Source organism: Brachybacterium timonense (genome assembly GCF_900258505.1).
In the GTDB taxonomy this organism is placed as follows: domain Bacteria; phylum Actinomycetota; class Actinomycetes; order Actinomycetales; family Dermabacteraceae; genus Brachybacterium; species Brachybacterium timonense.
Genome location: NZ_LT984895.1, coordinates 2,466,582 through 2,523,816 on the forward strand (window position 1 = coordinate 2,466,582; position 57,235 = coordinate 2,523,816).

Genomic DNA, 57,235 nt, shown 5'->3' on the forward strand with positions numbered 1-57,235 from the left:
ACGAGCGCGGTGCCCGTATCCGCGCCCACGTCGAAGAGTCCCATGTGGTACTCACCGATGGTTCAACGAAGCCGGGACGCACCTCCACCGCAGAGGCGACCCTCGCCGCGGACGGCTCCGCCACCTACATGTTCGACCTGGCCTGGGATCCTGACCCGCGCAGCCTGCCGCAGAACATCGATGCTGTGCACACCTCATCGATCGCCGCCGTGCTCGACCCGGGTGCCGCCACCGTCGCGAGTGTGCTCGAGGATCTGCGCGCCTCCGCGACCATCAGCTACGACCCCAACGCCCGCCCCTCCCTCATGCATAATCCGGAGCCGACCCGCGAACGTGTCGAGCAGATCATCCGCTGCGCTGACGTGGTCAAGACGTCCGACGAGGATGTTGCCTGGCTGTACGGCACCGACGATGTTGAGGACGTCGTCGCCTCGTGGCGTGAGCTGGGCCCGAGCCTGACCGTGCTCACCCGCGGCGGCGATGGTGCCGTCGGCTTCACCGAGGGTGGCCGCATTCAGGTGGCGCCCGTTCGTGTGGACGTCGCCGACACCGTCGGCGCAGGAGACACGTTCTCCGCCGGCATCCTCGACGCACTGGCTGCCCGCCACCTGCTCGGCGCCCAGAACCGCGAGGAGCTGCGCGCTATGCCCGCCGACGACGTAGCCACCGTGCTGCGACGTGCCGCGGCACTCGCCGCCATCACCGTGTCCCGGCCGGGGGCGAACCCGCCGTGGAGCACCGAACTGTCCTGACCCGACCCCGGCTGCGACCCCACCGGCCCCAACGATGGACGATCCCGGGCGCAGCCTCCCGCACCGCACCACACCACACCGAGGAAGGCACCGAGCATGACCGAGTCCGTCGCATCGCAGGGCGAGTACCGCATCGAGCACGACACCATGGGTGAGGTGCGGGTTCCCGCCTCAGCCCTGTACCGGGCCCAGACCCAGCGCGCCGTGGAGAACTTCCCGATCTCCGGCCAGGGCCTCGAACCCGCCCACATCCACGCTCTCGCACAGGTCAAGAAGGCAGCGGCCCGCGCCAACGCTGAGCTGGGTGTGCTGGATCAGCAGATCGCCGATGCGATCATCGCTGCGGCCGACGAGGTCATCGCGGGGCAGCACGATGACCAGTTCCCCGTGGACACGTACCAGACCGGCTCCGGCACGTCCTCGAACATGAACATGAACGAGGTGCTCGCCACCCTCGCCTCACGCAGCGGTGTCGAGGTGCACCCCAATGACCACGTGAACTGCTCGCAGTCCTCCAACGACGTGTTCCCCACCTCGGTGCATGTGGCCGTGACCAGCTCGGTGGTCAACCATCTGCTGCCTGCGCTCGACCACCTGGCGACGGCTCTCGAGGCGAAGGCGGAGCTGTGGAAGGACGTGGTCAAGTCCGGCCGCACCCACCTCATGGATGCCACGCCCGTGACGCTCGGCCAGGAGTTCGGCGGCTACGCCGCGGCGGTCCGCTACGGCATCGAGCGCGTCGAGGCGGCGCTGCCGCGCACCGCTGAAGTCCCCCAGGGCGGCACCGCCGTGGGCACCGGCATCAACACCCCGATCGGCTTCCCGCAGAAGGTGATCGCGAACCTCGCCGAGCAGACGCAGCTGCCGCTCACCGAGGCCCGCAACCATTTTGAGGCGCAGTCTGCGCGCGATGGTCTGGTGGAGATGTCCGGGGCGCTGCGCACCATTGCCGTCTCAGTCACGAAGATCTGCAACGACCTGCGCTGGATGGGATCCGGTCCGAACACGGGGCTGGGCGAGATCGCGATCCCTGACCTGCAGCCGGGCTCCTCGATCATGCCGGGCAAGGTGAACCCCGTGGTGCCGGAGGCTGTGCTGATGGTGTGCGCGAAGGTCGTCGGCAATGACGCAGCCATCGCCTGGGGCGGGGCGCAGGGCGCTTTCGAACTCAACGTGCAGATCCCGCTGATGGGCACCAGCCTGCTGGAGTCCGTGCGGCTGCTGGCGAACGCATCCACGGTGCTCGCCGACAAGACCGTGGACGGGCTCACCGCGAATGAGGAGAAGGCGCGGTTCTACGCGGAGGCGTCCCCGTCGATCGTCACCCCGCTGAACAAGCTGATCGGCTACGAGAACGCTGCGAAGATCGCTAAGAAGGCTGTGGCCGAGCGGATCTCTGTGCGTGAGGCCGTGATCGCGCTGGGGTACGTCGAGCGTGGTGAGCTCACGGAGCAGCAGCTCGACGACGCCCTCGACGTGCTGTCGATGACCGCGCCGAAGGCCTGACCACGCTCCGTCCGGCCTGCCCCGACGCGCGCAGGCCGGGCCGGCTGGCGTACAGCGCGCGTACACTCGCGGCATGAGCGAGAACACGCATCCCCGCTGGACGCAGGAGCACGTGGTGCGCCTGAGCATCCTGGTCTGCCCCTCCTCCCCGTCGGCTGCTGCCGCCGTTGATGCGGCGGTGGGCGCCTGGTTCGCGGAGCTCACCCCGACGTCAGATCAGGACGCACGAGACACACCCGTCGAGCATTCCCCCGGTGGGGCGGCGAACGACCCCGATACCGCCGCGTCCGGCACCGACGCTGCTCCCACCGCGTCCGACACCGACACGGCCCCCGCCGCGTCCAACACCGCCGCTTCCCCATCCGCTCCCGATCCGGCGAGCATCTCTCGCCTGAGCGGCGGCAGCGTGCTCGCCTATCGGATCATCGAGACGGGGCTTGGGGATGCGACTCGGCTGCTGACGGTGCTCTCCGGCGGCGAGGACGGCCTGGACTCCGCGGGCACGGAGGCGCAGCACCTGCAGGACATCCTGGATGAGCATGACCCGGGCGCCGCCCGTACCGCGCTTGAACAGTGGCAGGAGGACGACGGCCCCTGGATCACGATCCCGCCGAGCCGTGCCGCCGCAGTGCAGGACCATCGCCTGATCTGAGGATCGAACGCGCCCGTCGTTACAGCACGGGCTCGTCGAGCACGTGCGTGACCAGCTCAGCCACCTTCGAGCGCTCCGAGCGCTGCAGCGTGATGTGGGCGAACAGGTCGTGGCTCTTGAGCGCCTCCACCACCGAGGCGATGCCGTCGTAGCGGCCGATCCGGAGGTTGTCGCGCTGCGCGATGTCATGGGTGAGCACCACGCGGGAGTTCTGGCCGATGCGAGAGAGCATCGTCAGTAGCACGTTGCGCTCCAGGGATTGCGCCTCATCGACGATCACGAAGGCGTCGTGCAGGGAGCGGCCGCGGATGTGTGTCAGCGGCAGCACCTCGAGCATGCCGCGTGAGAGCACTTCGTCGATGACGTTCTGAGAGACCATCGAGCCGAGCGTGTCGAACACCGCCTGGCCCCAGGGACCCATCTTCTCCTGCTGGTCGCCCGGCAGGTAGCCGAGCTCTTGGCCGCCCACCGCGTACAGGGGGCGGAACACCATGATCTTGCGTTGCGTGCGACGCTCGAGCACCGCCTCGAGCCCCGTGCACAGGGCAAGTGCGCTCTTGCCGGTGCCGGCGCGTCCCCCCAGGGACACGATCCCGATGGACTCATCCAAGAGCAGGTCGATAGCGATGCGCTGCTCGGCGCTGCGACCGGCCACGCCGAACACGGTCTGATCACCCGGCACGAGCCGCACGGACTTGTCACGCGTCACACGCCCGAGCGCGGAACCCCGCGGGCTGGTGATGGTCAGCCCTGTGTGCACGGGATGGTGGGACACATCGGGGATGTCGACGAGCTGCCCGTCGTACAGGGCGCTCATGGTCTCCTCGTCCACGCTGGTGGTGACCATGCCGGTGTAGCCGCGGTCGCGGGCGAGCTCGGCACGGTACTCCTCAGCGTGGATGCCGGAGGCGGAGGCCTTGATCCGCATCGGCAGGTCCTTGGAGACCAGCACCACGTGCTTGCCCTCCAGCTGCAGGTTCTTCGCCACGGCGAGGATGCGGGTGTCGTTATCGCCCAGCCGGAACCCGTCCGGCAGGGACGCGGTGTTCATGTGGTTCAGTTCGACATGCACATGCCCGCCGTCCTTGCCGATCGGCAGCGGCTGGGCCAGGTTTCCGTAGCGGTCGCGCAGATCGTCGAGGATCCGCAGCGCCTGGCGCGCGAAGTAGCCCAGGTCGGGGTGGTGACGTTTCGCTTCGAGTTCGGTGACCACCACGATCGGCAGCACGATGTCGTGCTCGGCGAAACGAGTGAGCGACAGCGGGTCTGCCAGGAGCACGGAGGTGTCCAGCACATAGGTGATGGTGCCCACCTCGAGGTCCGCGAGCATCTCCTGAGCCGCCTGGGGGCGCAATGAGGGCACTACGGGGGTGTCGTCCTGCTGGATGGGGTCCGCACTGTCGGTCTGGGCCGACAGATCGCGGGCTGTGGTGGTCTCGTCCATGGGAGCCTCCCGTCATCACGCGGTTGCCTGGACACTATCGCCAGCGGACCCCGCGTTCGGGTGAGCCGCCCGGGATACCGCCCGGACGTTCACCCGATCGTCATGCGGCGTTCCCGGGCGGTGACGGTGAGGTACCCGAAACGCTGCGGCACATGTCGCCGGTGCGCAGCAGCGCTCTGTCCTGTCGTCGGCAGACGGCGCCAGGGAGCGGCCCGTCGGCCTGTGCATCAGGCGCCGAAGCGGCGCTCGCGCTTGCAGAAGTCCCGCAGTGCCCGCAGCAGGTCCACGCGCCGAAAACCCGGCCAGTACGTCTCGCAGAACCAGAATTCGCTGTGCACGGACTGCCACAGCAGGAAGCCGGACAGCCGCTGCTCACCGGAGGTGCGGATGATCAGGTCGGGATCGGGCTGGCCGGCCGTGTACAGGTGCTGGGCGATGGATTCGACGCTGATGGCCTGGGCGATCTGCGCCGCATCCAGGCCCTGGTCACCGAGATCGAGCACAAGCTCTCGCACAGCGTCCACGATCTCTTCGCGTCCGCCGTAGCCGATCGCCACGTTCACGGTGAGGCCACGGGTGGGCTCCGCGTCGCTGCGCAGACAGGTGATCGCCGCACGCACCGGGGCGGGCAGGATGTCCGCGTTCCCGGCCAGTCGCACGGCGTATCCCTCACGCACCAGCAGGTCGACCGTATCGGTGATGATCCCGTACAACGCGTCGAGCTCCTCGGGGGGCCGACGCAGGTTGTCGCGGGAGAGCATCCACACGGTGACAAGCCCGATGCCGAGCTCTTCGCACCACTGCAGGAACTCGGGGATCTTCGCGGCGCCCATGCGGTGCCCCTCGGCGGTGCTGGCCCCGGTGGCCTTGGCCCAGCGACGGTTGCCATCGATGATCACACCCAGGTGGCGGGGCAGTTCGAAGGCAGCGAGTTCCTTGAGCAGGCGCCGCTCGTACACGCGGTACAGGAGGCCGTCGTCGTCCATGGCTCCTCGCTCGATCACTGGCCTAGCCGCGGGGCGACTCCCCGGCCGCACGCCCGGTCTGTCACCGCGGCGTTCGACCATTATCGGGGATCCGCCGACGCGTTCGCGGCTGTTCATGGGCTCGCCCGTGAATCCTCACGAGATCGACACAGCTCAGATACTGCGGGCTACGGAACCGTAGGTTACGCTTCCGTACATGACGTTCGATCACCAGCACGCGCCACACGCAACAGCGCAGCGTCCCGGCGACAGCTCCACGCAGGACCCCGCTCTGCGCGAGGCGATCGACGCTGTTGAGGAGGCCGGCGGGATCCGCGACGAGGACATTCCCACAGCTGACAGCCACCCCTTCGCGCCACGCACGCTCACTCGCGCAATGGCCACGCGAGCTCGCGCACTCGGCCTGCAGCTGCCCAAACCGCGTCTGCGCGGAGTGATCCACCTGGTGACCTTCCCCACCGTGCTCGTGGCGGGCATGCTGCTCGTGGCATTCGGGCAGAGTCTTGCGATCCGCCTGGCCTGCGTCGTCTTCATCGTCACCGCTGGAATGCTGTTCGGCATCAGCGCCACGTATCACCGCGGCACCTGGCGACCCCAGCACGCGATCATCCTGCGGCGCTTCGACCACGCGAACATTTTCTTGATCATCGCCGGCACATACACGCCGATCGCCGTGGCGCTGCTGGAGCCGCGCGACGCCGCAACACTGCTGATCATCTGCTGGGCTGGGGCCGCCGTGGGGGTGATCTTCCGGCTGTTCTGGACGGGCGCTCCACGCTGGCTGTACGTGCCCGCCTACATCGCGCTGGGCTGGGTGGCGATCTTCTACATGCCGGAGCTGCTCGCGGGCGGCGGCTGGGCCGTGGTCTCGCTCATTGTGGCTGGCGGTGTGGCCTACACGGTCGGTGCCGTGATCTACGGCCTGAAGAAGCCTGACCCGTCACCGGCCTGGTTCGGGTTCCACGAAATCTTCCATGCCTGCACGGTGGCCGGTTTCGCCTGCCACTTCCTGGCGGTCGCGCTGTCCGTAGGCTGAGCGCACAGCACGGTCAGGCCTTCGGGCGGTCCGACTCCCCGGCGCTGTCGGCATCCTCGCCGCGGCCCGTCTCCTCGCCATTGTCTGCACCGTTGGCCCGGCCGTCCGCACCGTCGGCCCGGCCGTCTGCACTGTCGGTCTGCTCGCGCGCTGCCTGCTCCTGTGCCTCCCGGCGCAGCCGGACCCGCTCGCGCGCGGTGATCCGACGGATGTGGCGAGTCATCGACAGGATCAGCAGCAGCACCGCGACGGCGAGGAACGCCATCGCGATGAACCCGCCGAGCCCCGGGGAGACCGAGACCGCGTCGAACTCGAAGCCGTCCGAGGGCGACGGTGCGGTCAGCAGCGTGCCACCGGCGGTCACCACGAGCGCAGCAGAGCTCACCGCTCCTCCTCACGGGTCTGTGTGCGGGTGCTCGCTCCAGCGCCGACGGGTTTCGCTCCAACGCCGACGCGTTTCGTTTCGGCGTCCGCGCTGCTATCGAGGGGCCGGATACCGGCGAACAGGTCTGTCTCCGGAAGCGTGACACCGATCCGGGACATGCGCAGTTCGTAGTCCTCGGTGCCCCATGCGGCACGCTCATCGTCGTGGCCGATGGCGAAGAAGAATCCGTCGGGGTCGACCTGGGTGGCGTGAGCGCGCAGCGCCGCATCGCGCACCTCGAGGTAGTCGCGCACATCGATCCGGGTGGTGAGCAGACGATCCGAGCGCGGGTCGTACCGCTCCAACCAGGTCTCCAGGTCCGCGTTCGCGCGGCCCTCCTCCCGCAGGTAGCGGGCGATGGCGTCCAGGCGCTGCCGGTTGAAACCGTTGACGTAGTAGACCTTCAGCACGCTCCACGGCTCCCCAAGTTCCGGCGCGAACGCAGGATCCGCGGCGAGGTCGACAGCGCGCAGGCTGATGCGGTGGCACTGGATGTGGTCGGGGTGGGGGTAGCCGCCGTTCTCGTCATAGGTGGTCAGCACATGTGGTCGCAGTCGACGCACAGCCTCCACCAGGGGACGGGCGGCGTCGTCCACGGACTTCAGGGCGAAGCAGCCGTCGGGCAGCGCCGGCAGTGGATCACCTTCAGGCAGGCCGGAGTCGACGAAGCCAAGCCACTCATGGTCCACGCCCAGCACCTTCTGGGCGCGCGCCATCTCCTCGCGGCGCACATCGACGAGGTTCTTCATGAGGTCCTCGTCGCCTTCCAGCTGCGGGTTGAGGATGTCGCCGCGTTCACCACCGGTGCAGGTGATCACGGTGACGTGCACGCCTTCACGGACATACCGCGCCGTGGTGCCTGCGCCCTTGCTGGATTCGTCATCGGGGTGCGCGTGCACCGCCACCATGCGAAGTGGCTCGCCAGGGGCGGGGAGCTGGATGGTCACGGTTCACCTCATCGAGGTATCGCTGCGGCTGCGCGATCGTGCCGGATCGTGCGCGCAGATACGGACATGAGTGCAGGCGGCGCCGGGGGACGCGCCACCGCACGAGCCTACGCCACCGCTGATGCACGCCCGCGTCTGGTGAGACACGGTCCGACACATTCCGTCTCGACAGGCCGTCTCACCGGCGCAGACGCTGGTCCTGCGCTCTACCACCGGACGTTCTGGGACACTGAGGTGCATGAGTATGACCGAAGAGCAGCGGCGCGCGCGCTACGGCGGACCCCTGGTGACTCCGCGCGCCGCGCGTCTGCTCGCCGTCGCTGTGAGCGTGGTGTTCATCGCGGTTGTTGTGGTGGTGGGCCTGCGGTTCGCCGATCAGCCGGTCAAAGGGAACCTGGTCACGTATGAGCATGTTGCACCGGACCGGATCGCAGTGACGTTCACCGTGTCGATGCGACCACACACGGAGGCCAGCTGCACGATCCAGGCGATGAACGCGGGCGCTGCCCAGGTGGGTTTCGTGGACGTGCCGATCCCGCCGCAGGAGCAGCGGGTCTCGCGTCATCGCGTCGAGATCGCCACGCAGGGGGAAGCGGTCTCAGCGGAGATCCTCACCTGCACCCGCCGATGAAAGAACGCCACGTGGGCCGTTGCCTTGCCCACACCCGCGCCTGCTGATCGACCAACCGGTGTATCCTGCTCCGATACCGGCAACGTGCCGGAGTCATACACCCGCACACGGGGCGCATGAGCACATGTGCCCCGTGATTCGTGTCAGAGGGGCATCTTCGCCTCTCCATGATCTGGAACGACCACAGGAGTGATCCTATGAGCAGCCAGCCGAACAGCGCCTGGCTCACCCAGGAGGCATACGACCGCCTCGCCCGTGAGCTCGCCGAGCTCGAGGGCCCGGGCCGCACCGAGATTGCCGAGCGGATCGCCGCTGCTCGCGACGAGGGCGACCTCAAGGAGAACGGCGGCTACCACGCCGCCCGTGAGGAGCAGGGCAAGATGGAGGCCCGCATCGCGGACCTGCAGCGCCTGCTGAAGAACGCCGTGGTCGGCGAGTCCCCGGAGGACGACGGCGTGGTCGAGCCCGGCATGGTGGTCACGATCGAGATGGCCGGCAAGGAGCGCACCTTCCTGCTGGGCAACCGCGAGATCGCCGACGGTGAGGACATCGAGGTCTACTCGACCGAGTCACCCCTGGGCGCTGCGATCGACGGCTCGAAGGTGGGCGAGAGCATCGACTACACAGCGCCGAACGGCAAGAAGCTCCCCATCACGATCCGCAAGGCACATCCGTTCCACGGCTGATCGCAGCCAAGCCGAGCCATAGCTCGGCATGAACAGGATCACGAGCAGGGGCCGGGCATATGCCCGGCCCCTGCTCGTGTGTCTGGGGAACCGTCCCGTGCGCGGACGTGAGATCAGCTCCGTGCGCTGCGCTCCAGCTCGCGGTAGTACTGGGCTGCCGCGTCGTCCGTCCCGAGTTCGGGGTTGGGGTCACGCCCCACGAGGTACAGCATCGTGGCGTTCACGAAGGCGATCATCGGGATCGCGAACAGAGCGCCTGCGATGCCCGCAACCATCGCGCCGAGGGCGACGCCGAGGAACACGCCGAGCGGGTGGAGAGCCACGGCCTTGCCCATGAGGAAGGGCTGCAGCACGTTGCCTTCGAGCTGCTGCACCGCCACCACGATGCCCAGCATGATCAGAGCCGGCACGACCCCCTTCATCACCAGCACGATCAGCACCGCGATCGCACCCGACAGTACGGCACCGATCAGCGGGATGAAGGAGAACAGGAACACCAGCAGCCAGATCGGCACGCCGTAGGGAGCCAGGCCCAGGACGACGATGCCGATCGCGATGCCGGTGGCGTCCACGCCGGCCACCAGGATCTGGGTGCGGGCGTACTCGGCGAGTGCCCGCCAGCCGCGGCGGAAGGACTCATGGGTCGCACCGCGCGCTGCTGGCGGCAGCAGACCGACGACCCAGCGCCAGATCTGCGGCCCACCGGCGAGAAAGAAGAACAGCGAGAACAGGCACACCACGATGCCGGTGACGATGTTGCCGAGCGTCGATGCCGTGCTCAGGGCACCGTTGACCAGACCGTCAGCGTTCTTCTGCAGCTGGGTGAGTGCCTCATCGACCGCGCTGTTGATCATCGGCGCATCGATCTGGAACGTGGTGGTCACCCATTGCATGAGGGTCTGGAATCCCTCGACGGCCTTCGTCTGGATATCGGGCCACTGTGCGATCAGCTGGCGACCGGCGAGGGTGAACATGCCGGAGACCACCAGCAGAAGCCCCACCAGTGCCACGGCAGCCGCGGCGCTACGACCCAGGAATGTGTACCGCGTCAGCACGTTCACCAGTGGGGCCAGCAGCGCAGCCAGAAGCACCGCGATCAGCACCGGAACGACCAGTGTGGAGACCTTGGAGACGCCCCACAGCAGGAGTGCGGCAGCAGCGGTGATGACGATCAGTCGCCAGGACCACGCCGCCAAGCGGCGCACGCCCAGTGGAATATCAGCCACCTCAGGCGACACAGCGGGCGGGCGACGGGCAGGTTGCAGCTTCGCCATAAGGGTCCTCTCAGCGAACGTCGGCACAGCCCCGCGGGATGCGCATGCCGACGCCGCTCAACAACAGATCGGGCGGTCGCGCGTCACGGCGACCACCGCTCATGCTAGCTGTTGCGGGTTGTGATGCTCAGGCTGGACGACCGGTACGAGAGAGGGTCCTTGACCGACATGACAAGTGGCGCTGTGTCAATGTATGTGCAGTCGGAACGGTCAAGTCCCTGGAAGTGGTGTAGCGATCCTTCGCTTGGGGGTTGGGCGGTCAGGGGGGACTGCTGCACGTTTAGGTGACAGTCGGGGTGTCAGGCCGCGAGGGCGACCGGTTTCATGATGGTTTCCTATTCGATGGGGGTCAATCGGCCCAGGCGGGCCTGTTGGCGGCGCCGATGATAGGTCCGTTCGATCCAGGTAATGATCGCGATTCGGAGTTCTTCTCGGGTCCGCCACCGCTTGCGGTCCAGGACGTTCTTCTGGAGCAGGGCGAAGAAGGATTCCATCGCGGCGTTGTCGCCGGCGGCGCCGACCCGGCCTATCGATCCGACGAGGTGATGGCGGTTCAATGCGTGGACGAATTGTCGTGATCTGAACTGGCTCCCGCGGTCCGAATGCACGATGCAGCCGGCCGTGTCCCCACGTCGAGCTACCGCGCTGTCCAGGGCGTTCACCGCGAGACGAGCCTTCATCCGGTCGCTGATGGAGTAGCCGACGATACGACCGGAGAACGCGTCCTTGATGACGCAGAGGTAGAGCTTTCCCTCGGCGGGCCTGGACGCTTGCTGTTCTTGCCGCGCTTCTTCCCGAAGACGGACCACCACTGGTTGTCCCGACAGATCTTCCACGCTGTTCGCTGGCTCATCACCTCGCCAGCAATGGCGGCTTCATCCGCGAGGAATCGGTAGCCGAACGCAGGGTCGTCGCGGTGGGCGTCGAACAGGGCGTTCGCCCGATACGCCTCGACCAGTTCCGACGGGGTGACCTGCTGTTTCCGCCAGCGATAGTAGGGCTGACGTGAGAGCTTCAGGACCCGCAGGGACACCGCGACGGGGATTCCATCGGCGGCGAGCTCGCTCACGAGCGGGTGGAGCATTTTCCCGGCAGGTTCGTCTGAGACAGGTAGGCAGCGGCACGGCGCAGGACCTCGTTCTCCTGCTGAAGCAGACGGATCTGCTTGCGGGCCTCCCGCAGCTCGGTCGACTCCTCCCGAGACGTGCCGGGACGGTTGCCCTCGCCAATGTCGGCTTGGCGGATCCGCGTATACAGCGTCATCTCGTGGATCCCGAAGTCCTTCGCGATCTGCGCGATGGTGACACCGTCCTCACGGGACCGGGCCACCCGCACGACATCCTCACGGAACTCTCGGGGATAGGGAGCGGACATGATGCACATCCTTCCAGGCCGCCCGATGGGCAAGCCAGATCAGATGTCACCTAAACGTGCAGCAGTCCCTTCCTCACCCGCTGCCGCCTCAACCTCACCCCCGACATCAGCCCAGCGGGGCCACCACAAGCTCTCTACCCCCCTGACCGAACTACCCCTCCCAGCGAAGGATCGCTACACACCACTTTCAGAGACTTGACCCGCACGACTTCTCCACAGCCTGCACGAAAAGTAAGCCAAACACGAACACATAGTAATTGATTATTCAACATTAGGAAATCTGGATGGACTGTGACATCCTCTCGGGTAGCAGACGCGGTTCACTGCCGAACATCGTCGACACCCAGGGGCGGCGCGCCACAGCAGCCCACAAGAGGACAGGGACCACCATGGCCAAGCCACTTACGCAAGTTACTGCCATTTTGACAGTGTCGGCCAGCATTCTCACGGCAGCATTGATTCCTGCATCAGCATCCCCTCCGCTGGACACAGTTGAAACAATCCTGCACGCAACGCCAGCGTCGATCATCGATAGCGCAATCCCCATGCGGTTTAACCAAGATGGCACCGAAGCTAGTGATATAAACGAACTCGTGACACTCGAGGAAGGGCTCGGTGGTCGAACGACCGCCGAACTACCCGGTAAGACTGGCGTCTCAATTTCTCTTCCGGTGGATTATTCAGAGACTCAACATGCGACTCCTGGGAGCAAGACGATATCCTGGGAAGATGGAAACGGCGTGGTGTTTACGCCACTAGTCACCCGAGAGGGAGACGTACAGGTCAACACCATAATTCCAGATGCTAACGCGCCACATTCCTACTCATATGAGATAGACATCCCTAGCAACGCCCAGGTGGTACAGGCAGGCGATGCACACCTATTCATTGGAGCTGACGGCTCACTGCTTGCAGGCCTCGCCCCGCCCTGGGCTACCGACGCTAACGGGAAAGCAATACCAACGCGTTTTGAGATCGAAGGAAAGACTGTTACCCAGATTATCGATTTCAACGAGGCGACCGTATTCCCTGTTGTAGCCGACCCCTTTCTAGGAAAGAACCTATTCAGCTCCATTGGGAGCAAATATGGGAAATACTACGGCGTCAACACCAATGTGGTCACTCTTAACCTTAGCGCGTGGGGATGGGCAGTATACATCAACAATGTTTCAATCGTCGGCTTTGCGTCAGGGCAGTATGTACTAAATGACCTCGGATGGAAGGAGGCTCTCGCCAAGGGCGGAAAGGTAAAAGCCCTCCTCCTCTCAAAGCCGAGCATGCGGCAGCAGTTCTCATGTCATGCACTCGGAGCGCCTTTCGCTGGAACTTGGGAGCTGGAGACATTCAGGAAGAATCGGACCCGGAGCTGGACTTATGGCGTCGGGATCCATCGCTGTAACTGGGTCACCGCGGACGGCAAATAAGCTCCTGCGATTGGGCGAGCATCCACACTCGCTACCCGTCGACCCAAATCGCATAGCGCTTTATGCACTCACTTTGGAGGCGCCGTGAACAGCCGAACTAGCATTACACGTGGCGTTGCGCCAAAAACCATCACCTCTATCCTATTGGTTATAGTCCTTGCAGCTGCAGGATTATTGGTCGCAAGATCCTACCTATTTGGCGAGCCAACCATTGCCGATATCGTTTCTGAGCACCCTGACGTAGGGGGTGGCGCCCAGGAAGTCACACTCGAGTACTGCTCCAAAGAGATTGACTGCGTCGAAGCCTGGAAGACAAAGTATGGGGTCTACGCGCGATTCAGCTCGGAACTTAAGGCCGAGCACTGGGGCGAAATATTCGGTCCAGAAGGTGCACGGTGGAATAAGTTTGCACTCGACGCCAGGGGCATGAATCTCACGTCGGACCAGCGAGAAACCGCAGTCCAAATACTCCTCGCGTATGACGGCATCTAACACACACAATTAGACCTAGGTGGCCGATGCAATTTCTCCGATGGCTGCACTTATCAAGGAATTCCTGCTGTCAAGCATCATGACGCCGCGCCAGTAACGAGGACCGCCCCATCGCCATACCACCAGACAGGACGGACTAGCCCGGTCAGGCAACGCGAGCCTCAACCCTCTGTGTTCTCGGTGCCGGCGGGAACGCGGCTGCCCAGCTCCGAGTCCAGGCGGAGTAGGCCGGAGCCGTCGTCACCGATCAGGCGGATCCGACCGATGATCTCGGAGACGGTGGCTTCCTCCTCGATCTGCTCGTCGATGAACCAGTTCAGCAGCGGACGTGCATCGAGGTCCCCTCCTGACTTGCACAGGTTTAGTGACCCGTGGCGTCTGGGGTCTGGAGGGCGTGGAGGATGTGGCGGGCGTCGTCGGTGAGGGGATCGGCCGCGGTATGGAGGTGTCCACCGATGTTGATCTGGACTTCGAGCAGCGGCTTCAGGGTCCGGATGATCCTGCGGATGCTGAAGCCAGTCTTGGCCTGGAGATAGCGAGCGATCGCAAGCGCGGTGAACACGATCGTCAGGTGCGCTTCGATCGCGTCGCGTTGCCGATGGAACATGGGCCTGGCCTGGAGGTCTGTCTTGCTCATTCGGAATGACTGCTCGACGTGCCAGAGGTCGTGGTAGCTAGAGAGCACCTCACTGGCGGGCATGATCCGTGCGGGGATGTTGGTGACGTAGCCCTTCAATCCCGCTAGTGATCTGGCCTGCGCGAGAGAGGTTTCATCGAGGATGCGGCCGGCAGCGGTGGTCTTCACGAACCGGGTGCCTTTCACGTTCGCGTCTCCCGCGATCACGGCCCGAGCCCGGTTCTCCTGCTGGGTGAGGGTGTGCTGGGCATGCAGGTCGCGCTTGCGGGAGTAGGACCAGATCGCCCGCCAGTGCCCGGGATGCTGCTCCCGCTCCCCGACCGGCTCCTGATGGCCCCGCTGGGTGCCGGGCTTGGTGTTGCCGTGGCGCGGGGTGATGGTGTCGATCAGCTGACCATCAGTGAACGCGTCCCCGTTCCAGTGGAAATGATTGGCGAGGTCACCGGGCGCTTTCTTGGGCCGCGAGCCGACGATGAACCGCAGCCCTGCCTCGTCGATCGCGTTCAGGTTCTCCATCGAGAGCATTCCGGCGTCCGCGACGACGACGATGTCTGCCAAGCCGTGACGCTCCTGGAACTGCTTGATCATCGGCACGATCGTGCGGGTCTCGGCGTGATTGCCCTCGTAGCAGCCGATCTCCAGGGGGAACCCGGCCCGGTCCACGAGCAGGCCGACCACGATCTGCGGGTCCACGCGGCGTTCCTTGGAGTAGCCGACCTTGCGTCGGGCGTCTTCGTTCTCGGCCTCGAAGTAGAGCGTGGTGACGTCGTAGAGCACCAGCGAGACATCACCGCTGGTCCAGACGTGCTCGAAACACTTCCTCGCGATCTCGTCGCGATAGTCGCACTGCGCGCACCGGCGCAGCGCGGCGTGGAACGTATTGCGGTGCACGGGATCGATGCCGACCTCGCGAAGGACTCGCCGGGAATCGCTCATCGACGTCGGCTCGATCAATCTCGCCAGGACGAGCTGGAAGAACGCCTCGTCGTCGACCACATCGAAACCGAGACGGCGCCAGGCGAGCTCGAGAGCTTCCAGAAGGAATCGGCTGCGTCGGTGCTGCATCGTCAAAACGCCAGCACTCGGGGCAGCAGCGCTGGTCAGCTCGAGATCGAGCGTCTGCTGTCCTGCGTGCAGCCGCTCGCGGCCCAGATGCATCAAAGCCGCCAGCTCCGCCTCGGAATGCGCTGAGCCGAGGTGCTCGAGGACCCGGTTACGACGTCCCTCCTTCGCGACGATCTGGACGGCCGTCGCCCCGGAGGCAGTCTTCACCTTCCTCAAGAACGGAGCCATCGCCCGATCCTACCGCCCCATTAGTGACCCATCCCCACGACCGAAACCCTGTTGACCAGCATCAACAACGCGGGAACTACCACGAACCGCACTCACCTGTGCAAGTCAGGCCCCATCGCCATACCACCAGACAGGACGGACTAGCCCGGTCAGGCAACGCGAGCCTCAACCCTCTGTGTTCTCGGTGCCGGCGGGAACGCGGCTGCCCAGCTCCGAGTCCAGGCGGAGTAGGCCGGAGCCGTCGTCACCGATCAGGCGGATCCGACCGATGATCTCGGAGACGGTGGCTTCCTCCTCGATCTGCTCGTCGATGAACCAGTTCAGCAGCGGACGTGCATCGAGGTCCCCTTCNGAGTCCAGGCGGAGTAGGCCGGAGCCGTCGTCACCGATCAGGCGGATCCGACCGATGATCTCGGAGACGGTGGCTTCCTCCTCGATCTGCTCGTCGATGAACCAGTTCAGCAGCGGACGTGCATCGAGGTCCCCTTCGGCGTCGGCCGCACGGTACAGCTCGCGGATTGCCTCGGAGACCTTTTCTTCATGGGCGAGGGCCGCCTCGAAGATCTGCACCGGGGTAAGGCCAGCGGGCACATCGGGCTGTTCGATGGTGCTGATACGTGCGGCGCCGTCACGGTCGACAACGTGGTCGATGAACTTATTGGCGTGCACGACCTCCTCATCGGCCTGGGCGCGCAGCCACTGGGCCATGCCGGAGAGGTCCTGCTGGTCGGCCTCGATCGCGAGCTGCCGGTAAGTGATACTGGCGGCGAGTTCGAGGGTGATCTGATCGTTGAACTTGTCCAGGAGTGAATCGCTGAGCTTCATGCCTTCAGCGTAACCCCACGACCAGCAGGACACCGAGCCGCTCAGATCAGGCCGTACTCTTCCAGCAGCTCACCGATCTCGCCCTCGTCCAGACGCTTCATGATCCGCTTGCGCAACATCTCTGGGCCAGGGATGTCAAGCTTCTTGCCGTCGCGCATACGAGTGGTCGCATCCAAGAGAGAGCGCACGTCATAGGTGCTGCCCCAAGTCTCGGGCACACCCCGCTCCACGTCCAGCAACTGGTACACGGCCTCCATGCCCGTGCGCACCGAGTACTCCGTGGTGAAGATCGTGTCGCGTCCGGTCTCGGCGAACTGGCCAAGGAAGGCGAAGTTCTTCGCGCCGTCGGGCACCACAAGCGGCCGATCACCTGCATGGCGTGGCATGAAGAACGTCGTCACGTACGGCATCATCACCGGGACGCAGCGTGCACCCTCGGCTGCGAGTTCGGGGATCTCATCGGCAGGCACCCCCATCTGGTAGAGCCACTCCTGTGTGATCTCCTCACCTGTGCACTCAGACATCGGCTTCGTGACGTAGTCGCCTGGGGTGTCGACGAAGAGCCCGTAGACCCACACGACAATCTGGTCCTTCGGCTGCTTCTTGAAGTGCGGCTGCCGGTTCACGGTCCAGCTCATCAACCACGGCGAGTCCTCCGCTGTGACGATTCCGCCGGTGACAACTCGCCCGCTGAACGGGTCACGCTGGCAGATCTTCTCGATGTAGGCGGGGATCCGCTCATCGAGGGTGGTGACGGTGGCGGATTCCCACTTGGTCTTCTCGATGGAGGAGCAGAACACCTCCGGCCGGCCGAACGACGGGTCCTTCTTCGCAAGTCGCTTCCAGAATTCCCATGCCGGTGCGGGATCGGTGTTCAAGCGCGCGGCGGTGTGGTGATCACCTTCATCAGAATTGTCGACGAGGGAGCCGATCGTCATGAGCACATGGTCGTGCTCCCCCAGCTCGATCGTCTCCTCGACACCGTCGTGAACTGTATGCACGACCGTGGCACGGATCGTCCCTGCGCGGTGCGCGAAGTCCACGTCGGTGACCTCAGTCAGATTCTGGAAAACGACACCGTGGTGACGCAGATAACTGATCAGCGGCAGCACGAAGGACTCGTACTGGTTGTACTTGGTGAACTTCAGCGCACTGAAGTCCGGCAGACCGCCGATGTGGTGTACGAACCGGTGCACGTAGAGCTTGAACTCAAGCGCGGAGTGCCATTCCTCGAAGGCGAACATCGTGCGCCAATACATCCAGAATGGGGAGGCGAGGAACTCCTTGCCCATCACCTCGTCGATGCGCTTGCCTTCCATCTCCTCTCGTGAGGCGAGGAAGATGCGCAACAGGTCCTTCTGGGCCGCCTTCGGCAGGTCGAATCGGCCCTCGTGACCGGCGTCCTGGCCCTGCTTCACCGTCGCACGACGCAGGGAGTAGTTCGGGTCGTCCTTGTTCAGCCAGTAGAACTCATCGAGCACCGACGCACCCTCGATCTCGAGGGACGGGACCGAGCGCATCATGTCCCATAGGCACTCCATGTGATCCTCAAGCTCACGTCCGCCGCGGATGACGAATCCCTTCTCCGGGACATCGAACCCGTCGAGCGCGCCGCCAGCGATGTCGCTCTTCTCGAGGATCGTGACGTTCTCTCCGGGCACGCCTGCGTCGCGCACCAGGAACACCGCCGCCGAGAGGCCGGCAAGACCTGCGCCGACGATCCATGCGCGAGTGTCCGCGGCATGCTCCACCGGACGGGGGCGACTGAATGCTTCGTAGTTGCCTGCTGTGTGCTTCATGGGTTGACCGTCCTTCCATCTGCTCCAGTCAGTTGCGGCCGGAGGTCCATGCGCCGTCATCCCGGCGCCCATAAATGAGTGTACTCAATCTTGAGTGCACTTCAATAGCTAGACTGCATGCCATGGCAGCAGGGACAGGAACGGCACAAGCAGGCGTGACACCGGGAACCCCGACACCCGCGGCGTCCTCCACGACAGCGGAGCAATCCGCTCCTCTCGCTGGCCGGTCGAACACGACACGCATCCCCCGCCCGCGAGGTCGACGGGAAAGAGCCCGAGCGGACAAGCACGCGCGGATCCTCTCCGCTGCCCAGGACCTTTTCGGAGAACGTGGCTACGAGAGGACGACGATGAGTGAGGTGGCACGCGCCGCCGACGTCGCCACAGGCACGGTGTTCCAGTACGCCGCAACGAAGAACGAGCTGCTCATGATGGTCGCAGCCTCCCTGTTGCCCCGGATCAGCGCCCCCATCTCAACGCCACAGAGCACTTCCCGAACTACTCCCGCCGAGGCGATCGAACGCCTCATCGCCCCGTTCGTGGATATGGTGCACCGCTATCCGGGACAGACTGCCTGGGTGGCGCGGGAGATCCTGTTCGGTGATCAAGGCCCGCACCGGGCGGAAGTGCTCCGTTTCGTACAGGACCTCGAGGAGCAGATTGCAGAGCACCTTCCGAAGGGCGACCACACCAGCGAAGGGGCACGGCTCATCGTCACCGGTGTGCTCACAGAGCTGAATCGCGAGCGGCAGGGCCGAGCCGACCACGGGGCGCTCGCTGCGAGCGCGCACCGCATCGTTACTCTGGTTGTGGCCGGAGTCAGCGCGGCCGGACAGCGCAGCTGAATCAGGCCTCGCGTGCAGTCCTCCAGGCATGGGCCGCACTCCGCGACCGGCCGACTGCGGCCGGCCATGTCCACGCTCACGTGCGGTAACGTCTGTCGTCGTCGGGCGAACAGCGCCCGGCCACAGCACATGCCGCGAAAGCCGAACGCGGGGCCGACGAAAGTCGTGGCATAGGTGGGCCACCGTCTACCCATGAACCCGCCCGTGCGCGGATATCGTCGTCGCATGACCTCGCCCGAGCAGCCTGTCCCGCCATCGTCTTCCCCCGCCACCGGCACAGCGGACTCCTCAGCTGCGCCGACTGGTTCAGCCCCAGCTCCGGCCCCGGCACCCGCGACAGCGCCCTCGCCATCTGGCGCCGAGCCCGCTCTGTCGCTACGTGGCCTGCGCAAGTCCTTCGACGGCACCGAGGTGGTGCACGGCATCTCGCTGGATGTGCCCCGCGGCTCGTTCTACGGGATCGTCGGCCCCAACGGCGCCGGCAAGACCACAACCCTGTCCATGGCCACCGGCCTGCTGCGCCCCACCGACGGCACCGCGCACGTGCTGGGCGTGGACATGTGGGCCGAGCCCGACCGCGCCAAAGCCCACCTCGGGGTGCTCGCCGATGGACTGCGCACCTTCGACCGACTCACCGGGCCAGAGCTGCTCACCTACGTCGGCCTGATCCGTGGCATGGACGCCGCAGTCGTCGCTGAGCGGTCCGACTCGCTGCTCGCCGCCCTCGACCTCGCCGGAGAAGAGGGCAAGCTGGTGGTCGACTACTCGGCCGGCATGACCAAGAAGATTCTGCTGGCCTGCGCTCTCATCCACGCGCCGCGCCTGCTGGTGCTCGATGAGCCGCTCGAGGCCGTTGACCCCGTCTCCGGTCAGGTCATCCGCCGTATCCTGCATGCCTTCGTCGCCGGTGGCGGCACCGTGGTGCTGTCCAGCCATGTCATGGAGCTGGTCGAGGAGATGTGCAGCCACGTCGCGATCATTGCCGACGGCGCGATCCAGGCGGAAGGGTCTCTCGACGAGGTCCGCGCCGGTGGCTCACTCGTGCAGCGGTTCATCGACCTGGTGGGCGGCGGCGCCCTGGACGAAGGGAGCCTGTCGTGGCTGGAGTCCTGACCTCCGAGCAGAAGGACGTTGTCGCCGCCTCCCACGGAGGCTCCGGGAACGTCGATCAGAAGACCCTGATCCGTGCCCTGGTGCGCCTGAAATGGATCCTGTGGAAGCGGTCCTACCGCAAGAACGTCGGCAAGATCATCGGCGCAGTGATCGGCGGGCTGTACGCAGTAGGCGGACTGTTCGGTCTGGTCATGGCGATGATCGGGGCGACAGTCTGGTCCGTCGAAGGCGGCAGCATGCCGCTGATCGTGATGGGGCTCGGCGCCGCCGCCACACTCCTGTGGCTGCTGCTACCGGCGCTCGCCTTCGGCCTGGACGACACACTCGATGCCCGACTGTTCGCAACGTTCCCGCGCACCGCGAAGGAGCTGCAGCCCGGTCTCTTCCTGTCCTCACTGATCAGCGGGTCCGCACTCGCGACCTTCGTGGCGATCCTCATCGTGACCGGATTCGAGGTGCTGTGGCTGGTGCTGTTCTGGCCCGGCATCGTGTGGGGGCTGCTCACCCTGCTCGCCCTGCTGCCGGCGAACGTAGCGGGGTTCGCGATCTGCCTGCTGCTGCCACGTGCCTGGTTCGCCCATTCGGCCACCCGCGCCTCATCCCGCAAGGGCCGTGAGCTCGGCGGCATCCTGAGCCTGCTGCTGCTGATGGCGGTGGCCTACGGCTTCAGCCTGATCGGTCAGAGCATGGACGTCACCCTCGTCGAGCAGCTCAGCGACATCCTGCCGAAAGCCATCACGGTTCTGGCCTGGACGCCGTTCGGCGCAGCCTTCGCCATCCCGATGGATCTCGCCGCCGGCGCCCTGCTCGCCGCGATCGCACGCGCGCTCATCACCGCCGCGACCATCGTGCTGCTCGTGCTGTGGTGGCGGCGCTCCCTGCACGCCGCCATGACCTCAGCACTCGTCGGCGATGCCTCCTCAGGCACCCAGAAAGTCAGGGCACTGGTGCCACGCTGGATGCCCTCGAACGCCCTGGGCGCTGCGGTGGGCCGCTCCCTGCGCTACTGGCGGCGTGATACCCGCTACTACGCCGCACTCGGCATTCTCCCGGTGGTGATCATCTTCCTGGGCGCCCTCGGCGTGATCGTGCCGGAGCAACGGATCATGTCCACGGCCATGATCGTGTTCATGCTCGGCGTCTCGAGCATCTCCCTGGCCAATGAGATCGGCTTCGATGGCCCCGCAGGCTGGGTGAACATCAGCACCGGCATGAAGGCGCGACCGAATCTTCTGGGACGCGTCATCGCGCAGGCGGTCATCATGCTGCCGATCGTCCTCATCATCGGTGTCGGTCTGCCGCTGCTGTTCGGGTGGCCGCATGTCGTGCCCCTTGTGGTCAGTGGTGCACTCGGCATGACGCTGTCGGGCTGGGGCGTATCGATGATCGTCTGCGTATTCCTGCCCTATCCGAGCTCCGCGCCCGGCACGAACCCGATGAAGGACAAGTCAGCCTCGAACGCGAACGCGCTGCTCGCCATGGCGATCGCTTCCTTCGGTGTGTTCGTGCCACAGCTGCCGGCGATCGGGCTGGCGGTGTGGGGCATCATCGCCGCGAACCAGGTGGTGATGCTCGTGGCGGGTGCGGTCTCGGTGCTCGGCGGCCTCGCCATGCTGCTGATCGGTCTGAAGATCGGCTCGGTCCGCCTTGAGCGCGCCTACCCGGACCTGTTCCAGAAGGTGAGCGCATTCGTGTGAGCCGATAGCGGATCAGGCGGATGTGCCCAGCTGGCGCGCCATGACCAGCGCGTCAATGGCGCGGCCGCGGATGCGGTAGTAGCCGCGTCGGCGGCCGACGGTCTGATATCCGGCACGCTCATACAGGTCGCGGGCGCGGGCATTGTCTTCGCGGACTTCGAGCAGCACCCGCTCTGCACCGCCGTCGCGCGCCTGCTGCTCGCACCAGGCCAGTAGAGCACGGCCGATGCCGCGCCCCGGGTGCAGACTGCCGATCGTGTGCAGGTCTGCATCCTGGCCGGCGAGCATGATGCCGGCGTATCCGGCGAACTCGCCATCGAGCTGCGCCACCACGTAGCGACGGTCAGGGTGGCTGATCTCCTCGGCGAGCTGGAACACGGTCCATGCCTCATCGGGGAACAGGCTGAGCTCGGCGAAGGCGATGGCTTCGACGTCGTCGAGGCTCGCCGCACGCAGCTGGAGGGTCATCGCGGCGGCAGACCCAGCGCGCTCTTGCGCACGGTGGGGCGGGCAGCATCCGGTTCGCGCAGGTACAGCGGATCTGTGCTACTCAGGTCCTCACCGGCTGCGATCTGCTGGGCAGCGGCTGCCAGCAGGTGGCCTGCGCTGACGTGCCTGAGCGGGCCGGTGGCGGGCAGCAGATCGGGGTAGAGCTCGCACCCGGATCCGATCAGCAGATCGGCGCCGCGCAGTGCGCTCGCGACGTTGGCTGGCGCATCAACGGCGGGCCCCTCCTCGCGATGGATTCTGCCGTCCGTGCCGCGGCGGTACTGCGCGTGGTAGACCTCGCGTCGGCGCGCATCCAATGCAACCGCCGCAGTGCGGCCCGGGTGCGGCGTCGCGCCCTGGCTCTCTGCGTCCGTACGTTCCGCATCGGGATGTTCTGCATCGTCGGCAGCGAACGCCTCGTGAGCGAGCGCGTCCAGAGAGCACAGCCCGTACAGGTCCGCGCCGAGCACAGCGGCAATGGTGCGGGCCGTCACAAGCCCCACCCGCAGCCCGGTGAAGGGCCCCGGCCCGCGACCCGCGACCACTGCCGTCAGGTCAGTGCGCCGCACGCCGGCATCGGCGAGCGCGCGGTCGATCATGGGGGTGAGGACCTCATCGTGATGCCGTGCCCGCTCATCGTGATGCTCGGCGAGCACACGCACGGTGCCGGTGCGCAGGTCACCATCGGCGACAGCGACGCTGACCGCGCCAGAGGTGTCAATGCCCAGCAGTGCCATCAGTTCTCCCCGTCCTCGATCTCGTGCACGTCATCGGCATGGGCCTGCAGGGCACAGCACAGGGCGTTGAACGCCTCCGCATCCCAGCGTTCGCCGCGGGTGCGCACGGTCAGCAGGCGCGGCTCCTCGAGACCCCCGGCATCGTCCCCGGCGTTATCCCCGGTCGCGAGCGCAGGCACGGGCTCGTCAGGTCGCTGCAGTTCGATGAGCAGATGCGAGGACGCCAGATGTTCCACGCGGTCGCGCCCCCACTCCACCACCGTCACCGCGTGATCGAGGTCCGCATCCAGATCCAGGTCCTCAATGTCCCAGGCCTCGCCCAGTCGATAGGCGTCCACGTGCACCAGCTCGGGTCCCTGATCGAGGGCTGGGTGGACCCGGGCGATCACGAACGTCGGGGACGCCACGGCACCGCGGACCCCCAGCCCCTCCCCCAGCCCCTGGGTGAAGGTGGTCTTTCCGGCGCCGAGCGGGCCATCGAGCACCAGCAGATCACCGGCGCGCAGCACCCCGGCGAGCGCCTTGGCCACTGCACGGGTGGCAGCAGCGGTGTGCGTACGTGCCTGTACCGCGCTCATGCGCGCACGTCTCGCGGCACGCGAGCAGAGACGGAGGTCAGTACTTCGTAGGGGATGGTGCCGACGGCGCCTGCCCAGTCCTGCGCGGTGGGAGCGCCCGACGCGTCGCCGAACACGATCACCTCGTCGCCCGGCTCAGCGGCAGTGTCAGTGCCGAGGTCCACGACGATCTGATCCATGCTGATGCGGCCCAGCTGGGGGGCGCGCACGTCACCGCTCGCGGTGCGCACCAGCACGGAGGCCTTGTCTCCAGCGGCGCGGTGCAGACCGTCGGCGTACCCGATGGGCACGAGCCCGAGAGTGGTGGGTTCCTCGAGGGTGCGGATGTGGCCGTAACCGATGGTCTGTCCGGCTGCGACCGGTTTGACCATGGCGAGGCTGCTGCGCAGCGTCATGGCCGGGCGCAGTGCGCAGTCACCGGGCACGGGCGGATAGCCGTACAGGGCGATGCCGCAGCGCACGATGTCGCGGTGCAGATCGGGCCTGCTCAGCGCGGCAGCGGAATTGGCCAGGTGCTGCAGCGGCACCGGCCCGACATGCTCGGCCAGGCGTTCGACGGCACCGTCGAAGAGCTCCACCTGCCGGTCGGTGAATGGGTCATCGGGATCGTCGGCGCTGGCGAGGTGGGTCCAGGCGCCGACGAGGGAGACCATGTCGTCGGCCTCAAGCGCCCGGCCGGTGCGGTCGATGCTGCTGGCGAGCACACCGCCGCGGCCCATGCCGGTGTCGATCTTGAGGTGGACGCGGGCGCGGCGGCCAGCCGTGCGCGCAGCCTCCGACACCTGGGTGAGCATCGCTGAGGATCCGACCGACACGTCGATACCGGCATTGATCACCTCCGGCAGGAGGGTGCGCGCTGAGTGGGGCTCCCACAGCCAGGTGAGGATCGGCGCGTCGACACCGGCGTTGCACAGGGCGAGGGCACTGGCGGGATGCGCGACGCCCAGCCACGTGGCACCGCCCTCGAGTGCGGCACGGGCGGCATCCAGCATGCCGTGGCCGTACCCATCGGCCTTGACCACGGCCATCAGCGCTGTGTGCTCCCCGAGCATCGACCGCACGGCGCGGGCGTTCTCAGTGATCGCGGAGGGATCGATCACGGCACGGTTGGGCAGGTGCCGTGGATCCTCGGCGGGCATCGGCAGGCTCATCATGCTCCTGAGTCGACAGCGGGGTCCGGGCACAGGATAGTCCCGATGACCTCGGGCAGCAGGGTCGGCAGGTCCGCGGCCACGAGCGGCGCCCGACCGCCCCGTGAGGCGAGGCGCCCGGCCCGGCCGTGCAGCAGTGCCCCGAGCGCGGCGGCCCGCGGGCCATCGAGACCGCTCGCGAGCAGCGTGCCGATGATCCCGGCGAGCACGTCGCCCGTCCCTGCGGTCGCGAGCTGCGGCACACCATCATCCTGGCTGAGCAGCGGGGATCCGTCACCGGGCGCCACGAGGGTGACCGCCCCTTTAAGCAGCACGGTCGCGCCGGTTCGTGCCGCCAGTGCCACGGCCAGGGAGGCAGGATCCTGGTGCGTGTCGATGCCCAGTCTTTCCGCGAGGCGTTCCGCTTCGCCCCGGTGCGGGGTGAGCACCACATCGGCGCCGAGGTCGCCCTGGCCGCTCACAGCGTTGAGCGCTCCCGCGTCGATCACACCGCGGCGGCATGTGCCCGAGGTGAGGGCCGCCACGCCGCGTCGCGCCGTCTGGCTGTGCGGCGGCATGCCAGGCCCGACGACGAGTGCGTCCGTGCGCTGCGGAAGCTGTAGAGGCACATCCTGCGGTGTCGCCGACGAATCACTGTCCGTCCCGTCGGCTGCTCCCCCAGGATGACCGGCATCGTCGGTGCCCCCGGGTAGTTCGTGGCCGACGATCTCGGGGCGGCTGTGCAGCACCAGGTCGATCACGCGTCGCGGGGCGAGCAGGTGCACCATGCCCGCACCGGCACGCGCGGCCCCGGTGCAGGCAAGCACAGCGGCACCGGGGTAGGCGTCGCTGCCAGCGGCGATCGCGACCACGCCACGGGTGTATTTCGTGTCGGCGCGGACGGGTCGCGCCACGAGCTGGCGGACATCCTCGTCGGTCAGGCGTAGCACCTCGGGCTGGGCGGGGAGGTGGCTGCCGAGCCCGATATCCACCACCTCGAGTTCACCCACCAGATCCGCTGCCGGTGGCAGCAGCAGGCCGCGCTTGGCCGCGCCGAAGGTGACGGTGCGTACCGCGGTGAGAGCGTGCGGGTCGGCGGCACCGGAATCCGGGTCGGTGAAACTCGGAGCATCCACCGCGACCACCCGTACGCCGCTGCGACGCACCGTCTCGAGCAACGCGTGCAGGTGCACCGGAGCCTCGGCGCGAGCGGAGAGCCCCACGATCGCGTCGACCACAAGGTCCGCTTCTGCCACCATGCGCTCAGTGGCGTGGGCCGTGAGGTCATCGATGCCGCGCACCGCACCACCGGCGCGGCGCAGCGCAGCCGTGGCTGCCGTGTGTGTGGGCCCCATGACGGCGATCGCAGCGGAGAGGATTCCCATCTCGCGCAGGTGGGCAGCGGCATACAGGCCGTCGCCGCCGTTGGCACCGGGGCCGGCGAGCACGAGAACACGTGGCTCGCTCTGCCCGTCGCTGTTCTCACTCTGCCCGTCGGCGTTGTCGATCTTCTCGCGCAGGACGTCACGGCATGCGTGGGCGAGCGCCCGCGAAGCGCGGTCCATGAGCGGTTCGCCGGCGTCAAGCAGCGGCTGCTCGGCGCGGCGCACGTCCTCAGCGGCATACGCGCGGATCATGAACTGTTCCCCGGGGTGAGGGCTGCACTCTCCGCGATGACGATCGCCGTGGCGATCCCGCCGTCATGCGACAGGCTCAGGTGCAGATGGCCGACGCCCAGACGGTCCGCAGCCTGCAAGGTCGCACCGCTGAGCACCAGGTAGGGGCGGCCGCTGCGCTCTCGTGCAACCGTGACGTCCTGCCAGGAGAAGTCGCCGGGTGAGCCGAGCGCTTTACCCACAGCCTCTTTCGCGGCCACGCGGGCGGCCCGTGACGCAGCCGGCAGATCCTGTTCGACCGCCGTCAGCAGGCGGCGCAGCAGCGCTGGTTGACGCGCGAAACGGTCGGTCAAGCGGGCCACGTCCACCACATCAACCCCCACGCCGAGCACAGTCCCGTCGGCGCGGGGCGGGAAGGCACGTGATGCGGCCCGGGCGAGTGCATCGTCGGAACCGGACATGCAGGCAGTATCGCACCCAGCCCGAACCTGGCCAGAGGGTGCCGCTGGGACGCAGCGGCCCAGCTCACTCCACGGTGACGGACTTCGCGAGGTTGCGTGGCTGGTCGACGTCCAAGCCTTTCGCGGTGGCCAGCTCGCAGGCGAAGATCTGCAGCGGGATCACGGTGAGCAAGGCGGCGAACAGCACCCGAGTCTGCGGAACGCGGATCACGTGATCGGCATACGGCAGCACGTCATCATCGCCCTCCTCCGCGATCACCAGGGTGCGGGCGCCGCGAGCGCGAACCTCCTGGATGTTGGAGACCACCTTGGAGTGCAGCGAATGGCGTCCATGCGGGGAGGGGACGATGACGAACACCGGCTGCCCCTCCTCCACCAGGGCGATGGGACCGTGCTTCAGCTCACCGGCGGCGAAGCCTTCGGCATGGATGTAGGCGATCTCCTTGAGCTTGAGAGCGCCCTCCATCGCTGTGGGATAGCCGACGTGCCGGCCCAGGAACAGCACGCTGGTCGCGTCCTTCATGGAACGGGCGAGCTCAGCGACCTGCTCCGTGTTGTCCAGGACCTCCTGGATCTTGTCCGGCAGCTCCTCGAGGTCCGCCATCAGCGCCGCGATCTCGTCGGGGAAGAAGGTGTGGCGCACCTGCGCGAGGAACAGCCCCAGCAGGTAGCAGGAGGCGATCTGCCCGAGGTATGCCTTGGTCGAGGCGACCGCGATCTCGGGGCCGACATGCAGGTACAGTGCCGCATCGGACTCGCGGGGGATGGTGGAGCCGCGCGTGTTGCACAGGGCGATCACCTTCGCGCCCTGCTCGCGGGCGTGCCGCACCGCCATCAGGGTGTCCATCGTCTCGCCGGACTGGGAGATCGCCACCACCAGGGTTTTCTCGGTGACCACCGGGTCTCGGTAACGGAACTCGTGGGCGAGCTCGACCTCCACGGGGATGCGGCACCAGTGCTCGATGGCGTACTTCGCAACCGCGCCGGCGTTGGCTGCTGTCCCGCAGGCGACCACGACGATCTTGTCGATGGTGCGGAGCACGGCCTCATCGATCTGCATCTCATCCAGAGTGAGCAGGCCGTCCTGCATGCGGCCCATGAGGGTCGAGCGCACGGCATCGGCCTGCTCCTGGATCTCCTTGGCCATGAAGGAGGGGTGGCCACCCTTCTGCGCGGCCGTAGCGTCCCATTCGATCGTGTATCGGGTGGGATCGGCGACCTCTGCACCGTCGGCGTCGATCACGCGCACAGTATCGGCGGTGACGGTCACGACCTGGTCCTGGCCGATCTCCATCGCCTGCGTGGTGGCGTCCACGAAGGCGGCCACGTCCGACCCCAGGAAGTTCTCACCATCTCCCAGCCCGACCACGAGCGGTGAATTACGGCGGGCCGCCACCACGGTGTCCGGGGCGTCGCGGTGGATGGCCAGTAGCGTGAAGGCGCCCTCCAGGCGGCCGACGGTGCGACGCATCGCCTCCGTGAGGTCACCACACTGCTCCATGTCACGAGCCAGCACATGTGCGGCGACCTCAGAATCGGTCTGCGACGTGAAGGTGTAGCCCTCTTCCTCGAGCTCGGTGCGCAGAGCGTGGAAGTTCTCGATGATGCCGTTGTGCACCAGGGCCAGCTCGCCCTCGCGCCCGCCCCGGTGTGGGTGCGCGTTCTCGTCGGTGGGGCCACCGTGGGTGGCCCAGCGCGTGTGCCCGATCGCCACGCGGCTCGTGGTCACGGGCTGCTCACCGAGGGCATTGCGCAGGTTCTGCAGCTTGCCGGCGCGTTTGGCCTGTAACACTGAACCGTTGTCGAGCACGGCGATGCCCGCCGAGTCGTAGCCACGGTATTCGAGCCGGGACAGGCCCTGCAGGGCGACGTCGATCGGGCGGGATGAGGGGGAGGCCGCGGCGGGACCCGCGTAGCCGACGATTCCACACATGGTCGTCACGGTAGCCACGCGCGCGCTTGTCGGAACGCTTTTTCGGGATCCGACGAAGGATCTGTGTCACGTTTGCACGGCCTCATGCACGAGCGTGCTCGCCGCGGTTCCCCCTCGGTCAGCTTCGGTCATCACCAGGTGCGCAAAGCGTCCACGCTCGCGCGCTCGAGACTGCAAGAATGGGCCACCATGAACCTCTCCTCCCCCCGTCCGGCCGCCACGCCGTTCGATGAGATCTCCCGGGAGAACTGGGCGCGGCTGTCACGGGAGACGCCGCTGCCGCTGTCCGCCCACGATGTGGAGCGGCTGCGGGGCCTGGGCGACACCCTGGATCTTCGCGAGGTCGACGACATCTACCGTCCGATCTCGCGTCTGCTGTACATGCACGTGGCCGCTGCCCAGCAGTTGCGGCGCGCCCGACGGGAGTTCCTGCACGAGGACCAGCCGCGCACCCCCTACGTGATCGCTGTGGCGGGCTCGGTGGCGGTGGGCAAGTCCACCACGGCGCGTCTGCTGCGCGAGCTGATGGCCCGCTGGCCCGATACGCCGCGGGTGTCACTCGTGACCACCGACGGGTTCCTGTACCCGAACGCGGAGCTGGAGCGCCGCGGCATCATGCACCGCAAGGGTTTCCCCGAGTCCTACGACCGCCGGGCACTGCTGCGTTTCGTGGCCGACGTGAAAAGCGGCGTGGACCACGTCGAGGCACCGGTGTACTCCCACCTGGTGTACGACATCGTGCCGGATGAGCGCGCGGTGGTGGAGCGGCCCGACGTGCTGATCCTGGAGGGGCTGAACGTGCTGCAGGCGCCCCGCCCCCGGCAGGATGGGCGGCTCGGTGTGGCCGTCTCCGACTTCTTCGACTTCTCCGTCTACGTCGACGCGAAACCGGAGGATGCGCGCCGTTGGTACGTGGAGCGTTTCTCCACGCTGCGCCGCACCGCGTTCTCCGATCCGCGCTCATACTTCCGCCGCTACGCGGATCTGAGCGACCAGGAGGCGGTGGCGACCGCCCACCGCATCTGGGACACGATCAACGGGCCGAACCTCAGCGAGAACGTGCTGCCCACGCGCGGCCGGGCCGATCTGGTGCTGCGCAAGAACTCGACGCATCAGGTCGCCACGGTGCTGCTGCGGAGGGTGTGAGCAGCGGCGGGTCACGCTGGACGGCGCAGGAACCCCGCTCTGATCAGTACGACGACCGTTGCGAAGAGAACGATCGCACCGATCATCCGCGCCACCGACTCCTCCCGGTTCAGGATCCAGAGCGGACTCGCCGCCAGGGTGAGCCCGGCTGCGGCGTAGCCGAAGGCCGGGATCCACGCCCATTGCGGCTCGAGCAGCCGTAAGGAGATCCCCAGGATCGCCATCACGCCGAACATATTCGTCAGGGCGACGACCCATCCGCCGGGATCTCGGGCAACGATTGCGACGAGGAGCGCCCCGACGCCGGCGACCATCCCGGACGCCGCGAAGAGCGCGGCATCTACCCGGTCGGAGCGGGGACGAGCATGCTGTTCGATCCACGCCAGCGGGGAGCTGGTGAACGAGGTGATGACCGGAACGACGACGAGCGGGTAATAGAGGTAGCCGTACGCGAGATGCTCCCGGTGTCCCGTGAACGGATCTGGCGACGCTGCCGGGATCTGCACGGAAGACACGGCCGCGCACAGAAGAGTCCCGACGAGAAGAACCAGGCCATGCAGCAGCGGGCGCCGGACGCGCACGGCGATGCACCATGCTCTCGACTCGCTCAGCACTCGCTCACCAACCCCTCGCGCCACCAATCGAGCTGCTGCTCCTCGTTCTTCTCCATGATGTGCGGAACGAACTCGCCTTCCGCCGGGTCGAAGCCTGACCGAGCTGCCACGAAGCTGAAGCGTTCGAAGGCTGCCTCGCTATCGCAGACATGCCATCCCGCGACGCTGTTCACCACCGACTCGGCCGGGCCCACCGGCACATTCGCGGTCGACAGGAGCGCATCCTCAGGCTCCGTCCGCAATCCGGTCTCGACAAGTCGCGCTGGGCGCGCGTCCGCGGGGAGCACGGCCATCACCTCGTCGGCTGTCACGAGGAGCACCGGTAGGAACCGTTCGTGGTCGGTGAATACACAGACCTCCGCACTGTGTCCCTGTGCGCAGACCTGCCTGCTCACATCGGTGAGGTCATGCAGACGCTCCTCGGTGTCAAGCAAGGAACTGGCGGATACGACGATCAGGAGCAAGGCGAGGCCTGCGCTGAGTGCACGGGTCGACCAACGCAACGGCTCATGGATCAACACGGCGAGGAGGAGCGTGACACCCGCGAACACGGCGCTCTGCGATCCGTAGAACGCTGGTGACGGGACACTCGGCAGTGCGATCCAGTAGCTCGTCGAGGTGGTGAAGTGAGCGATCTTCGACGGTTCGAGGGAACCGACTGCCGCCGGCAGGACGAAACCGAAGATCACGAGCGCGGGTGCGGCGATAGCGGCGTGCACGCGGAGCCCCAGGAGATGCCCGAGCAGCACCTGGATGCTCACGAACAGCGTGGCAGCCACCAGCGGCCAGGCAGACGGCTCTGTCGGCTGCGGATTGGCACCGGCTGTGATCGCATACGCGAGCATGACGACGAACAGCCACCCGGCCAGTGGCCAGTGAAGCACCTTCCACACCTCGGCTACTGTGACGCGCAGGCTGGAGCGGCGGCCTCTGCTCTCGCTTCGGAACTCGTGCAGGGCTCGCCAGTTCCGCTGTGCGTCGATAGCCATGAGCAATGCAGCGATCGTGCCTCCGAGCATCCCCATGGCACCCAGGCTGCTTGCTGTCTGATTCCAGTCGCCGACCCACGAGGTGTCCTGATACAGGCGCGCCGCTGTGACGACGGCGACGGCTACGGCCGCCCAGCGAGGCAGAGCCGCCGCCCCACGAGGAATAACCGCCGCCCCACGATTCACGTGCACCCCACGAGTCGCGTTCACCTGGCGGAGTCCTCGTTCGCGACAATTGCCCGCACATAGAGACTCTCGACGCCGCCCTCCCCCTGTGGGCCGTACTCCTCGCGAAGGGAGTGCAAGTCACCGTCGAATATGGCTCGTCCGTGATTCATGAGTACCACGTGATCGGCGATCCCTGAGATCTCGGTGAGAGCGTGGGAGGAAACGATGACGATGCGCCCCGTTCCGAGAGTCGCGATCATCTCCAGGACCGAACGACGCTGGATCGGATCCAGATCATTCGTCGGCTCGTCCAGAAGGACCACGGGGGGCGATGCCGCAACTGTGCAGCAGATCGAAAGCCTCCGCGCCATACCTCCCGACAGGGCACGCGTCGGCCTGTCCGCGTGGGAGTCGAGATGGAACTCCCCGAGCAGCTCGGCTGCGCGCGTGCGGGCTTCGCGCGACGATGCGCCTCGCAGCCAGAGCACGTATTCCACAACCTGCTGCGGAGTGAGGTCCCGAGGGAGTGACGGGCGCTGAGGAAGCATCCCCACGTCGCCTGTCTTCAACGGTGCATCACCGAGAGTGATGGCGCCACTGCGTGTGCGAATGGTCCCGGCCAACGCCTTCAACAGGGTCGTCTTCCCCGCACCGTTCGGGCCCGCGAGAAGGGTGACGCCGGGCCCGAACTCAAGATCCGACGCTGTCAGCTCGAATCCTCGGTAACGGACCCGAACCGCAGCGAGACTGAGTGACCGCACCTGAGGGCGGAGCGGACTCACCTCGGCATCACTCAGTAACTCCACTTGAAAGTACCTGTCGCTTTCGGAGGCGTCGTCACCCGAAGGTTCATCACACGGAAATAATACTTGTGATTCTTCGTAATCTTCGGATGAACGACGTAAGCCGACATGCAGTAGTCCTGCCCGTCAGCCAGTGCGACCCGGTAATCAGGGAAGTTATTGATGCTGCGTTTGAACTCGCCTCCCCACTTCGCTGGGGGGTTGGGGCATGTACTCACATCCATCGACACCGTGCCGCTATTGTTTGTACGCGTTGCCCTCTTGTCACTGCTCGAGCTGGACGGTAGGCGCGTCCACACTCCTGGAACAGGAAGATTCTGTGTGGCGAAAGTGTACGTATGCGTCGTGGCATACGCCGCAGTGGGAACCCCGCCGAACAGAACGGCAGCGGCCATCACACGCACCAGAGCCCTCATGCTGAAAAAGTGTTTCACGACCGGTCACCGCTCTAAGTCGGTCGAGCGTCCCGCGAAGTGAACGCTCGTCTGCACTCCTGCAGTGTGCGTGAACCGGGAAGGTGAGGACATCCCTTAATCGAGGGATGTCGTCAGACCGAGATGTAGCGGTATTGAAGCGCTCGCACCACCAGCTGCGCGAGGTTCTCCGCGTGCAACTTTTCTCGCAGGTGCTTAACGTGGGAGCGCGCGGTCCACACGGTGATGCCCTGTCTGTCGGCGATTTCGTTGTACCCACAGCCGTCCGCGATCAACTGCAGGACCTCCCGCTCTGCGGGAGTGAGCCGAGGAGGGACAGCTGGCGCTCCAGGCATCTGATCCCCGCTGATGACGATGTCCCGGGCAAGGTAGCGCAAGGCAATGGGATCTTCGCCCCTCGCCGTCGCCAGGACTACCGTGCGCAGATCGGCTTGCGAAGCGGTCTTGCGCACCACGGCGACGGCTCCTGCGTACAAGGCGCGGGCCAATCCCGGGCCGGGCGCCACCGTGGTGAGGACGACGATGCGCGCTGTCGGATCACCCCGCCGGATCTGCTCGATCGCAGTCACACCGCTCATACCTGGAGGCATGTTCAGGTCCATGAGGACCACATCGGGCTGCGAAGTCTGATACATGGCGACCGCCTCCGCCCCGCCATGAACCTCGATGATATCTCCGATACCGGATTCTCCACGCAGCGCCAGGCTGATTGCTTTCGTAGTCCAGGGGTCATCGTCGACGATCAGGACGGAGACCTGAACAGGTCCCACGTCAGGCGATGTGCTCACAAACAGAACTTCCGATACTTGGGTTTGTCAATGATCCTCCACAGGGCGCACTGCGCTGGAGTCCCTTTGGACGCAGCCAAGGCGTACGCCACTCCCTTCACGATACCCACGAACACACGAGGAACCGCGAGCGATGATGGAAACGACAACAACGTGCACACCGTGAGCGAGAGAAGCTGGATGATGTTGCCGGATGTCACCATCCCGCAATGTCACAGCGTGGCACCAGCCAAGGTCATCCCTCGGATGAGGGATGACCTGCTGTCAGTGCATTCCACGGCACCGTCACGGTGACGAGGAAGCGTCCTCCTATCTGCGTGCTCCTGAAACTGCCTCCAAGTCGTTCGGTCCTGTCGGCAATGCTCCGAGGCACACTACCGCTCACCTCTTCCGCGCCGCTCATGACTGCCGCGCGGTTCTCCGCTTCGATCACGACATGACGCCCGGCGCCGCAGCCGCTGAGGTAGAGCGACAGCCGGGCACCGTCCCGTGAACTGGCGTGCTTCACAATGTTCGTCACCAGTTCACGCGAGATGAGGAGGAGCTGTTCCGCCAACACTATGGACGGAAGCTCCGCCGGCAGGTCGACCTTGGTGCGGAGGGTGTAGCCGCCCGCACCGGCTGCCGCCGTCAGCGAGTCCACGCCCTGGAGCAGATGGGTGTTCGGTGCCGTCTCGGACGGCAGGTCATTCTGTGTGCTGCGCAGCCCGTGCAGGAGCGAACGCAGATTCTGCTGTGTTTGGTCATTGACCATCGCGAGTTCGCCAAGACCCCTTCGCAGGTCGGAGATGCTCCTTTCTGCCGAGAGCACTCTGAGGATCGCCGCCTGTGTCGCCAAACCGTGGGAGATCGTGTCGTGGGTGTCGATAGCGACGTTGATCCTGAGCTGCTCGACTGCTCGCGCATGGGCGGCTGCGGCGGCTTCACGCCGTGTGCTCTCCGCCTCGATACGTTTGTCGAATAGAAGCGCGAACAGCCCGAGGAGAGCCACCAGTCCCCACGTGAAGGCGAACACCGGAACCGAACTCCCTACAGCCGGGGCCACCCAGGACTCCAGAACCGAGAGTCCAAGGGAGCCCATGCACAGGGGCACCGCGAGCCGCCAACATCCGGTTGCCAGAAGCGCGCCGAAGGCGAAGGCGAGGCATTCTGCGAATGGGTTAAGGAGGGTCGGCTCCATGAAGAGATGCAGCAGGAAGAAGCCGCCTGCGAGCGCTCCAGCTGCGGCAGGTGCGAACGGGGCCGCGATCAGCAGCAACCGGGAGATGAAGAACAGCAGAAGGAAGACCGGTTCCTGCGCTTCCACGGCACCCGGCATGATCGCCGTGGCAGCGAGCAATACGCCGACGAGTCGCATCGGTAGATCGACGGCCCGTCGGCCGATCAGCCATTCGATGATCCGGCGCCATCGGGCACCTTCGTGAGAATCAGCAGCAACAGCCGCCGCCCGTGGGGTCACGCCACTTTTCCCCAGAAATGAGGCGAAGTCCGCCAACGGATCGTGGTCATCTTCATCCCGGTGCGCCCGTGTCACAGCGCGAGCCGCTCCCGCACCACAGCCGCAAGCCGCTCGGCAGCCTGATGCGCCTGCTCGTCGGTGGGAGCCTCGACCATGACACGCACCACCGGCTCCGTGCCGGAGGGGCGCAGGAGCACGCGGCCGGTGTCCCCGAGCTCCTTCTCGACGCCCTCAACAGCGCTGCGCACCTCATGGTCGATCGTGGCGCGGGTCTTATCCACGCCCCGCACATTGATGAGGGCCTGCGGCATGCGGGTCATGACCGCGGCGAGCTCATGAGCCGGCTTGCCGGTGGCGGCCATACGCTGCAGGAGGTGCAGAGCGGTCAGCTCGCCGTCGCCGGTGGTGGCGTGCTCGGCGAGGATCACGTGACCGGACTGCTCGCCGCCGATGGAGTAGCCGCCCAGGTTCATCTCCTCGAGCACGTAACGGTCGCCCACCGAGGTCTGCCCCAGGATGATGCCGTGCTCGCGCATGGCGAGCTTGAGCCCCAGGTTGCTCATGACGGTCACGACAAGGGTGTCGTCGTGAAGGGCGCCCCGCTCCTTGAGGTCGAGCGCCAGGATCGCCATGATCTGGTCACCATCGATCTCCTCGCCCCGCGCATCAACGGCGAGGCAGCGGTCGGCGTCACCGTCGAAGGCCACACCGATATCGGCGCCCTTCTCACGCACGGCGGCCTGCAGCTGGCCCAAGTGGGTGGAGCCGCAGTCCTCGTTGATCTGCTTGCCGTCGGTCCGGTCGCCGATCACATGCACGGTGGCGCCGGCTCGGCGCAATGCAGCGGGGGCCGTCTGGAAACTGGCGCCGTTGGCGCAGTCGGCCACCACGGTGAGCCCGTCGAGAGAGCGATCAAGGGTGGAGACCAGATGATCGACGTACTCCTGGACCGCGGTCTCGTAGCGGGTGATGGTGCCCACGGAGGTGCCCTGCGGCCGGTTCCAGTCCTCTCCCAGCCGCGCTTCGATCGCGTCCTCGACTTCATCCGGCAGCTTTGTGCCACCGCGGGCGAAGAACTTGATGCCATTGTCCGGATGCGGGTTGTGGGAGGCAGAGATCATCACGCCCAGGTCGGCACCACTGCGCTGGACCAGGTGGGCGAGGCCGGGCGTGGGCAGAACGCCTGCGTCGAGCACGTCCACGCCGGCGGAGGCGAGCCCCGCTGCGATCGCGGCGGACAGGAAATCACCGGAGGGGCGGGGGTCATGGGCGACGATCGCGCGGGGCCGCTCGGTCGCGTCCTCCTCGAAGGCGCCGAGATCGCCGAGCACGTGGGCGGCGGCCACGGACAGTTCGACAGCGAGCTCCGCCGTGATGTCCTGGTTGGCGACGCCGCGCACGCCGTCAGTGCCGAAGAGTCGAGCCATGGGTGTGCTCCTTGAGGTCGGGGTCGATCGTCCAGAGCGTAACGCCGCGACGAGACGAACCTGCGCTCATTCTCGCCGTGATCCGGACGGCTGCCCGTGATCTGTGACGCGTGAGCTTCGCCGGACTGGTTACGCTGGCGGGTATGCCTGCAGCGGCCCTTCCCCGCATTCCACCCGCCGTGATCACCGCGTTCACGGGAGATCGTGCGGCATCGCGGGGCTTGGCGCTCGTACGCGCCGGGGGTGTGCACGATCTGGAGTGGTCTGCGCAGACCGGCCGCTGCACCGCGAGCATCACGACCGACGGCGCCGTGTTCGACGTCGCTGTGCAGCTTCACGAACTGCCGCCAGATGCCGTCTCCCACCGCTTCTGGCCGCAGGAGCCCGGCGGGCTCTGGCGTCCGGTCACCTCGCAGTGCCGCTGCGAGGTGGGCGAGGGCTGCGAGCATGCCGCTGCTGCGCTCTACGCCCTGGATGCACTGCGTGAACAGCGCCAGCGTGAGAACCCTCCGGCCGAGTGGCGCACGGTACTGCGGCCGCTGCTGCGTAACGGCACCAACGCTGAGTCGGCCCCGAGCGTGCTGGGGCTGCGTTTCGAAGCGGAAGCATCCGCTCCCGGTGACGTCTCGGGGCGAACCGGCCGCCACCCGGCATCACGCGCTGATCTCACATCCGATGCCCATCTCCACCTGGCGATGCGGCCCGTGCGGCGCTCGACCACAGGTCGGTGGGTCAAATCGGGGGTGTCCTGGCGCAGCTTCGAGTTTCGGGGTGGGCGCGGCGAGTTCGCACCCGCTCACGCGGAGGCGCTGACACGTCTGTTCGCTGCCGCCTCGGCTGAGCGCAGTTTCAGCGGCGGCGCCCCGGAACGGATCTGGTTGTCGCACGCCAATTCGCCGCTCGTGTGGCAGAGCCTGCTGCATGCCCGCGACGCCGGAGTGACATTCCTGGGCGAGGATCCGCTCACACAGGTCGAGCTCGCCTCCGGCGCACATGTGGATCTGGACCTCGTGCGGAACGGCGGCGTCCTCGAGCTGCGCACCCGCTACCTGATCGACGGGCACGATGTGCCGGAGGCGCGCGTGCTCGGATCCACCGGTGTGCTGCACGTCGACGCCGAGGGAAACGCCGTTCTCGCCGCCCTGGACGAGCCCGTTCCGCCCGCCCTGCAGCGTCTGCTCCATCACCGCGAACCGCTGCGGATCGACGCCGCGGATGAAACCGACTTTCTAGCGGTGGCCTATCCGCGGCTGCGGGCAGCAGCCACGGTCACCTCCTCTGATCGGTCCGTCGAGCTACCGGCCACTCCCCCGGCTGATCTGCTACTCACCGCCGAGTACGCCGACGGCGACAGACTGCATCTGCGCTGGTCGTGGCAGTATCACGATCCACCGCGCGTGCTGCCGATGCAGCGCAACGCCGCTGAGCGACGGGACCTGGACCATGAGGACGCGGTACTCGCGACAGCACGGGTGCTGTGGCCCACCGCAGGCGACCCGCGCGGGGAGCATCTGACCGGTGTGGACACCGCTGCCTTCACCACCGGCACCATGGAGGCGCTGCGCGAGCTCGACCATGTGCAGGTACGTCTGTCGGGTACCCGCCATGCCTACCGGGAACTCAATGGCGCACCGCACGTGCGGATCGTCCAGACGCCCACACCGGGGAAGAATGACTGGTTCGATCTGGGCTTCCGCATCACGATCGATGGCCACGAGATTCCGTTCCCGACCCTTTTCCTCGCTCTCGCTCAGGGGCGCAGCCGGATTCTCATGCCCGATCGCACCTGGTTCTCCCTGGAGAATCCTGCCTTCGACGCGTTGCGGGAGCTGATCGCCGAGGGTGAGGCGCTCGCGGAGTGGGAGCCGGATCACCTGGCCGTCAGCCCCCAGCATCTGGACCTGTACGAGGATCTGGCGACGATCGCCGACTCGATCGAGACCAGCGCTGCATGGGAGCGCGCTGTGGCGGGCATACGGCAGCTCGCGGGGCAGGAGGCTGCCGTGCGCGCGCAGCTGCCGGCTGGCCTGCACGCTGACCTGCGGCCCTACCAGGCGGAGGGTTTCCAGTGGCTCGCACTTCTGCAGCGCTACCAGCTCGGCGGGGTGCTGGCCGACGACATGGGCCTGGGCAAGACGCTGCAGACGCTCGCACTGATCCAGCACGTCCGGGAGCAGGCGGATTCCACGAGACCGGGCCCGGCGGGCGCTACGGCCGACGGGTCGAAGACGGATACACCATTCCTCATCGTCGCGCCGACGTCGGTGCGAGATATCTGGGTACAGGAGGCCGAGCGCTTCACCCCGGACCTGCGGGTGGTCGTGCTGGACAGCTCCGAACGCACCACCGGTGTGCCGCTCGAGCACGCGGTGGCGGGTGCTGATCTGGTCGTGACGAGCTACGCGGTGCTGAGGATGGACCAGGACGCGCTCGCGCGGCGCGACTGGACTGGGCTCGTGCTGGATGAGGCCCAGTTCGTGAAGAACCGCGGCTCCCGCACCCATCAGGCGGCCGCCGCTATCAGGGCCCCGTTCCGTCTGGCGATCACCGGCACGCCAATGGAGAACTCACTGGATGACCTGTGGTCGATCTTCCACTTGGTCACCCCTGGCTTGTTCGGCACCGCCTCGGCTTTCCGCCAGCGGTACACACTGCCGGTGGCTTCCGGGGAGCATCCAGACCGGCTGGAGGCGCTGCGTCGACGGATCCGCCCCTTCCTGCTGCGCCGCACGAAGATGCAGGTCGCCTCCGATCTGCCAGAGAAGCTCGAGCAGCAGCTGACGATCCCGCTGTCCCCCGAGCATCGCGCCCTGTACGACGCGGCGCTGCAGCGCGAGCGCAAGAAGGTGCTGGGGCTGATCGAGAGCGATTTCGACCGCAACCGCTTCATCGTGTTCCGCTCGCTGACGCTGCTGCGGATGCTCGCCCTGGACCCCGCGATCGTGGACGCGGAGCACGCCGAGGTGGGGTCCTCCAAGCTCGATGCGCTCTTCGACCGCCTGCCCGAGGTGCTGGCCGACGGTCACCGGGTGCTGCTGTTCAGCCAGTTCACCTCGTTCCTGGATCGGGTCGGTGACCGCTTGGAGACTGAGGGCGTGCATTTTGCACGCCTGGACGGTTCGACCAGGAACCGTTCCGCCCAGGTTGACGCGTTCCGCTCCGGTGAGGTGCCCGTCTTCCTCATCTCCTTGAAGGCGGGAGGCGTGGGGCTGACCCTCACCGAAGCGGATTACGTGTTCTTACTGGATCCTTGGTGGAACCCGGCCACGGAGGAGCAGGCCGTGGACCGGGCTCACCGGATTGGGCAGCAGCGCAGCGTCAGCGTCTACCGGATGATCGCGCAGGACACCATCGAGGAGAAGGTCCTGGCGCTGCAGCAGCGCAAGGCCGAGCTCTTCCAGGCGCTCACGGACGACGGGCAGGCGTTCCGTTCCGCGATGACCGCGAACGACATTCGCGAGCTGCTGGCCCCCTGACCGTGGTCAGCGGTCCTGGGCGGTCCTCGCCTCGCTCACCTGCGGGTTCACCAGGGTGGGGCAGGTACCGTTCTCCACCATCGCCACAGCGTTGTCCAGGCCACCATGGACCAGGTTCTCCACCGCGGTGTGCGTGTAGAACGCCAGGTGCGGGGTGTTCAACACGTCCTCGCGCGCCAGCAGCGTCGCGAAGACCTCATCCTCGATGCCCTGTTCGCGCAGGTCCTTGAACATGTAGGGGCCTTCGAACTCGTAGACGTCCAGGGCGGCGCTGGTGAGCTGACCGGAGTCCAGGGCGGCCATGAGAGCGGTGGTGTCCACGAGGGCGCCGCGGCCGGTGTTGACCACGTAGGCGCCGGGGTTCAGCAGCGCGAGAGTCTGCTCGTTCAGCAGGTGGTGGTTCTCCCCGGTGGCCGGCATGTGCAGGCTCACCATGTCCGCGCCGCGCAGCGCCTCCTCGACAGACTCAGCGTAGGTGCCGATGGCGCGGAACGCATCGTTGGGGAACAGGTCGAAGCCGACGACCTCTGCGCCCAGCGCCGCGAACAGTTCGGCAGCGCGCATCCCGATCCGGCCGGTGCCGAGCACGGCGACCTTCATCGTGCGGATCTCGCGGCCGATGAGCCCTGCGGGACGGAAGTCGTACTGCTGCACGCGCGCCAGGGTGGCGGGGATATTGCGCACCAGGTTCAGCGCCAGCGCCACCGTGTACTCGGCGATCGCGTTGGGCGAATAGACCGGGACGTTGGTGATGCCCAGGCCGTGACGGGTCGCCGCCTCCAGGTCGTACATGTCGAAGCCGGCGGAGCGCACGGACATCTGGGTGATGCCCTTGGCGGCGAGCTGCTCGTACACCTCGGGTTCGGGCACGGCGACCTGCTGGATGACCAGCGCGTCGTGACCGTCCACGAGCGGCAGGGTGGCGGTGGAGAGGATTTGCTGGGAGACGGTCACCGTGTGCTCGGGGTGGGCGGCCTTCCAAGATTCGATGGCCGGGTGCTCGTCCGGGCGGGCGCCGAGGAACAGGATCTTCATCGTGGGGTCACTCCTTCGTCGAGGTGGTGGTCGAGGTGGGGGTGTCGGTGGACTCGCCGATGGCGGCATCGGCGGGGGCGGCGGTCTTCTCGTCGGTGCCGTCGACGGCCTCAGTCTTGGGGTCCAGCGGCTCGTCAGCGGCATCCTCCGAGGAGGGAGCGCCGACGGGGGCGAAGGCGTAGATCTTCTCGGAGTAGATCTTCAGCACGCTCGTGCACAGCCAGTGCACGAGGATCGCCAGGCCGATCGGCAGCACGAAGTAGACGATGACGAGCTTGGGGAGGACAACGAGGGCCGATCCCTCCATTCCGGTGGCGGCCGCGATCGGTCCCACCAGGCCGGAGTGACCGAAGCCAGCGGAGGCCGGGGTGCCGGTGATGCCGAAGAAGGCACCCACCAGACCGGTGATGCCGGAGACGAGGGCGAGCGGCAGCACCATCACCGGGAACTTCAGCAGGTTGCCCATCATCATCTTCATCGCGCCGAGGAACACGGACCAGGTCACGCCGGCGTTGTTGACGCGGAAGGAACCGACGGCGAGCACGGCAGCGGCCGCAGCGATACCGAGGTTCGCCGCGCCGGAGGCGGGGCCGGAGATACCGATGGCGAGGGCGACGCCCACGGTGGAGATCGGGGAGACGATCATGACGGCGAACAGCATGGCGATGAGGACGGCAGCCAGGACGCCGAGGCCTTGCTGCTGGGCGATCGCGTTGACCAGGGCGCCCACGCCGGTGGTCACGTAGCGTACGTAGGGCAGGGTGAGGATGCCGACCAGGCCGGCGATACCACCACCGAGGATCGGCAGGAACAGGATGGTCAAGGAGCCGAGCTTCTTGCCCACCCAGGCCAGCACGAGCACGGCGACCGAGGCGGTCAGCATCGTGTTGATAAGGTCTCCGATGCCCACGAGCATCACCCCGTCGGGAGTGAAGTCCATGGCGCCGGAGCCAACAAAGCTGGCGGTGCCAACGATGACGGTCTGCACGGCATTGAAGCCGAACTGCATGCCAATCAGGACACCGACGATCACCGGGACGGTGAACTGCAGGCCGACGACGACCTCGTTGAGGGTGGCCCACAGGGAGATCGACGGCATCAGCCGGGCCAGGAACTTGAACAGCTCACCGGTGATGGCGTTGGGGACGAGACCGACCACAATGCCGACGGCGGCACCGTTGAGGATGCGGTCGAGGAAGAGCTTGGGGCTCATCGGCGTATCGAACACGGTGGATACTTTCTGGGGAGATGTGCAGAGCGCGAGGCGCTCCCGGGAAGGCCGCTGCGTGGCGGCGCGGCCGGCCTTGAGGGCTGGCACTCGAAGAACGGTAGGCAGGTGCCCTTTTCGGTGCGGTCCCCCTTGGTCCCCGGCCTATGCCCCTTCCTGCTTTTCACCTTCCGGTTCAGACTCGTGACCAGGCATGATGCACCCTTGCGTGGTGTTCGTCGCCGAGTGGATCTGTGTACGGCACCCCGGACAGGATGCTGGGTTGTGCCCCTGAACGCGAAGACCCCCCGCACCGTGAACGGTGCGGGGGTCTGCCGGCTGCGCTCAGGTCAGCGCTTGGAGTACTGCGGCGCCTTGCGGGCCTTCTTCAGGCCGGCCTTCTTGCGCTCGATGATGCGGGCGTCGCGCGTGAGGAACCCGGCCTTCTTCAGCGTCGGGCGGTTGTTCTCACGGTCGACCTCGTTGAGCGCGCGAGCCACGCCCAGGCGCACGGCGCCGGCCTGGCCGGACGCGCCGCCGCCGGAGACGCGGACGATCACGTCGAAGCGGCCCTGCAGGTCCAGGATGGTGAACGGATCGTTCACCTCCTGCTGGTGCAGCTTGTTCGGGAAGTAGACCTCGAGGCTGCGGCCGTTGATGGTCCACTGGCCGGAGCCGGGAACCAGGCGGACGCGCGCGACGGCCTCCTTGCGACGGCCGGTGCCGTAGCCCGGCCCCGTGGCGGACTGGCCGCGGCCGACGGCCTCGGTCTCAGTCGACTCGGTGGTGAAGCTCGAGGGGACGGCCTCGTCGGCGGTGTCCTCGACGGTGTCATGGGTGGTCTCAGTCACGGTTCTCCTTGGTGTTTCCGTGCGGCAGGCGGGTGCGCGGGGCGCGCCCGCTTACTGCGCCACCTGGTCGAAGGTGAAGGGGACGGGCTGCTGGGCCTGGTGGGGGTGCTCCGGGCCGGCGTACACCTTGAGCTTCTTCAGCTGCTGGGTGGCCAGCTTGTTCTTGGGGAGCATGCCCTTGACGGCCTTCTCAACCGCGCGCTCGGGGTGCTTCTCGAGCAGCTCGGAGTAGGGGATGCCGCGCAGGCCGCCCGGGTAACCGGAGTGGCGGTAGGCCAGTTTGGCCTCGCGCTTGTTGCCGGTCAGGGCGATCTTCTCAGCGTTGATGATGATGACGAAGTCGCCTGCATCCACGTGGGGTGCGAAGACCGGCTTGTGCTTGCCCCGCAGCAGCTGAGCAGCCTGGGAAGCGAGCCGGCCGAGGACGACATCCGTTGCGTCGATGACGTACCAGGAACGCTCGACATCGTCGGGCTTCGGGGTGAACGTACGCACTCGTGCCTTCTTCTCTCGTCGTGGTGTCCGGTACGGATCTGTCCGGACACAGTTCGATGGACCGTGGACACGCTTCCTTCGGCTAAAGCATGACCGTGTTGTCGTGCCCGGCCCGGTCCACGTACGGCGTGGCGACGGTCCAGGATGCGTGTGAGGGGCCCGGGCTCGCGCCGGTGTGAGAGTCGGCAGCGGAGACAGGCGCGCATCGAGGCACAACGACGTCCAACACTACTGTCCGCCTGCCGAGGGGGTCAACGCGTGACCAAGGGTCATTGAGCGCCGTCACTGTGATCTCGCTGACGCTTCACGGATGGCGTCATGGAAAGGCGCCACCCTCCCCGTCGGCCCCAGAGCCCACGAGCCGTGCGCGCGATCACCAGCGCTGGCAGGCGCCTGCTCCCCCGATCCGGTGTTCAGCTGCGCCGCACACGGGCGCGCTCAGCCTGAGACCCGAGCTCGGCGTCGGGTGGATAGTCGACGTGTTCGAGCGTCAGCCCGGTCGGGGGTGCGAGGGGTGCCGCTCCGGGACGGTCGCGGGTGGCTGCCTCGCGGGTTCGGGCCGCGAGCACTCGCGCCGGCCAGTCCTCGCTCACCCGTCCCTCTCCCACGGGCAGGAGCGCACCCACCAGCGAACGCACCATGTGGTGGCAGAAGGCGTCCGCCACGACAGTGACCACGACCAGTCCGGCGTCAGCCCGGTCCGGCCCGGGGCGCTGTACCTGCAGGGCGAGCAGGTCACGGATCGTGCTCGCACCCTCTCGCGGGCGGCAGAAGGACAGGAAGTCGTGCTCCCCGAGCAGCATCTGCGCCGCCCGGTGCATGGCCTCGACGTCCAGGTGCCGACGATGCCGGGTCACGTCCCGCCGCAGTGGATCATGCACGTGCTGGCCGTCGGAGAGCCGGTAGCGGTAGCGGCGCCACCGGGCACTGAAGCGGGCATCGAAAGCGGCGGGGACCTCCTGGACCGAGTGCACCACGACGTCCTCGGGCAGCACCGCGTTCCATCGAGTCACAAGAGCGTGAGCGGGTGTGCGATCGCTGCGACCGGGCAGAGCAGCATGCACCTTTGCGGGCATGTCGAGGTGAACAACCTGACCGCGGGCATGCACACCGGCGTCGGTGCGGCCGGCAACGACCAGGGGCAGCCGGGTACGGGTGATGCGTTCAAGAGCATCCTCAAGCGCGCCCTGCACGGTGCGCTGCCCGGGCTGCGCGGCCCAGCCGTGAAAGGCGGTGCCGTCGTAGGAAAGGTCAGCCCTCAACCGCACGGTGCTCTCCCCGACTGCCGAGGGAGGCGGGGTGGATGCGGCAGGGCTGGGCATGGCAGGCATCGTAGCTGCGGCACGTCACTCACCCGTGCTCGCTACGCTGGCCTGCGTGAAGATCCTCGTTCTGGGCGCCGGCGGCCGCGAGCACGCGATCATCCGCCGCCTCGCCGCCGATCAGCCTGTTCCCCAGCTGCATGCCGCACCGGGCAATCCCGGCATCGCCGAGCTCGCCACCTGCCATCCCGTTGCTCTCTCGGACATCGACGCCCAGGTGGCCCTCGCCCGTGACCTGCAGATAGATCTCGTGGTGATCGGCCCGGAAGCGCCCCTCGTGGCGGGTGCCGCTGATCAGCTGCGTGAGGCGGGCATCGCCGTGTTCGGCCCGAGCGCCGCAGCGGCACGCTTGGAGGGGTCGAAGTCCTTCGCCAAGGACGTGATGCGCGCCGCTGGCGTGCCGACGGCCGCTGCGGTGACCATCACTGACCCCACCGCCCTCGAGGCAGGGCTGGAGCGGGTGAACCCGCTGGGCGATGTGCCCTTCGTGGTGAAGGCCGACGGTCTCGCCGCCGGCAAAGGTGTCGTGGTCACCGCGGATCGCGAGGCAGCGCTCACGCATGCCCACTCGGTGCTCGCTGCCGGTGGCAGCGTGGTGCTCGAGGAGTACCTCGACGGCCCCGAGGTATCGCTGTTCTGCGTCAGTGACGGTGAGCGCGTCGTCCCCCTCGCGCCGGCGCAGGATTTCAAACGCGCCTTCGACGGCGACGAGGGCCCTAACACCGGCGGCATGGGCGCCTATTCGCCGCTGCCGTGGGCGCCGGAGGGGCTTGTCGAGGAGGTTGTGCGCACCGTTGCCCAGCCGACCATCACCGAGATGGCCCGCCGCGGCACGCCGTTCGTCGGCCTCCTGTTCTGCGGGCTGGCTCTGACCTCTCACGGGGTGCGGGTGATCGAGTTCAACGCCCGATTCGGGGATCCGGAGACGCAGGTGGTGCTCGAGCGGCTCGACTCGCCGCTCGCGCCGCTGCTGCTGGCAGCCGCGCAGGGTGACCTCTTAGCCGTCCCGGAACCAGCGTGGAGCGCGCAGGCTGCTGTCGCGGTGATCATCGCGTCCGAGGGCTATCCGGCCACGTCCCGCACCGGTGACGAGATCACGGGGATCGCCGATTGCGAGGGCCTCGGGTGCCACGTGCTGCATGCGGGCACGGCCCGCGACGAGCAGGGCAGGTTGGTCTCCGCTGGCGGGCGTGTGCTCGCTGTTCTCGCGCGCGGCGAGGACCTTGCGCAGGCGCGGGAGCGGGCGCGGGCCGGTGCCGAAGCGATCATGCTCCCCGGCTCGCATCATCGCCGTGACATCGCTGCCCGCGCCGCCGCCGGTGAGGTGGTCCCGTGAGCACGCCGCTGATCGAGGCGCCGTCACTGCCCGGCTGGACTCTCGCGGTGACGGGCAAGGTGCGTGAGCTATATGTGCCCTCTGGCCAGGATGTCGCGACCGCGCAGGAGGTGCTGGTCGTCGCGACGGATCGGATCAGCGCTTTCGACCACGCTCTGCAGCCAGGCATCCCCGATAAGGGCCGGATCCTCACAGGCATGAGCCTGTTCTGGTTCGAGCAGCTCGCTGATCTGGTGCCCCACCACGTGCTCAGCGCCGACGACGTCCCCGCCCAGGTGGCCGGTCGTGCCCTGCGCTGCCGTGGCCTGGACATGGTGCCGCTGGAATGCGTGGTGCGCGGGTACCTCACCGGATCGGGCCTTGTGGACTATCGCCGCGACGGCGCCGTGGGCGGGCATGTGCTGCCGACGGGCCTGACGGAAGCGTCCCTGCTGCCGGAGCCGATCTTCACCCCGTCGACGAAGGCCGAGCAGGGCGAACATGACGAGAACATCACTGTCGCGCAGGCACGGGAACAGCTTGGCGGGGACCTGGTGGACCGCCTGGAAGAGCTGACGCTCGCCGTCTACCGTCGGGCTCGTGCCATCGCCGAGGAGCGAGGGCTCGTGCTCGCGGATACGAAGCTCGAGTTCGGTCACTCCCGCACGGACGGCTCGCTCACCCTGGGTGATGAGGTGCTCACCCCGGATTCCTCCCGGTTCTGGTTCCGGGAGGGCCTCACGGAAGGCCGGGTGCAGCCGAGCCTGGACAAGCAGTTCGTGCGCAACTGGCTGACCAGCGGCGCCTCCGGCTGGGACCGGGAGGCCGACGGGCCGCCGCCGCGCCTGCCCGAGAAGGTCGTCGATCAGACCCGCGCACGGTACGTCGAGGCGTTCGAACGGCTGACCGGACGCGAGTTCACCGCAGGGTGAGTCACGCAGTGACCCGCTGGGTCACTCCTGCCCGTCGTCCGCGACCCCCTCGGCAATCAGGGGCACGAACCGCGCTTCACCGTGCTCGGTGTCGATGATCTCGGTGCCGCGCCGCTCCACGCGATGCACGATGCCAGCCACGGGGATCACCATGATCCCGCCGTCGTCGAGCTGCTCAACGAGTCCCTCCGGCACCTCGTCGGGCGCTGCCGAGACGAGGATGCGTGAGAACGGCGCCTCCTGCGGCCAGCCGAACACGCCGTCCTGCGCACGCCGGATCTCCACTCTGTCCAGGCCGAGTTCGGTGAGGGTCGTGCGGGAGAGGTCGATCAGCTCGGGCTGGCGTTCCACGCCGAGCACGCTGCCGTCGGCGCCCACAAGGTGCGCGAGCAGTGCGGAGGTCCAGCCGGAACCGGAGCCGACGTCGAGCACGCGCTGCCCCGGTTGCACCTGCAGCAGGTCGAGCATCCGCTCCACCACAGAGGGCTGCGAGTTGGTCTGCCCCACACCGATGTCGAAGGGGCAGTCGACGTAGGCGAGTTTGCGCAGCTCCGGGGCGAGGAAGTGCTCACGCGGCATGGCGGTCATCGCCTCGCGCACTCGCGGGTCGATGTCCTCACGCGGGTGGAAGCGGCGCTCAGGCAGCTGGTTCATGTCAGTTCTCTCCGGTCAGGTCGACGCTGCGGGTCTCGGGCCAGTCGCGCACCTCGGTGCCGTCGGGGGCGAGATCGGTGGACTGTTTCATGTAGATGGCGCGCCCTTCGGGGCTCGCCACGGCGTCGTGCACGGGCAGTGCCAGCCGTGGGCGAACAGCTCGCAGGAAGTCGATTGTCTCGTGCATCTTCGACCAGGGGGCCACGACGGGGAAGGCGAGGGCATCGATGCCGGTGAATTCCTCGAGCACCTGGAGGCTGTCGCCGGTGACCCCCAGGCGCGGACCGCCGCCCGTCGGCTGCAGCACGAGACCCGTATTACCCACGCGCGGAATATCGGGATGGATCACGGCATGCTCGCCGCCGACTCCGGCAACGTGCAGGTCAGCGATGGTCAGCTCATCACCGGGAGCGAGATCATGCATCCGCTCTGCCGCAGCACTGCAGTCCTCAGTTGCGCGCAGGGCAGCCACGGCCTGCGGCTCACCGTGAAGGAGAGCGCGGGGCGATGCGCCGAGCACTGCAGCCACCAATGCGGGATCAGCGTGGTCCGGGTGCTGATGCGTCACGAGCACGGCGTCGACGTCGCGCAGCGCCCGGATCTGCTCGGCCCGGCTGAAGCCGCCGGGATCCACCAGGATGCGTGCGGTGTCTGTTTCGATCAGCAGGGCGGAATGGCCCAGATGGGTGATTCTCATGGGAATCTCCTGGTTCTCGGTCACGTCTGGATCAGGATGCCACCTCCAGGCGCGGTCGTCCCTAGAATGAGGTTCTGTCAGAGCCCTCTCCCTGCCGCCAGGAGTCACTCATGCCACGCGTCGTGGTCCATGTCATGCCCAAGCCCGAGATCCTCGATCCGCAGGGGAAGGCCGTTGCCGCGGCGCTGCCCCGGCTCGGTTTCGAGGGGATCAGCCAGGTGAGGCAGGGCAAACGCTTCGAGCTCGAGGTCGAGCAGGAGATCACGGAGGAGCTGCTGGCGATGATCCGCGACGCCGCGCAGACGCTCCTGTCGAACCCGGTGATCGAAGATGTCGTCGCGGTCGAGACACTGCCGGAGGAGCAGGCGTGATCCGCATCGGTGTCGTGACGTTCCCCGGCACGCTGGATGATCGCGACGCGCAGCGGGCGATCCGCGTGGCCGGCGGAGAACCGGTGCGGCTGTGGCACGCGGATGATGACCTGCAGGACGTCGAGGCCGTGGTGCTGCCCGGCGGGTTCAGCTACGGCGACTACCTGCGTGCCGGCGCGATCAGCCGTTTCGCACCGGTGATGGACCGGGTGGTGGATGCCGCACGCGGCGGCATGCCGGTGCTGGGCATCTGCAACGGCTTCCAGATCCTGTGCGAGACGCACCTGCTGCCCGGCGCGATGATCAAGAACGCGCACCGCTCCTTCATCTGCCGCGACCAGCCACTGCGAGTGGAGAACACCCGCACCGCCTGGACCACCGCCTATGAGCAGGACCAGGTGATCCGTGTGCCGCTGAAGAACCAGGACGGCCAGTATGTGGCCGACGAGCGCACACTCGCCGAGCTCGAGGAGACCGGCCGCGTGGTGTTCCGGTACGTCGCGGGCGCAACGCACGGTCCCGCCGGATACGAGACCAACCCCAACGGCTCACGGCATGACATCGCCGGTATCACCAACGAGTACGGCAATGTCGTGGGGCTCATGCCGCATCCCGAGCATGCCATCGAGGCTGGTTTCGGGCCTGATGAGCCGGGCCGCGGCACCCGCACCGGCACCGACGGCCTGGGCGTCTTCACCTCTGTGCTGGGCGCACTCGTGCGCTGAGCTCCCGTGGAATGAAAGCCGGGGCGCCGCGCCGATGCGCATGGCGCGGCGCCCCAGCGATCAGCTCACAGGGTTGGAGCCGACGGATCGAAGTCCTCGCCCAGCGGGGCCGGAATCTCCGGACGCGAGCTCACGTCGACGAACTCGCCGCCTGCTGCGGCATCGCGGATCGCCAGCAGCACGTCGAGCACATGGGCGGCGAGCGCACCGGATGCCTGCTCCGGCTGACCTGCCCGGATCGACCGGGCCAGGTCCACCACGCCCGTGCCGCGCTCGAAGAAGGAGCCGACGGCCGGCAGGGTCTCCGGCTCCCCACCCTTCTCCGGGTCCAGGCTGTACAGGCGCGTGTCGCCCTCGAACATGTTGGGATCCGGCAGCAGAAGCGAGCCCGCGGTGCCGGAGATCTCTACGAAGCCGACCTCTTCGCGTGCGCTCTCGAAGCTGAACAGCATCTGTGCCACAGCGCCGCTGGCGAACTGCAGGATCGCCGCGTGCAGCGTCGGGACTTCGACGGGGAACTCGGTGCCGGCCTTCGGGCCGGAGCCGATGGTGCGTGTGGGGAATGCAGTCGAGGAGACCGCAGCCACGCGAGCCACCGGCCCGAGCGCACGCACCAGGGTGGTCGTGTAGTACGGGTCCATATCGAACAGTGGGCCTGCGCCCTGTGCGAAGAGGAACTCTGGGCTGGGGTGCCAGCTTTCCGGGCCTGGCGTCTGGAAGACGGTGCGGGCGGTGAGCACGTCACCGATGCGACCGTCGGCGATGGCACGCAACGCCGTTTCGATGCCGCCGCCGAGCATGGTGTCGGGGGCGCAGGCAACCCGCAGCCCTTTCTCCTCGGCGGTGCGCAGCAGCTGCTGGGCGCCGTCGGCGTCCATCGCCACCGGTTTCTCACTCCACACGTGTTTGCCGGCCTCCAGGGCCTGCAGTCCGATCTCCACATGGGAGTCCGGGGTGGTGAGGTTGATGACGATCTCGATGTCCTCGCGGGCCAGCAGCTCGTCGACGGTGCCGGCGAGCACCTCGCCCTCGGCGTCGCGCAGGCCGAACATCTCCGCCTTCTCCCGCGCCCGCTCGGGTTCGCGGTCGGCGAGGAAGCGCACGTCCACGTCAGCGAACTGCACAAGGTTCGTGAGGTACTGCACCGAGATCACGCCGGTGCCGATGATGCCGACGCCCACAGCCCCGGGGCTCTTGGTGGCGTGCGGCACCTCGGAGGCGCTCAGCTGCTTCTTCGCGTTGGGGTCGACGACCTCTGCGTTCACTTCGCCTCCCCCTGATCGCCGCGGTCGTTCTCGCCGAGCCACGCGAGCGAGGTGGCGATGCCCTCGAAGATGTCTCCGGCGTAGTCGTCGAACTCGACCACGCGCAGCGCCTGCGGGGCGGCGGCGAGGATCGCGGGGATGTCCACATCCCCCTTGCCGGCCGGCACCTGTTCCTTGAAGGCAGCGGCGAGTTTATCGGAGACCTTCAGGGCGCTCTCGGAGCTGGGCAGCTCATCGGCGATGTCGCCGGAGGTGGTGCCGTCCTTGACGTGGATAGCGGTGACGCGACCACCGAAGGCGCGCAGCAGCGCGGGGGTGTCGGCACCGCCGACGGTGGCCCAGAACGTGTCGACCTCGAGCTCGACCGCGGGATCGAGGTTCTCCACGAACAGCTCGAGCACATGGCGGCCGTCGACGCGGTTGGCCAGCTCCCACTGGTGGTTGTGGTAGCCGATCCGCACGCCTTCGCGCTGGGCGATCGGGGCGAGCTCGGTGAAGCGATCGGCGAGCCGTTTCGCATCCTCCGCGGTCTGCCAGCGCTCCGTGGGGATGAACGGGTCGATCACGAGATCGATGCCGAGTTCAGCGGCAATAGCGAAGACCTTCTCCGGCTCGTCCGAGTCGAGGAAGGCGTTGTGCGCGGTGGGCGCGGCCAGGCCGTGGGCGGCCAGGGAGGTTTTGTATTCGTCGGCACGCTCTGTGAAGGCGTAGGGCTCGACCAGGGTGTACCCAATCTCCGCGACCCGTGCGAGGGACCGGTCCAGGTCCTCGCTGATGGCGTCGCGGATGGAGTAGAGCTGGACGCTGGGCTTGTGTGACATCGATGTCGCTCCTGCTCGCTGTGTCTGATTCACGATCATGGATGGATACTGCGCAGACTGACCGGAATCGGCGGCGTCTGGCCAGCGCCGGAACCGACTGACTGCACAGTCAGCGAGTGTAGGCGGTCACACTCACGAGCAGCAAGAAGACTCAGCTCCCAGCTGCACGCGGCCACCATCCGGTCACGTGTCTCGCAACGTTCTTTGAGCGGTGATATTCGAGATCGCTCCACAGGCCAGCGTCACAGGCTCCCTGCCGCCCGCAGGCGTTTGCGGATCAGATCGGTGACCACCCGCATCTCCGCCCGCATATCCACCTCGCCGGGATTACGCAGCCACTGCAGCTGCACACCATCCATCGCCGCCACCGCCAGGTTCGCGAGCACGCGGGCGTCATCGCCGCTCAGCTGGGCGCCCGTGCGGCCAGCCTCAAGCTCCACTAGCTCCCGCATCTCCCGGCGCAGTCGGTCATAGCGCAGGCGGAAGAAGGCGTGCGCCGGATGGTCCTCCGTCAGGCTCTCCCCACCGATCACGGAGAAGAACCGCACCCGATCCGGGGTGCGGGCACTCTCCTCGGCGATCGCATCGAAGGCGTCGGCGAGCGTGCGGGTGGGGTCAGCGGGGCCATCCGGCCCAGGCAGATACAGCTCAGCAAGGGTCTGCGTGAGCAGATTCTCCTTGGAGCCGAAGTGGTGCAGGATCGTCGACCGCTTCACACCGGCCAGTGCCGCGATCTCCTCGAGCGTGCAGCCGCGGTAGCCGCGTCGGCCGAACTCGATCACCGCCGCATCCAGGATCCGGCGGCGCGTGGACTCGCCCTGTTCGACGGTGCGTGGCGCGACCGGGGTCATCGGGATGCACCGGGCCTCGTGTCGGCGCGGCGGCGTGCACTGAGCACGGTGAAGCGTCGGTCGCGTGCGCGCTGTGTCACCGGACCGACACGGCGTTCGACCTCGGTGCGGTAGCGCAGATGGGAGTTGTGCACGAACCACAGCTCTCCGCCGGGGCGCAGGAGGCGTGCGGCGGCATCGAGGAGCCCCTGGACGAGGGTGGGATCGATGGCGGTGCCATCATGGAACGGCGGGTTCAGCAGCACCAGATCGGCGCTCGCATCCGGCTCTCGCGAGGCTGCATCATCCCAGGTGGCGCGCCACTGCTGCGGATCGATGGCATTGGCGTGCAACGTCGCGCGGGTGGAGACGACTGCATCGGCGTCGTCGTCGGTGGCGAGGACGCGGGCCGACGGCATCGCGGCAGCAGCCCAGGCGCTGAGCAATCCGTTGCCCGAGCCCAGGTCCACCACGTCGAGCGCGGCGTTTGCCCGGTCCGAAAGGTTCTCATCGAGGGCCGTGAGCAGGAGCAGGCTGCCGGCATCCGCAGCGGCCGATCCGAACACTCCGCCGATCCCACGCAGCGCGATAGTGCGCTCAGAGCCGCCGACCGGTATCGCTATCGCATGCTCTGCCACGGCGGGCGGGCCGATCTGGGTGCGCGCCTCCTGGGCGACCAGAGCGCGGGACTTCGCGACCCCGAGCGCCGCGTCAACGATCTCGAAGGACTCGGCGAGCACGGCGTTCTGCGAGGGTGTCATGTGCTTCGTGCGGCCACCGAGCGCAAGAGCGCAGCCACACTCGGGGTAAGCCCGTGCCACCTGGCGGGCGATCGCGTCGAGAGCGGCGAGCGAGGCGGGCAGGCGGCCGATCACCGCATGCGCTTCGGCCTGGGTGGCCGCCTCCTCGAGCGTGACGGGCTCCGGGCCGGTCGGCACCCGTAACCGTCCGTCGGCGATCTGGCGCGCGAAGAGCGCGGCGAGCTCGTGGGCTCGCCGGTAGGACGAGGTCCAGCTGACCACGACGGCATCGGAATGCTCTGCAGCGGCGTCGAGCGCTGCGGCGGTGAGGGCACCGGTTGCGTCGTCGATCACGAGCACATCGCAGGGACATCCGAGCGGTCCATCGTGCTGCTCGAGGCCCGCGAGAATCGCCCGATCGGTCTGGTCGGGCGCCGGCGTGGCCGGTGCGGGAGCGGACTCAGCACCACCGGTTGCCGGTGTTTCTGCGGTGACGGGCTGCTCCGTGGTCATGGTGTCGATGGTAGAGGGCACGCATCTAGGGTGGTCGCCGCGATGTCGACGGTACTGGTCGCGAGAGCGCCGCTGGTCGCGTCAGCGTCAACGGCCGTGCGCGCCACCCATCATCCGGCGGCGTCCGATGCGGGAGCGTCGGCCCTCTGCCCTACTGTGAGCCCATGCGCATACTGCTGGACTGCGACACCGGGATCGACGACGCCTTCGCCCTCACCTACCTCGCCTGCCTTCCCGAGGCGGAGCTCGTGGGCATCGTCTCCACGGCGGGAAACGTGATCCAGGACCAGGTGCTGCGCAACAACCTCGGACTCGCCACGATGCTCGGGCTGCAGATGCCGGTTGCGCGCGGCAGCGACGTCCCGCTCGTGCAGGAGCTGATGACCGCCGAGGACACCCACGGGCCGACGGGTCTGGGTGAGGTGGTGCTGCCCGATCCCGACCGGGACCCAGACCCGCGCAGCGGCGCGCAGCTGTGGGCAGACCTCGCCCGCGCTCATCCCGGTGAGCTCACGGGGCTGCTCGTGGGGCCCGCGACGAACCTCGCGCTCGCGCTGGAGATCGAGCCGGAACTGCCGCATCTGCTCAGCTCCCTGCACATCATGGGCGGAGCGGTGAACTACCGCGGCAACACCGGGGCGACGAGCGAATGGAATGTGGCGGTGGACCCGGAGGCTATGGCTCGTGTACTCTGCGCCTTCGCCGACGCCGATCCGCTGCCGGTGCTCGCCGGCCTCGATGCCACCGAGGCGGTGCGGTTCACCCAGCGTGAGCTCGACGCCGTCGCTGCGTTGCCGCCGCATCCCGTGCGCGATGTCCTGACGCGCGCCCTGGAGTTCTACTTCGCTTTCCACGAATCCGACGGCTTCGGGTGGAGCGCCCACGTGCACGATCCGCTGGTGGCTGCGCATGCGGTCACCGGGCGTTTCCTGCACACGCAGCCGCTGCCGGTCGATGTCGAGCTCGCCGGCACGCTGACGCGCGGCCAGACGGTGGCTGATGTTCTGGGCCGCTGGGACAGGCCCGCCACGGTCCGCTCTGCGCGCAGCGCCGACGCCGACGCATTCGTGGAGCACCTGTTCACGACGCTCCGCACAGGCCTGGCGCAGCTGCCCGTCTCCCCCTAAGGCCGGCGTCCACAGGCGCACACCGCGCCTCAGCCATCCAGCAGGGCGATCTCCACCTCGAAGCAGCGGCGCGGCGGTTTCTCGTCACCGCGACCAGGCCGCCAGCCGATGCATCGTGTCGCGCCCTCCGTATCGTCGAAGGCGACCAGCACGGTGCTGGGCAGCAGAACGGGGGCATCGAATGACACATCCCAGCGCAGCGGCCGCGCGAGGTCCACTCGAGCTTCGGTGAAGGCGCGTGATGCGGTGTACATGCCGTGCGCGATCGCTCGGGGGAACCCGAACGCCTTTGCGCTGAGGGCCGACATGTGGATCGGGTTCACGTCACCGGAGACCTCTGCGTAGCGTCGGCCCGCGTCGGCGCCGAGCTGCCAGCGCCCCGTCGGCCACGGCGGCCGGAACGCGGCCCGCTCGCGGCCGGTACCGGAACCACCTGCTGCTCGTCGACCCGAGACAGGCTCGGGCATGCCACCGCGGGACTGCCCACCACCAGCGCCCTTGGCCAGGTACGTGGAGACGTCAGTGGCGATGATGCTGCCGTCCTCGGCATGGATGGTGGCGACCGCTTCGAACGTGTGGCCCTTGCGGTGCGGAGCGAGGCCGCGCACGCGGCACTCGACATCCACGAGCTCGCCAACCCGCACCGGTCGATGCTGCAGCACCTGATTGCGCAGATGCACGAGCCCGAGCAGGCGGAACGGAAAGGACGGGCCCGCCATCAGGGCGAGCGAGACCGGGAAAGCGAGCACATGCAGCACCCCGGGGTGGACGAGGTCGGTGGCCGGCCCGCCCATGAGGTGGTCGAAGGCGGCCGCACGCTGAGCATCGATCCGCACCCGGCGCACGCGCACCGCCTGCGTGGGCAGCACAGGCGTACCGCTGCGGCGTGCCCGCGGCGTGAGCGCTGCAGCGTAGATCGCCGGGAACGACGGCACATCGGACAGGTCGCGCACCCGCTCGGGTGGTGCGGTGCGGGAGGTGTGGTGTCGCATACCGATCACCGTCCCACGATGTTCTGGCCGCACACACGCAGGGTCTCCCCGCGTATGCCACCGACCGGCGGGGAGAGCAGGAACGCGACAGCCTCCGCCACGTCGATCGGTAGCCCACCCTGCTGCAGGGAGTTCACGCGCCGCGCCACCTCACGGTTGAGCGCCGGCATGCGCGCGGTCATCTCCGTTTCGATGAAGCCGGGGGCGACGGCGTTCGCGGTGCCACCCAGCGGCTCGAGGCGCCGCGCGAGCGCATCGACGAACGCGATCACACCAGCCTTGGAGGTCGCGTAGTTGGTCTGACCCTTGTTGCCGGCGATGCCGCTCGTGGACGCGAGGGAGACCACCCGCAGCTGGTCACCGAGCACGTCCCCGGCATCGATCAGGGCATCCATCAGCCGGATCTGGCTGGTGATGTTCACGGCGATCACCGGGTCCCAGCGGTCCGCCGTCATGTTGGCGAACATGCGGTCGCGGGTGATGCCGGCGTTCAGCACGACGCCGTCCAAGCGCAGCCCCCTCGTTCGCAGCGTCTCGACCAGACGTGTCGGGGCGCGTTCAGCGGTGACGTCGAGCTGGACCGGGACGGCGCGCAGCTCATTGGCGAGCCGTGCGAGCTCCGTGCCCGCCGCGGGAACGTCCAGCAACACGAGGGAAGCACCGGCACCGGCGAGGGTGCGGGCGATCGCCTCGCCGATACCGCGGGCAGCCCCCGTCACCAAGGCGGTGCGGCCGGCGAGCGCATGCAGGTCATCGCGCGGCGCAGTGCCTGTATCGGCGGTGATCCGCAGCAGCTGTCCGTCGATGAAGGCGGAGCGCGCGGAGAGCAGGAAGCGCAGGGCACCGAGCACGGGTGCCGAGCTCAGCGCCACGCCGTCGGCCACCAGGATGCCGTTGGCGGTGCCGCCGCCGCGCACCTCGTGCCCGAGGGAGCGGACGAAACCCTCCACACCGCCACGGGCGGCGTCCCGGGCAAGGTCCTCACCGGTGACGGGCCGAGAGATCGTGATGATGCGGCTGCCGGGCACGAGAGACCGCATGGCGCTGCTGAGCGGCAGCAGGATCTCACCGAGCTGATCGGGGGCGTCGACCTCGTCGAGCACCGCGATGACAGAGCCCACGCGGCGCAGCTCGTCGAAGCGGCGACGAACGTCGGCACCCCAGTCCAGCAGCGTGTGGGCGAGCTCATCGGCACCGGCGCTGGTGCCGAGCACGACCACGGGGCCGAGCAGCGGCTCGGTGCGGTCGGCGGCGCGCA

At 67.3% G+C, this 57,235-nt stretch carries 50 protein-coding genes and 3 pseudogenes (2 of these 53 only partly in view); 17 read left to right on the forward strand and 36 right to left on the reverse strand.

The features are described from left to right. The 3 genes from C8271_RS13985 to C8271_RS13885 form a co-directional block, all read left to right on the forward strand. Positions 1-752: the 3' portion of a carbohydrate kinase family protein gene (locus C8271_RS13985; protein WP_106507316.1), read on the forward strand. It extends 160 nt beyond the left edge of the window; 752 of the gene's 912 nt are visible here — the last part of the coding sequence; its start codon lies off the left edge, out of view; its stop codon occupies positions 750-752. 96 nt (positions 753-848) lie between these two features. Further along, positions 849-2,258: a class II fumarate hydratase gene (locus C8271_RS10965; protein WP_106507317.1), complete on the forward strand. Its 1,410-nt coding sequence runs from the start codon at positions 849-851 to the stop codon at positions 2,256-2,258. 73 nt (positions 2,259-2,331) lie between these two features. After that, positions 2,332-2,910 (forward strand): hypothetical protein, encoded by a 579-nt coding sequence (locus C8271_RS13885; RefSeq protein WP_170957869.1) that lies wholly within the window; start codon positions 2,332-2,334, stop codon positions 2,908-2,910. A 19-nt stretch (positions 2,911-2,929) separates the two neighbouring features. On the opposite strand, the gene phoH2 is transcribed toward C8271_RS13885, so the two are convergent. Both phoH2 and uppS read right to left on the reverse strand, forming a co-directional pair. Beyond that, the gene (gene phoH2, locus C8271_RS10975; protein ID WP_106508034.1) at positions 2,930-4,240 is read right to left on the reverse strand and encodes an RNA 5'-3' helicase PhoH2; all 1,311 of its coding nucleotides are present in this window, start codon (positions 4,238-4,240) and stop codon (positions 2,930-2,932) included. A 341-nt stretch (positions 4,241-4,581) separates the two neighbouring features. After that, positions 4,582-5,340: a polyprenyl diphosphate synthase gene (gene uppS, locus C8271_RS10980; RefSeq protein ID WP_106507319.1), complete on the reverse strand. Its 759-nt coding sequence runs from the start codon at positions 5,338-5,340 to the stop codon at positions 4,582-4,584. Between the two features lie 196 nt (positions 5,341-5,536). Here uppS and trhA point away from each other — a divergent pair, with 196 nt between their 5' ends. Continuing rightward, positions 5,537-6,376, forward strand: coding sequence for a PAQR family membrane homeostasis protein TrhA (gene trhA, locus C8271_RS10985; RefSeq protein ID WP_106507320.1), 840 nt, complete (start codon positions 5,537-5,539; stop codon positions 6,374-6,376). Between the two features lie 13 nt (positions 6,377-6,389). Here trhA and C8271_RS10990 read toward each other — a convergent pair whose 3' ends face one another. Next, positions 6,390-6,761, reverse strand: a complete 372-nt coding sequence (locus C8271_RS10990; RefSeq protein ID WP_106507321.1) for a hypothetical protein — start codon at positions 6,759-6,761, stop codon at positions 6,390-6,392. Next, positions 6,758-7,747 carry a mycothiol conjugate amidase Mca gene (mca, locus tag C8271_RS10995; RefSeq protein ID WP_106507322.1) on the reverse strand — a complete coding sequence of 330 codons (990 nt, stop codon included), beginning with the start codon at positions 7,745-7,747 and terminating at the stop codon, positions 6,758-6,760. Before mca ends, C8271_RS10990 begins: the two co-directional genes overlap by 4 nt. A gap of 238 nt (positions 7,748-7,985) precedes the next feature. On the opposite strand from mca, the gene C8271_RS11000 reads away from it, so the two are divergent. Further along, positions 7,986-8,378, forward strand: a complete 393-nt coding sequence (locus tag C8271_RS11000) for a DUF4307 domain-containing protein (protein WP_106507323.1) — start codon at positions 7,986-7,988, stop codon at positions 8,376-8,378. 197 nt (positions 8,379-8,575) lie between these two features. Further along, positions 8,576-9,064, forward strand: coding sequence for a transcription elongation factor GreA (greA, locus tag C8271_RS11005; RefSeq protein WP_106507324.1), 489 nt, complete (start codon positions 8,576-8,578; stop codon positions 9,062-9,064). A gap of 113 nt (positions 9,065-9,177) precedes the next feature. On the opposite strand, the gene C8271_RS11010 is transcribed toward greA, so the two are convergent. Both C8271_RS11010 and C8271_RS11015 read right to left on the reverse strand, forming a co-directional pair. After that, positions 9,178-10,338 carry an AI-2E family transporter gene (locus C8271_RS11010; RefSeq protein WP_106507325.1) on the reverse strand — a complete coding sequence of 387 codons (1,161 nt, stop codon included), beginning with the start codon at positions 10,336-10,338 and terminating at the stop codon, positions 9,178-9,180. 335 nt (positions 10,339-10,673) lie between these two features. Beyond that, positions 10,674-11,712 (reverse strand): annotated as a pseudogene (locus C8271_RS11015) (IS3 family transposase). A 389-nt stretch (positions 11,713-12,101) separates the two neighbouring features. On the opposite strand from C8271_RS11015, the gene C8271_RS13725 reads away from it, so the two are divergent. After that, positions 12,102-13,136 (forward strand): hypothetical protein, encoded by a 1,035-nt coding sequence (locus C8271_RS13725; protein WP_138774563.1) that lies wholly within the window; start codon positions 12,102-12,104, stop codon positions 13,134-13,136. Between the two features lie 653 nt (positions 13,137-13,789). Here the strand turns inward: C8271_RS13725 and C8271_RS11025 are convergent. The 4 genes and pseudogenes from C8271_RS11025 to C8271_RS11040 all read right to left on the reverse strand — a co-directional run. Next, a pseudogene (locus tag C8271_RS11025) lies at positions 13,790-13,981 on the reverse strand (ferritin); the annotation flags it as partial. An 8-nt stretch (positions 13,982-13,989) separates the two neighbouring features. Further along, positions 13,990-15,558, reverse strand: coding sequence for an IS1634 family transposase (locus tag C8271_RS11030; RefSeq protein WP_106507327.1), 1,569 nt, complete (start codon positions 15,556-15,558; stop codon positions 13,990-13,992). Between the two features lie 324 nt (positions 15,559-15,882). Further along, positions 15,883-16,383, reverse strand: a pseudogene (locus tag C8271_RS11035) (ferritin); the annotation flags it as partial. Positions 16,384-16,424: 41 nt separating this feature from the next. Beyond that, positions 16,425-18,182 carry an oleate hydratase gene (locus tag C8271_RS11040; protein ID WP_106507329.1) on the reverse strand — a complete coding sequence of 586 codons (1,758 nt, stop codon included), beginning with the start codon at positions 18,180-18,182 and terminating at the stop codon, positions 16,425-16,427. 122 nt (positions 18,183-18,304) lie between these two features. Here C8271_RS11040 and C8271_RS11045 point away from each other — a divergent pair, with 122 nt between their 5' ends. From C8271_RS11045 to C8271_RS11055, 3 genes are all read left to right on the forward strand, one after another. Beyond that, positions 18,305-19,027 (forward strand): TetR/AcrR family transcriptional regulator, encoded by a 723-nt coding sequence (locus tag C8271_RS11045; RefSeq protein WP_170957870.1) that lies wholly within the window; start codon positions 18,305-18,307, stop codon positions 19,025-19,027. Between the two features lie 225 nt (positions 19,028-19,252). Then, positions 19,253-20,140: an ABC transporter ATP-binding protein gene (locus C8271_RS11050; RefSeq protein WP_106507331.1), complete on the forward strand. Its 888-nt coding sequence runs from the start codon at positions 19,253-19,255 to the stop codon at positions 20,138-20,140. Continuing rightward, entirely contained in the window at positions 20,125-21,837 is a 1,713-nt protein-coding gene (locus tag C8271_RS11055; RefSeq protein ID WP_106507332.1) for a hypothetical protein, read from the forward strand. Before C8271_RS11050 ends, C8271_RS11055 begins: the two co-directional genes overlap by 16 nt. A 12-nt stretch (positions 21,838-21,849) precedes the next feature. On the opposite strand, the gene rimI is transcribed toward C8271_RS11055, so the two are convergent. From rimI to glmS, 7 genes are all read right to left on the reverse strand, one after another. Beyond that, complete coding sequence (gene rimI, locus C8271_RS11060; protein WP_106507333.1) at positions 21,850-22,305, reverse strand: ribosomal protein S18-alanine N-acetyltransferase; 456 nt, start codon at positions 22,303-22,305, stop codon at positions 21,850-21,852. After that, positions 22,302-23,063 (reverse strand): tRNA (adenosine(37)-N6)-threonylcarbamoyltransferase complex dimerization subunit type 1 TsaB, encoded by a 762-nt coding sequence (gene tsaB, locus C8271_RS11065; RefSeq protein WP_170957871.1) that lies wholly within the window; start codon positions 23,061-23,063, stop codon positions 22,302-22,304. The genes rimI and tsaB overlap by 4 nt, the downstream gene beginning before the upstream one ends. Beyond that, entirely contained in the window at positions 23,063-23,641 is a 579-nt protein-coding gene (gene tsaE / locus C8271_RS11070) for a tRNA (adenosine(37)-N6)-threonylcarbamoyltransferase complex ATPase subunit type 1 TsaE (RefSeq protein ID WP_106507334.1), read from the reverse strand. The genes tsaB and tsaE overlap by 1 nt, the downstream gene beginning before the upstream one ends. Further along, complete coding sequence (alr, locus tag C8271_RS11075) at positions 23,638-24,795, reverse strand: alanine racemase (protein WP_342751949.1); 1,158 nt, start codon at positions 24,793-24,795, stop codon at positions 23,638-23,640. Before alr ends, tsaE begins: the two co-directional genes overlap by 4 nt. Then, complete coding sequence (locus tag C8271_RS11080; protein WP_106507336.1) at positions 24,792-26,408, reverse strand: NAD(P)H-hydrate dehydratase; 1,617 nt, start codon at positions 26,406-26,408, stop codon at positions 24,792-24,794. Before C8271_RS11080 ends, alr begins: the two co-directional genes overlap by 4 nt. Continuing rightward, on the reverse strand, positions 26,405-26,848 hold the full coding sequence (locus tag C8271_RS11085) for a holo-ACP synthase (protein WP_106507337.1): 444 nt from the start codon (positions 26,846-26,848) through the stop codon (positions 26,405-26,407). Before C8271_RS11085 ends, C8271_RS11080 begins: the two co-directional genes overlap by 4 nt. A gap of 64 nt (positions 26,849-26,912) precedes the next feature. Continuing rightward, positions 26,913-28,781 (reverse strand): glutamine--fructose-6-phosphate transaminase (isomerizing), encoded by a 1,869-nt coding sequence (gene glmS, locus C8271_RS11090; protein WP_106507338.1) that lies wholly within the window; start codon positions 28,779-28,781, stop codon positions 26,913-26,915. 189 nt (positions 28,782-28,970) lie between these two features. On the opposite strand from glmS, the gene coaA reads away from it, so the two are divergent. Next, positions 28,971-29,927, forward strand: coding sequence for a type I pantothenate kinase (gene coaA, locus C8271_RS11095; RefSeq protein ID WP_106508036.1), 957 nt, complete (start codon positions 28,971-28,973; stop codon positions 29,925-29,927). Between the two features lie 11 nt (positions 29,928-29,938). Here the strand turns inward: coaA and C8271_RS11100 are convergent, their stop codons facing one another. The 6 genes from C8271_RS11100 to glmM all read right to left on the reverse strand — a co-directional run bounded on the left by C8271_RS11100 (position 29,939) and on the right by glmM (position 36,609). After that, positions 29,939-30,508: a hypothetical protein gene (locus C8271_RS11100; protein WP_138774564.1), complete on the reverse strand. Its 570-nt coding sequence runs from the start codon at positions 30,506-30,508 to the stop codon at positions 29,939-29,941. A 26-nt stretch (positions 30,509-30,534) separates the two neighbouring features. Beyond that, positions 30,535-31,740 (reverse strand): hypothetical protein, encoded by a 1,206-nt coding sequence (locus C8271_RS11105; protein ID WP_138774565.1) that lies wholly within the window; start codon positions 31,738-31,740, stop codon positions 30,535-30,537. Beyond that, positions 31,737-32,504, reverse strand: coding sequence for an ABC transporter ATP-binding protein (locus C8271_RS14315; RefSeq protein WP_342751950.1), 768 nt, complete (start codon positions 32,502-32,504; stop codon positions 31,737-31,739). The genes C8271_RS11105 and C8271_RS14315 overlap by 4 nt, the downstream gene beginning before the upstream one ends. Positions 32,505-33,048: 544 nt before the next feature. Next, entirely contained in the window at positions 33,049-33,723 is a 675-nt protein-coding gene (locus C8271_RS11115) for a response regulator (protein ID WP_342751951.1), read from the reverse strand. Positions 33,724-33,958: 235 nt separating this feature from the next. Beyond that, entirely contained in the window at positions 33,959-35,182 is a 1,224-nt protein-coding gene (locus C8271_RS11125) for a sensor histidine kinase (protein WP_138774566.1), read from the reverse strand. Positions 35,183-35,253: 71 nt separating this feature from the next. Next, the gene (gene glmM, locus C8271_RS11130; protein WP_106507345.1) at positions 35,254-36,609 is read right to left on the reverse strand and encodes a phosphoglucosamine mutase; all 1,356 of its coding nucleotides are present in this window, start codon (positions 36,607-36,609) and stop codon (positions 35,254-35,256) included. Positions 36,610-36,752: 143 nt separating this feature from the next. On the opposite strand from glmM, the gene C8271_RS11135 reads away from it, so the two are divergent. Then, the gene (locus C8271_RS11135; protein WP_106507346.1) at positions 36,753-40,085 is read left to right on the forward strand and encodes a DEAD/DEAH box helicase; all 3,333 of its coding nucleotides are present in this window, start codon (positions 36,753-36,755) and stop codon (positions 40,083-40,085) included. A gap of 6 nt (positions 40,086-40,091) precedes the next feature. Here the strand turns inward: C8271_RS11135 and C8271_RS11140 are convergent, their stop codons facing one another. The 5 genes from C8271_RS11140 to truA all read right to left on the reverse strand — a co-directional run bounded on the left by C8271_RS11140 (position 40,092) and on the right by truA (position 44,995). Further along, positions 40,092-41,120, reverse strand: a complete 1,029-nt coding sequence (locus tag C8271_RS11140; RefSeq protein ID WP_170957873.1) for a D-2-hydroxyacid dehydrogenase — start codon at positions 41,118-41,120, stop codon at positions 40,092-40,094. Between the two features lie 7 nt (positions 41,121-41,127). Next, a complete protein-coding gene (locus C8271_RS11145) occupies positions 41,128-42,333 on the reverse strand; it encodes a PTS sugar transporter subunit IIC (protein WP_106508037.1) in 1,206 nt (401 codons plus the stop codon). Positions 42,334-42,677: 344 nt separating this feature from the next. After that, positions 42,678-43,178 (reverse strand): 30S ribosomal protein S9, encoded by a 501-nt coding sequence (gene rpsI, locus C8271_RS11150; RefSeq protein WP_106507348.1) that lies wholly within the window; start codon positions 43,176-43,178, stop codon positions 42,678-42,680. A 51-nt stretch (positions 43,179-43,229) separates the two neighbouring features. Next, complete coding sequence (rplM, locus tag C8271_RS11155) at positions 43,230-43,673, reverse strand: 50S ribosomal protein L13 (RefSeq protein ID WP_106507349.1); 444 nt, start codon at positions 43,671-43,673, stop codon at positions 43,230-43,232. Positions 43,674-44,086: 413 nt separating this feature from the next. After that, entirely contained in the window at positions 44,087-44,995 is a 909-nt protein-coding gene (gene truA, locus C8271_RS11160) for a tRNA pseudouridine(38-40) synthase TruA (protein ID WP_245921113.1), read from the reverse strand. Positions 44,996-45,050: 55 nt separating this feature from the next. On the opposite strand from truA, the gene purD reads away from it, so the two are divergent. Both purD and C8271_RS11170 read left to right on the forward strand, forming a co-directional pair. Beyond that, entirely contained in the window at positions 45,051-46,331 is a 1,281-nt protein-coding gene (gene purD, locus C8271_RS11165; protein ID WP_106508038.1) for a phosphoribosylamine--glycine ligase, read from the forward strand. Then, positions 46,328-47,242 carry a phosphoribosylaminoimidazolesuccinocarboxamide synthase gene (locus tag C8271_RS11170; RefSeq protein WP_106507351.1) on the forward strand — a complete coding sequence of 305 codons (915 nt, stop codon included), beginning with the start codon at positions 46,328-46,330 and terminating at the stop codon, positions 47,240-47,242. Before purD ends, C8271_RS11170 begins: the two co-directional genes overlap by 4 nt. 21 nt (positions 47,243-47,263) lie before the next feature. Here C8271_RS11170 and pcm read toward each other — a convergent pair whose 3' ends face one another. Beyond that, positions 47,264-47,896 carry a protein-L-isoaspartate O-methyltransferase gene (gene pcm, locus C8271_RS11175; RefSeq protein WP_170957874.1) on the reverse strand — a complete coding sequence of 211 codons (633 nt, stop codon included), beginning with the start codon at positions 47,894-47,896 and terminating at the stop codon, positions 47,264-47,266. Between the two features lies 1 nt (position 47,897). Further along, complete coding sequence (locus tag C8271_RS11180) at positions 47,898-48,593, reverse strand: MBL fold metallo-hydrolase (RefSeq protein ID WP_106507352.1); 696 nt, start codon at positions 48,591-48,593, stop codon at positions 47,898-47,900. Between the two features lie 110 nt (positions 48,594-48,703). Here C8271_RS11180 and purS point away from each other — a divergent pair, with 110 nt between their 5' ends. Continuing rightward, the gene (purS, locus tag C8271_RS11185; protein ID WP_106507353.1) at positions 48,704-48,964 is read left to right on the forward strand and encodes a phosphoribosylformylglycinamidine synthase subunit PurS; all 261 of its coding nucleotides are present in this window, start codon (positions 48,704-48,706) and stop codon (positions 48,962-48,964) included. Continuing rightward, the gene (purQ, locus tag C8271_RS11190; RefSeq protein WP_106508040.1) at positions 48,964-49,689 is read left to right on the forward strand and encodes a phosphoribosylformylglycinamidine synthase subunit PurQ; all 726 of its coding nucleotides are present in this window, start codon (positions 48,964-48,966) and stop codon (positions 49,687-49,689) included. Before purS ends, purQ begins: the two co-directional genes overlap by 1 nt. A 65-nt stretch (positions 49,690-49,754) precedes the next feature. On the opposite strand, the gene C8271_RS11195 is transcribed toward purQ, so the two are convergent. The 4 genes from C8271_RS11195 to C8271_RS11210 form a co-directional block, all read right to left on the reverse strand. After that, a complete protein-coding gene (locus tag C8271_RS11195) occupies positions 49,755-50,915 on the reverse strand; it encodes a Gfo/Idh/MocA family protein (protein ID WP_425428212.1) in 1,161 nt (386 codons plus the stop codon). 35 nt (positions 50,916-50,950) lie between these two features. Beyond that, entirely contained in the window at positions 50,951-51,775 is an 825-nt protein-coding gene (locus C8271_RS11200) for a sugar phosphate isomerase/epimerase family protein (protein WP_106507354.1), read from the reverse strand. A gap of 242 nt (positions 51,776-52,017) precedes the next feature. Next, positions 52,018-52,626 (reverse strand): TetR/AcrR family transcriptional regulator, encoded by a 609-nt coding sequence (locus tag C8271_RS11205; RefSeq protein WP_106507355.1) that lies wholly within the window; start codon positions 52,624-52,626, stop codon positions 52,018-52,020. Next, positions 52,623-53,879, reverse strand: a complete 1,257-nt coding sequence (locus C8271_RS11210) for a class I SAM-dependent methyltransferase (RefSeq protein ID WP_245921114.1) — start codon at positions 53,877-53,879, stop codon at positions 52,623-52,625. Before C8271_RS11210 ends, C8271_RS11205 begins: the two co-directional genes overlap by 4 nt. 143 nt (positions 53,880-54,022) lie before the next feature. On the opposite strand from C8271_RS11210, the gene C8271_RS11215 reads away from it, so the two are divergent. Continuing rightward, positions 54,023-54,985 carry a nucleoside hydrolase gene (locus C8271_RS11215; protein WP_106507357.1) on the forward strand — a complete coding sequence of 321 codons (963 nt, stop codon included), beginning with the start codon at positions 54,023-54,025 and terminating at the stop codon, positions 54,983-54,985. 29 nt (positions 54,986-55,014) lie between these two features. Here the strand turns inward: C8271_RS11215 and C8271_RS11220 are convergent, their stop codons facing one another. Together C8271_RS11220 and C8271_RS11225 are read right to left on the reverse strand one after the other, a co-directional pair. After that, complete coding sequence (locus C8271_RS11220; protein WP_106508042.1) at positions 55,015-55,977, reverse strand: MaoC family dehydratase; 963 nt, start codon at positions 55,975-55,977, stop codon at positions 55,015-55,017. Positions 55,978-55,982: 5 nt separating this feature from the next. Further along, positions 55,983-57,235 carry the 3' portion of a 3-oxoacyl-ACP reductase gene (locus C8271_RS11225; protein ID WP_106508043.1) on the reverse strand. The gene runs 88 nt beyond the window's last position, so the window shows 1,253 of its 1,341 coding nt (coding positions 89-1,341); its start codon lies beyond the right edge, outside the window — the gene reads right to left on this strand; its stop codon occupies positions 55,983-55,985.

Coding starts and splice junctions, on each gene's coding strand:
- rimI (WP_106507333.1), bottom strand. CDS start 22,305: ATGACCCTCCAGCTGCGTGCGGCGAGCCTCGACGACGTCGAAGCCATC.
- C8271_RS11050 (WP_106507331.1), top strand. CDS start 19,253: ATGACCTCGCCCGAGCAGCCTGTCCCGCCATCGTCTTCCCCCGCCACC.
- C8271_RS11200 (WP_106507354.1), bottom strand. CDS start 51,775: ATGTCACACAAGCCCAGCGTCCAGCTCTACTCCATCCGCGACGCCATC.
- pcm (WP_170957874.1), bottom strand. CDS start 47,896: ATGAACCAGCTGCCTGAGCGCCGCTTCCACCCGCGTGAGGACATCGAC.
- C8271_RS11220 (WP_106508042.1), bottom strand. CDS start 55,977: ATGCGACACCACACCTCCCGCACCGCACCACCCGAGCGGGTGCGCGAC.
- C8271_RS11145 (WP_106508037.1), bottom strand. CDS start 42,333: ATGAGCCCCAAGCTCTTCCTCGACCGCATCCTCAACGGTGCCGCCGTC.
- phoH2 (WP_106508034.1), bottom strand. CDS start 4,240: ATGCTCGCGGACCTCGAGGTGGGCACCATCACCTATGTGCTGGACACC.
- C8271_RS11010 (WP_106507325.1), bottom strand. CDS start 10,338: ATGGCGAAGCTGCAACCTGCCCGTCGCCCGCCCGCTGTGTCGCCTGAG.
- C8271_RS11045 (WP_170957870.1), top strand. CDS start 18,305: ATGGCAGCAGGGACAGGAACGGCACAAGCAGGCGTGACACCGGGAACC.
- truA (WP_245921113.1), bottom strand. CDS start 44,995: ATGCCCAGCCCTGCCGCATCCACCCCGCCTCCCTCGGCAGTCGGGGAG.
- C8271_RS13725 (WP_138774563.1), top strand. CDS start 12,102: ATGGCCAAGCCACTTACGCAAGTTACTGCCATTTTGACAGTGTCGGCC.
- purS (WP_106507353.1), top strand. CDS start 48,704: ATGCCACGCGTCGTGGTCCATGTCATGCCCAAGCCCGAGATCCTCGAT.
- C8271_RS11205 (WP_106507355.1), bottom strand. CDS start 52,626: ATGACCCCGGTCGCGCCACGCACCGTCGAACAGGGCGAGTCCACGCGC.
- tsaE (WP_106507334.1), bottom strand. CDS start 23,641: ATGAGCGCGGTACAGGCACGTACGCACACCGCTGCTGCCACCCGTGCA.
- glmS (WP_106507338.1), bottom strand. CDS start 28,781: ATGTGTGGAATCGTCGGCTACGCGGGTCCCGCCGCGGCCTCCCCCTCA.
- C8271_RS13885 (WP_170957869.1), top strand. CDS start 2,332: ATGAGCGAGAACACGCATCCCCGCTGGACGCAGGAGCACGTGGTGCGC.
- uppS (WP_106507319.1), bottom strand. CDS start 5,340: ATGGACGACGACGGCCTCCTGTACCGCGTGTACGAGCGGCGCCTGCTC.
- alr (WP_342751949.1), bottom strand. CDS start 24,795: ATGATGAGCCTGCCGATGCCCGCCGAGGATCCACGGCACCTGCCCAAC.
- trhA (WP_106507320.1), top strand. CDS start 5,537: ATGACGTTCGATCACCAGCACGCGCCACACGCAACAGCGCAGCGTCCC.
- tsaB (WP_170957871.1), bottom strand. CDS start 23,063: ATGGCACTGCTGGGCATTGACACCTCTGGCGCGGTCAGCGTCGCTGTC.
- C8271_RS11135 (WP_106507346.1), top strand. CDS start 36,753: ATGCCTGCAGCGGCCCTTCCCCGCATTCCACCCGCCGTGATCACCGCG.
- glmM (WP_106507345.1), bottom strand. CDS start 36,609: ATGGCTCGACTCTTCGGCACTGACGGCGTGCGCGGCGTCGCCAACCAG.
- C8271_RS11140 (WP_170957873.1), bottom strand. CDS start 41,120: ATGAAGATCCTGTTCCTCGGCGCCCGCCCGGACGAGCACCCGGCCATC.
- coaA (WP_106508036.1), top strand. CDS start 28,971: ATGAACCTCTCCTCCCCCCGTCCGGCCGCCACGCCGTTCGATGAGATC.
- C8271_RS11040 (WP_106507329.1), bottom strand. CDS start 18,182: ATGAAGCACACAGCAGGCAACTACGAAGCATTCAGTCGCCCCCGTCCG.
- C8271_RS11030 (WP_106507327.1), bottom strand. CDS start 15,558: ATGGCTCCGTTCTTGAGGAAGGTGAAGACTGCCTCCGGGGCGACGGCC.
- C8271_RS11000 (WP_106507323.1), top strand. CDS start 7,986: ATGAGTATGACCGAAGAGCAGCGGCGCGCGCGCTACGGCGGACCCCTG.
- greA (WP_106507324.1), top strand. CDS start 8,576: ATGAGCAGCCAGCCGAACAGCGCCTGGCTCACCCAGGAGGCATACGAC.
- C8271_RS11080 (WP_106507336.1), bottom strand. CDS start 26,408: ATGATCCGCGCGTATGCCGCTGAGGACGTGCGCCGCGCCGAGCAGCCG.
- C8271_RS11215 (WP_106507357.1), top strand. CDS start 54,023: ATGCGCATACTGCTGGACTGCGACACCGGGATCGACGACGCCTTCGCC.
- C8271_RS11085 (WP_106507337.1), bottom strand. CDS start 26,848: ATGTCCGGTTCCGACGATGCACTCGCCCGGGCCGCATCACGTGCCTTC.
- C8271_RS11180 (WP_106507352.1), bottom strand. CDS start 48,593: ATGAGAATCACCCATCTGGGCCATTCCGCCCTGCTGATCGAAACAGAC.
- C8271_RS10965 (WP_106507317.1), top strand. CDS start 849: ATGACCGAGTCCGTCGCATCGCAGGGCGAGTACCGCATCGAGCACGAC.